The organism is Frankia sp. CcI156, from assembly GCF_001983015.1.
GTDB classification, from domain to species: domain Bacteria; phylum Actinomycetota; class Actinomycetes; order Frankiales; family Frankiaceae; genus Frankia; species Frankia casuarinae.
Genome location: NZ_MOMD01000036.1, coordinates 1 through 54,251, shown reverse-complemented (window position 1 = coordinate 54,251; position 54,251 = coordinate 1). Strand labels below are relative to the sequence as shown.

At 70.3% G+C, this 54,251-nt stretch carries 50 protein-coding genes, 1 tRNA gene and 1 pseudogene; 37 read left to right on the top strand and 15 right to left on the bottom strand.

Going from position 1 to position 54,251, the window contains the following annotated elements:
• Together CcI156_RS14665 and CcI156_RS14660 are read right to left on the bottom strand one after the other, a co-directional pair.
• On the bottom strand, window positions 1-513 hold a 513-nt coding region (locus CcI156_RS14665), incomplete at its 3' end, for an IS5 family transposase (RefSeq protein ID WP_139341512.1).
• A 320-nt stretch (window positions 514-833) separates the two neighbouring features.
• A tRNA-Arg gene (locus CcI156_RS14660) sits at window positions 834-905 on the bottom strand.
• Between the two features lie 73 nt (window positions 906-978).
• On the opposite strand from CcI156_RS14660, the gene CcI156_RS14655 reads away from it, so the two are divergent.
• From CcI156_RS14655 to CcI156_RS14545, 23 genes and pseudogenes are all read left to right on the top strand, one after another.
• Complete coding sequence (locus CcI156_RS14655) at window positions 979-1,365, top strand: response regulator transcription factor (RefSeq protein ID WP_011438104.1); 387 nt, start codon at window positions 979-981, stop codon at window positions 1,363-1,365.
• Between the two features lie 24 nt (window positions 1,366-1,389).
• Window positions 1,390-2,436, top strand: coding sequence for a DALR anticodon-binding domain-containing protein (locus CcI156_RS14650; protein ID WP_011438103.1), 1,047 nt, complete (start codon window positions 1,390-1,392; stop codon window positions 2,434-2,436).
• Between the two features lie 115 nt (window positions 2,437-2,551).
• On the top strand, window positions 2,552-3,991 hold the full coding sequence (lysA, locus tag CcI156_RS14645) for a diaminopimelate decarboxylase (protein ID WP_254847437.1): 1,440 nt from the start codon (window positions 2,552-2,554) through the stop codon (window positions 3,989-3,991).
• Window positions 3,988-5,271 carry a homoserine dehydrogenase gene (locus tag CcI156_RS14640; RefSeq protein WP_011438101.1) on the top strand — a complete coding sequence of 428 codons (1,284 nt, stop codon included), beginning with the start codon at window positions 3,988-3,990 and terminating at the stop codon, window positions 5,269-5,271. Before lysA ends, CcI156_RS14640 begins: the two co-directional genes overlap by 4 nt.
• Window positions 5,268-6,401: a threonine synthase gene (gene thrC, locus CcI156_RS14635; protein ID WP_076806264.1), complete on the top strand. Its 1,134-nt coding sequence runs from the start codon at window positions 5,268-5,270 to the stop codon at window positions 6,399-6,401. Before CcI156_RS14640 ends, thrC begins: the two co-directional genes overlap by 4 nt.
• On the top strand, window positions 6,398-7,567 hold the full coding sequence (locus CcI156_RS14630; RefSeq protein ID WP_076806262.1) for a homoserine kinase: 1,170 nt from the start codon (window positions 6,398-6,400) through the stop codon (window positions 7,565-7,567). The genes thrC and CcI156_RS14630 overlap by 4 nt, the downstream gene beginning before the upstream one ends.
• 434 nt (window positions 7,568-8,001) lie before the next feature.
• Window positions 8,002-10,326 carry a transcription termination factor Rho gene (rho, locus tag CcI156_RS14625; protein ID WP_035941632.1) on the top strand — a complete coding sequence of 775 codons (2,325 nt, stop codon included), beginning with the start codon at window positions 8,002-8,004 and terminating at the stop codon, window positions 10,324-10,326.
• Between the two features lie 247 nt (window positions 10,327-10,573).
• Window positions 10,574-10,807 (top strand): annotated as a pseudogene (gene rpmE, locus CcI156_RS14620) (50S ribosomal protein L31); the annotation flags it as partial.
• 131 nt (window positions 10,808-10,938) lie between these two features.
• Window positions 10,939-12,012 (top strand): peptide chain release factor 1, encoded by a 1,074-nt coding sequence (prfA, locus tag CcI156_RS14615; RefSeq protein WP_076806258.1) that lies wholly within the window; start codon window positions 10,939-10,941, stop codon window positions 12,010-12,012.
• Window positions 12,009-13,025, top strand: coding sequence for a peptide chain release factor N(5)-glutamine methyltransferase (gene prmC / locus CcI156_RS14610; protein ID WP_011438095.1), 1,017 nt, complete (start codon window positions 12,009-12,011; stop codon window positions 13,023-13,025). The genes prfA and prmC overlap by 4 nt, the downstream gene beginning before the upstream one ends.
• A 34-nt stretch (window positions 13,026-13,059) precedes the next feature.
• A complete protein-coding gene (locus CcI156_RS14605; RefSeq protein WP_076806255.1) occupies window positions 13,060-13,710 on the top strand; it encodes an L-threonylcarbamoyladenylate synthase in 651 nt (216 codons plus the stop codon).
• Window positions 13,711-14,062: 352 nt separating this feature from the next.
• Window positions 14,063-15,319 carry a serine hydroxymethyltransferase gene (gene glyA / locus CcI156_RS14600; protein ID WP_076806253.1) on the top strand — a complete coding sequence of 419 codons (1,257 nt, stop codon included), beginning with the start codon at window positions 14,063-14,065 and terminating at the stop codon, window positions 15,317-15,319.
• A gap of 107 nt (window positions 15,320-15,426) precedes the next feature.
• On the top strand, window positions 15,427-16,536 hold the full coding sequence (locus tag CcI156_RS14595; protein WP_076806251.1) for an MraY family glycosyltransferase: 1,110 nt from the start codon (window positions 15,427-15,429) through the stop codon (window positions 16,534-16,536).
• Complete coding sequence (locus tag CcI156_RS14590) at window positions 16,533-16,967, top strand: hypothetical protein (protein ID WP_076806249.1); 435 nt, start codon at window positions 16,533-16,535, stop codon at window positions 16,965-16,967. The genes CcI156_RS14595 and CcI156_RS14590 overlap by 4 nt, the downstream gene beginning before the upstream one ends.
• Window positions 16,937-17,161 (top strand): hypothetical protein, encoded by a 225-nt coding sequence (locus tag CcI156_RS26980; protein ID WP_011438090.1) that lies wholly within the window; start codon window positions 16,937-16,939, stop codon window positions 17,159-17,161. The genes CcI156_RS14590 and CcI156_RS26980 overlap by 31 nt, the downstream gene beginning before the upstream one ends.
• A gap of 665 nt (window positions 17,162-17,826) precedes the next feature.
• Window positions 17,827-18,696, top strand: a complete 870-nt coding sequence (gene atpB, locus CcI156_RS14580) for a F0F1 ATP synthase subunit A (protein ID WP_035732856.1) — start codon at window positions 17,827-17,829, stop codon at window positions 18,694-18,696.
• A gap of 65 nt (window positions 18,697-18,761) precedes the next feature.
• Entirely contained in the window at window positions 18,762-18,998 is a 237-nt protein-coding gene (locus CcI156_RS14575; RefSeq protein ID WP_011438088.1) for an ATP synthase subunit C, read from the top strand.
• 15 nt (window positions 18,999-19,013) lie between these two features.
• Window positions 19,014-19,604, top strand: a complete 591-nt coding sequence (locus CcI156_RS14570; protein WP_076806247.1) for a F0F1 ATP synthase subunit B — start codon at window positions 19,014-19,016, stop codon at window positions 19,602-19,604.
• Window positions 19,605-19,606: 2 nt separating this feature from the next.
• The gene (locus CcI156_RS14565) at window positions 19,607-20,437 is read left to right on the top strand and encodes a F0F1 ATP synthase subunit delta (RefSeq protein WP_076806245.1); all 831 of its coding nucleotides are present in this window, start codon (window positions 19,607-19,609) and stop codon (window positions 20,435-20,437) included.
• A 116-nt stretch (window positions 20,438-20,553) separates the two neighbouring features.
• Entirely contained in the window at window positions 20,554-22,212 is a 1,659-nt protein-coding gene (gene atpA / locus CcI156_RS14560; RefSeq protein ID WP_076806243.1) for a F0F1 ATP synthase subunit alpha, read from the top strand.
• Between the two features lie 3 nt (window positions 22,213-22,215).
• Entirely contained in the window at window positions 22,216-23,112 is an 897-nt protein-coding gene (locus tag CcI156_RS14555; RefSeq protein ID WP_011438084.1) for a F0F1 ATP synthase subunit gamma, read from the top strand.
• Between the two features lie 194 nt (window positions 23,113-23,306).
• Window positions 23,307-24,746 carry a F0F1 ATP synthase subunit beta gene (gene atpD, locus CcI156_RS14550; protein ID WP_076806241.1) on the top strand — a complete coding sequence of 480 codons (1,440 nt, stop codon included), beginning with the start codon at window positions 23,307-23,309 and terminating at the stop codon, window positions 24,744-24,746.
• A complete protein-coding gene (locus tag CcI156_RS14545) occupies window positions 24,746-25,003 on the top strand; it encodes a F0F1 ATP synthase subunit epsilon (RefSeq protein ID WP_011438082.1) in 258 nt (85 codons plus the stop codon). The genes atpD and CcI156_RS14545 overlap by 1 nt, the downstream gene beginning before the upstream one ends.
• A 77-nt stretch (window positions 25,004-25,080) precedes the next feature.
• Here CcI156_RS14545 and CcI156_RS14540 read toward each other — a convergent pair whose 3' ends face one another.
• The 5 genes from CcI156_RS14540 to CcI156_RS14520 form a co-directional block, all read right to left on the bottom strand.
• Window positions 25,081-25,218 (bottom strand): hypothetical protein, encoded by a 138-nt coding sequence (locus CcI156_RS14540; RefSeq protein ID WP_232235120.1) that lies wholly within the window; start codon window positions 25,216-25,218, stop codon window positions 25,081-25,083.
• Window positions 25,182-25,466 carry a hypothetical protein gene (locus tag CcI156_RS14535; protein ID WP_235187116.1) on the bottom strand — a complete coding sequence of 95 codons (285 nt, stop codon included), beginning with the start codon at window positions 25,464-25,466 and terminating at the stop codon, window positions 25,182-25,184. Before CcI156_RS14535 ends, CcI156_RS14540 begins: the two co-directional genes overlap by 37 nt.
• Window positions 25,467-25,542: 76 nt before the next feature.
• Complete coding sequence (locus tag CcI156_RS14530) at window positions 25,543-26,115, bottom strand: cob(I)yrinic acid a,c-diamide adenosyltransferase (RefSeq protein WP_076806239.1); 573 nt, start codon at window positions 26,113-26,115, stop codon at window positions 25,543-25,545.
• 41 nt (window positions 26,116-26,156) lie between these two features.
• Complete coding sequence (locus tag CcI156_RS14525) at window positions 26,157-26,981, bottom strand: protein phosphatase 2C domain-containing protein (RefSeq protein ID WP_011438079.1); 825 nt, start codon at window positions 26,979-26,981, stop codon at window positions 26,157-26,159.
• Between the two features lie 19 nt (window positions 26,982-27,000).
• On the bottom strand, window positions 27,001-27,987 hold the full coding sequence (locus tag CcI156_RS14520; RefSeq protein ID WP_011438078.1) for a hypothetical protein: 987 nt from the start codon (window positions 27,985-27,987) through the stop codon (window positions 27,001-27,003).
• Between the two features lie 35 nt (window positions 27,988-28,022).
• Here CcI156_RS14520 and CcI156_RS14515 point away from each other — a divergent pair, with 35 nt between their 5' ends.
• Window positions 28,023-28,457, top strand: a complete 435-nt coding sequence (locus tag CcI156_RS14515) for an NUDIX hydrolase (protein WP_011438077.1) — start codon at window positions 28,023-28,025, stop codon at window positions 28,455-28,457.
• 79 nt (window positions 28,458-28,536) lie between these two features.
• Window positions 28,537-29,811 (top strand): UDP-N-acetylglucosamine 1-carboxyvinyltransferase, encoded by a 1,275-nt coding sequence (murA, locus tag CcI156_RS14510; protein ID WP_254847436.1) that lies wholly within the window; start codon window positions 28,537-28,539, stop codon window positions 29,809-29,811.
• 60 nt (window positions 29,812-29,871) lie between these two features.
• On the opposite strand, the gene CcI156_RS14505 is transcribed toward murA, so the two are convergent.
• Window positions 29,872-30,258 carry a hypothetical protein gene (locus CcI156_RS14505; RefSeq protein WP_011438075.1) on the bottom strand — a complete coding sequence of 129 codons (387 nt, stop codon included), beginning with the start codon at window positions 30,256-30,258 and terminating at the stop codon, window positions 29,872-29,874.
• A gap of 316 nt (window positions 30,259-30,574) precedes the next feature.
• On the opposite strand from CcI156_RS14505, the gene CcI156_RS14500 reads away from it, so the two are divergent.
• The 6 genes from CcI156_RS14500 to CcI156_RS14475 all read left to right on the top strand — a co-directional run bounded on the left by CcI156_RS14500 (window position 30,575) and on the right by CcI156_RS14475 (window position 35,998).
• Window positions 30,575-30,940 carry an STAS domain-containing protein gene (locus CcI156_RS14500; protein WP_011438074.1) on the top strand — a complete coding sequence of 122 codons (366 nt, stop codon included), beginning with the start codon at window positions 30,575-30,577 and terminating at the stop codon, window positions 30,938-30,940.
• 225 nt (window positions 30,941-31,165) lie between these two features.
• Entirely contained in the window at window positions 31,166-31,816 is a 651-nt protein-coding gene (locus CcI156_RS14495) for a hypothetical protein (protein ID WP_076806276.1), read from the top strand.
• Between the two features lie 68 nt (window positions 31,817-31,884).
• The gene (locus CcI156_RS14490; protein ID WP_011438072.1) at window positions 31,885-32,433 is read left to right on the top strand and encodes an HD domain-containing protein; all 549 of its coding nucleotides are present in this window, start codon (window positions 31,885-31,887) and stop codon (window positions 32,431-32,433) included.
• A gap of 75 nt (window positions 32,434-32,508) precedes the next feature.
• The gene (nucS, locus tag CcI156_RS14485) at window positions 32,509-33,171 is read left to right on the top strand and encodes an endonuclease NucS (protein ID WP_011438071.1); all 663 of its coding nucleotides are present in this window, start codon (window positions 32,509-32,511) and stop codon (window positions 33,169-33,171) included.
• Window positions 33,172-33,383: 212 nt separating this feature from the next.
• Window positions 33,384-35,258, top strand: a complete 1,875-nt coding sequence (locus CcI156_RS14480) for a 3-hydroxybutyryl-CoA dehydrogenase (protein WP_076806237.1) — start codon at window positions 33,384-33,386, stop codon at window positions 35,256-35,258.
• A gap of 104 nt (window positions 35,259-35,362) precedes the next feature.
• On the top strand, window positions 35,363-35,998 hold the full coding sequence (locus CcI156_RS14475) for a YkvA family protein (protein ID WP_011438069.1): 636 nt from the start codon (window positions 35,363-35,365) through the stop codon (window positions 35,996-35,998).
• A gap of 327 nt (window positions 35,999-36,325) precedes the next feature.
• On the opposite strand, the gene CcI156_RS14465 is transcribed toward CcI156_RS14475, so the two are convergent.
• Both CcI156_RS14465 and ccrA read right to left on the bottom strand, forming a co-directional pair.
• Window positions 36,326-37,042, bottom strand: a complete 717-nt coding sequence (locus tag CcI156_RS14465) for a sugar-binding protein (RefSeq protein ID WP_011438067.1) — start codon at window positions 37,040-37,042, stop codon at window positions 36,326-36,328.
• 72 nt (window positions 37,043-37,114) lie between these two features.
• Complete coding sequence (gene ccrA / locus CcI156_RS14460) at window positions 37,115-38,464, bottom strand: crotonyl-CoA carboxylase/reductase (protein WP_076806274.1); 1,350 nt, start codon at window positions 38,462-38,464, stop codon at window positions 37,115-37,117.
• Between the two features lie 172 nt (window positions 38,465-38,636).
• Between ccrA and CcI156_RS14455 the strand changes: the two genes are divergently transcribed.
• From CcI156_RS14455 to CcI156_RS14440, 4 genes are all read left to right on the top strand, one after another.
• Window positions 38,637-39,194: a SigE family RNA polymerase sigma factor gene (locus CcI156_RS14455; protein WP_076806235.1), complete on the top strand. Its 558-nt coding sequence runs from the start codon at window positions 38,637-38,639 to the stop codon at window positions 39,192-39,194.
• Window positions 39,191-40,252, top strand: a complete 1,062-nt coding sequence (locus CcI156_RS14450; protein WP_254847434.1) for a VCBS repeat-containing protein — start codon at window positions 39,191-39,193, stop codon at window positions 40,250-40,252. The genes CcI156_RS14455 and CcI156_RS14450 overlap by 4 nt, the downstream gene beginning before the upstream one ends.
• A gap of 161 nt (window positions 40,253-40,413) precedes the next feature.
• Window positions 40,414-41,598, top strand: coding sequence for an acetyl-CoA C-acetyltransferase (locus CcI156_RS14445; RefSeq protein ID WP_076806234.1), 1,185 nt, complete (start codon window positions 40,414-40,416; stop codon window positions 41,596-41,598).
• A gap of 26 nt (window positions 41,599-41,624) precedes the next feature.
• Window positions 41,625-42,155: a cupin domain-containing protein gene (locus CcI156_RS14440; RefSeq protein ID WP_076806272.1), complete on the top strand. Its 531-nt coding sequence runs from the start codon at window positions 41,625-41,627 to the stop codon at window positions 42,153-42,155.
• Here the strand turns inward: CcI156_RS14440 and CcI156_RS14435 are convergent.
• Window positions 42,105-43,637 (bottom strand): HAMP domain-containing sensor histidine kinase, encoded by a 1,533-nt coding sequence (locus tag CcI156_RS14435; RefSeq protein ID WP_011438061.1) that lies wholly within the window; start codon window positions 43,635-43,637, stop codon window positions 42,105-42,107. The genes CcI156_RS14440 and CcI156_RS14435 overlap by 51 nt on opposite strands.
• A gap of 227 nt (window positions 43,638-43,864) precedes the next feature.
• Here CcI156_RS14435 and CcI156_RS14430 point away from each other — a divergent pair, with 227 nt between their 5' ends.
• Both CcI156_RS14430 and CcI156_RS14425 read left to right on the top strand, forming a co-directional pair.
• Entirely contained in the window at window positions 43,865-44,188 is a 324-nt protein-coding gene (locus tag CcI156_RS14430; RefSeq protein WP_011438060.1) for an MTH1187 family thiamine-binding protein, read from the top strand.
• Between the two features lie 148 nt (window positions 44,189-44,336).
• On the top strand, window positions 44,337-45,326 hold the full coding sequence (locus tag CcI156_RS14425) for a tetratricopeptide repeat protein (protein ID WP_011438059.1): 990 nt from the start codon (window positions 44,337-44,339) through the stop codon (window positions 45,324-45,326).
• A 375-nt stretch (window positions 45,327-45,701) separates the two neighbouring features.
• On the opposite strand, the gene glgB is transcribed toward CcI156_RS14425, so the two are convergent.
• The 4 genes from glgB to CcI156_RS14405 all read right to left on the bottom strand — a co-directional run bounded on the left by glgB (window position 45,702) and on the right by CcI156_RS14405 (window position 53,563).
• Window positions 45,702-48,140: a 1,4-alpha-glucan branching protein GlgB gene (gene glgB, locus CcI156_RS14420; RefSeq protein ID WP_011438057.1), complete on the bottom strand. Its 2,439-nt coding sequence runs from the start codon at window positions 48,138-48,140 to the stop codon at window positions 45,702-45,704.
• A gap of 123 nt (window positions 48,141-48,263) precedes the next feature.
• Window positions 48,264-49,634 (bottom strand): aminoglycoside phosphotransferase, encoded by a 1,371-nt coding sequence (locus CcI156_RS14415; protein WP_076806232.1) that lies wholly within the window; start codon window positions 49,632-49,634, stop codon window positions 48,264-48,266.
• A 186-nt stretch (window positions 49,635-49,820) separates the two neighbouring features.
• Entirely contained in the window at window positions 49,821-51,485 is a 1,665-nt protein-coding gene (gene treS / locus CcI156_RS14410) for a maltose alpha-D-glucosyltransferase (RefSeq protein ID WP_076806268.1), read from the bottom strand.
• Between the two features lie 59 nt (window positions 51,486-51,544).
• Window positions 51,545-53,563, bottom strand: coding sequence for an alpha-1,4-glucan--maltose-1-phosphate maltosyltransferase (locus tag CcI156_RS14405; RefSeq protein ID WP_076806270.1), 2,019 nt, complete (start codon window positions 53,561-53,563; stop codon window positions 51,545-51,547).
• Between the last annotated feature and the right edge of the window lie 688 nt (window positions 53,564-54,251).

Here is a 54,251-nt window from a genome sequence, read left to right as displayed (position 1 = left end):
GTCCAGCAGGGCGGTGCCGATGGTGTTGTCGTGCACGCTGGCCGCGACCACGACCACGGCGATGAGCAGTCCCAACGTGTCGACGGCGATCCCGCGTTTACGGCCCGGGCTTTTCTTTCCCGGGTCCAGGCCGGTCGTGCCCTTCGGGGCGTTGGTGGAGGACCGGACGGTCTGGGAGTCCAGCACGACCGCGCTCGGGTCGGCTTTCCTGCGGTGGTGCTCACGGACCAGCCAGCGCAGCAGGTCGTGGATCGTCTCGGTGGTGCCGTCGTCGCGCCACTGGCCGAAGTAGTAGTACACCGCGGACGTCGGGGGCAGGTCGTGGGGCAGGTAGCGCCACTGGCAGCCGGTCCGGGCCTGGTAGAGGACCGCGTTCACGATCTCCCGCATGTCGTAGCCGCCCTCGTGCCCGCTGGCCGAGGGGTGCCGGGCCTTCCACGCGGTGAGGACCGGGCGGATCAGGTCCCACGCCTCATCGGACAGGTCACTGGGGTAYGGCTTGCGTTCTGCCATGTCTTCCAGCAGAACGCGCCAGCCGGCGAACGCAAGACGATCAACTCCGCACCCCAGAGATCAACTCAAGCTGAGGCCCGGCGAAAGCGTGCAGAACGCCCACTCAAGCTTGGCCAGGCGCCCGAGGAGCTACAGCGACGTCTCTATGAGGTCACGCAACTCACCGTCCATGTCGACCATGGGAGTCAAGAGGTTTTGATGACGATCAAAATTCCAGCAGCCAACCTGGATCAGGTGGCTGATCTGGCAGGAGCGGTCACTGGTGCGCCCGCCCCACGTCCAGCAATCGCACGGTCTCGCCGCCGCGTGGATGCTGTACGTGCCCCCGGCAGGATTCGAACCTGCGCACCCGCCTCCGGAGGGCGGTGCTCTATCCCCTGAGCTACGGGGGCCCCGGGTCAACGCGGCATACGTTACCAGGACGGAACGCCGGATCGGGAATCCGGGTCGCCGTAAGCTTCCGGTGTGTACCCTGCCACCCCCCGAGTCCTCGTCGTCGACGACGACGCGGTGATACGTCAGCTCGTGGTCGTCAACCTTGAGTTGGAGGGCTTTGAGGTCCATACCGCCGTAGACGGCGTGGACTGCCTGGAGATGGTGCGCGAGATCGCCCCACAGGTGATCACGTTGGACATCATGATGCCGAGGATGAACGGCTGGGACGTGGCCGCCCGGCTGCGGGAGGAGCCGGACACCGCCGCCATCAAAATGATTATGCTGACCGCCCGGGCCCAGGAGGCCGACGTCAAGCGTGGGATGCGGGTCGGGGTGGACTACTACCTGACCAAGCCGTTCGACCCGGACGAACTCATCGGTGTGGTCCAGCGGCTGGCTGCCGGCCAGCCGGTCTGACCCGGCGCCGATAACATCGCCGTCATGACCCCCGCCGATCTCGCTGACGCCATCGTGACGGCCATCGGCCGCGCGGTCGCGGACGGCGACTTGGACGTGACTGTGCCGACCGCCGTCACGGTGGAGCGGCCGAAGACGCCCGAGCACGGGGACTACGCCTCCCCGGTCGCGCTCCAGCTTGCCAGGGCCGCCCGTCGTCCGCCGCGCGCCGTCGCGGAGACGTTGGCCCGGCGGCTCGCTACCGACAGCGAGCTCGCCGCCGTGGACGTCGCCGGCCCGGGGTTCCTCAACTTCCGGCTGGCCGACGCCGCCCTCGGAGAGATCGCCCGCACGGTGGTGTCGGCCGGTGACCGGTACGGCCGGGCGGTCAGGCCACGAGGTGTCCGGGTCAACCTGGAGTTCGTCAGCGCGAACCCGACCGGCCCGGTGACGCTGGCCTCGGCGCGCCGGGCGGCCGTCGGGGACGCCCTGGGGCGCATCCTGCCCGCGGCCGGGTTCGAGGTGGGCACGGAGTACCACGTGGGCACGGAGTACTACTACGACCGCGGGGCGTCCGAGCAGGCCCTGGACGACCTGGTCGACGCGGTCGGGGCCGACGCGGCGCGGTACTGGCTGGTCCGGTCTTCGCCGGATTCGGCGCTCGATCTGGATCTGGACCTGATGGCCCGCCAGACCAGTGACAACCCGGTCTTCTACGTGCAGTATGCCCACGCGCGGATCAGCTCGCTGCTGCGCGACGCCGGCTCCCTGGGCCTCACGGCCGCGACCGAGCCGGTCGACGTCGCCCTGCTGACCCAGCCGCGGGAGGGTGAGCTGCTGCGCGCGCTCGGCGAGTTCCCCCGAGTGATCGAGTCCGCCGCGAGGCTGCGTGGCCCCCATCGGCTCGCCCGCTATCTCGAGGAACTTGCCGGGGTCTACTACCGGTTCTACGACTCCTGCCGGGTGCTTCCGCAGGGCGACGCCGAGCCCGGTCCGGCCACCGGCGCGCGGCTGCTGCTCGTGGCAGCGACCCGGGTGGTGTTCGCGAACGGCCTGGGACTGCTCGGGGTCAGCGCCCCCGAGCGGATGTGACGAGCGGTCGGTCCGGGCGTCCGGGCATCCTGGCGGGTTCGGGAACGAGCCGGTTGGAAAGCGTGAAACAGGCGGCATGAGGCAGGCCAGGCGGCATGAGGCAGGCAGAGGCGAGATGAGCGAGATCGACAGCCCGGCGGTGGTGCCGTTGGAGGAGAAGCCGTTGGAGGAGAATCTGTGGCCGGCCACGGCCCGGCTGGACGCCGACGGTGTGCTGCGAATCGGTGGGATCCGGGTTAACGAGCTGGCCGCCGAGTTCGGCACGCCGGCCTTCGTTCTCGACGAGGCCGACTTCCGGGCCCGGTGCGCGGCTTGGCGGCGGGCGTTCGCCGAATGTGACGTCTACTACGCGGGCAAGGCCTTTTTGTGCYGCACGATCGCTCGCTGGGTGGATGAGGGGGGTCTGAATCTCGACGTCTGTACGGGCGGGGAGCTCGCGGTGGCCCGCTCGGTCGGTTTCCCGGCGGATCGACTGCTCTTCCACGGCAACAACAAGTCCGTCGCGGAACTGCGGGCAGCCGTCGGCTATGGCGTCGGGCGGATCGTCGTCGACTCCTTCGCCGAGATCACCCGCCTGGCAGCCGTCGCCGCCGAGGCGGGCGTGCGCCAGCGCGTGCTGATCCGCGTCACCCCGGGCGTGGAGGCGCACACACATCACTACGTCTCCACCGGGCAGGAGGACCAGAAGTTCGGGTTCTCGCTGGCCGGCGGGTCGGCGGCCGAGGCGGTGGAACGCGTGCTCGCGGCCGCCGGTTCCCTCGAACTCGTCGGCCTGCACGCGCACATCGGCTCGCAGATCTTCGACACGGCCGGGTTCGGCCTGGCGGCGCACCGCCTGGTGGGCCTGCTCGCGCGCATCCGCGACACCCACGACCTCGAACTGCCCGAGCTCGACCTCGGCGGTGGCCTCGGCATCGCCTACACCGGCGAGGACGCCCCGCTGGAGGTCACCGACGTCGCCGAGCGGCTGACCGCCGTGGTCGGCAAGGAGTGCGCCGCCGCGGGCCTGACCGTCCCGCGCCTCGCGGTGGAACCGGGACGGGYCATCGTCGGATCGACGACGGTGACCCTCTACGAGGTCGGCACTGTCAAGGAGCTGCCCGGGCTGCGCACCTTCGTCAGCGTGGACGGCGGCATGAGCGACAACATCCGCACGGCGCTCTACGACGCCCGCTACACCGCCCGGCTGGTCTCCCGGACCGGTTTGGYCACGACGCACGTCGTCACGATCGTCGGCCGGCACTGCGAGTCCGGGGACGTCGTCGCCCACGACGTGCCGCTGCCCGACGACGTCCGGCCCGGTGACCTGCTGRCCATTCCCGCCAGCGGCGCCTACCACCGGTCGATGGCCAGCAACTACAACCACGTGGCGCGGCCACCGGTGATCGCCGTGCGCGACGGCGCGGCCCGGATCATCGTCCGGCGGGAGACCGAGGACGACCTGCTGCGCCTGGACGTCGATCCGGGCGTGAAGGTCGATCCGGGCGTGAAGGTCGATCCGGGCGTGAAGGTCGAGCCGGGCGCCGACCCGGCCTCCCCGGAGGTGGCGCGGTGAGGATCGCGTTGCTCGGCTGTGGGGTCGTCGGCAGCGAGACCGTCCGGCTGTTGCAGGCCAACGCCGCCGATCTCGCTGCCCGGGTCGGGGCTCCCCTGGAGCTCGCCGGGATCGCGGTGCGCAGGCCGGGCCGCGCCCGCGCCCTCGACGTGGATCCGGCGCTGTTCACCGGGGATGCGGCGGGCCTCGTCGCCCGGGACGACGTCGACATCGTGATCGAGCTTGTCGGCGGCATCGAGCCGGCCCGCTCCTGGCTGCTGTCCGCCCTGCGGGGGGGTAAGTCGGTGGTCACCGCGAACAAGGCCCTGTTGGCCTCGGACGGCGCGACGCTGCACGACGCGGCCGCCGCGGCCGGCACCGATCTCTACTACGAGGCCGCCGTGGCCGGGGCCATCCCGCTGATCCGCCCGCTGCGTGAGAGCATGGCCGGGGATCGTGTGCACCGGGTGCTCGGCATTGTCAACGGGACGACCAACTTCGTGCTGACCCGGATGGACGAGATCGGCGCGTCGTTCACCGAGGCACTCGCCGAGGCCGGGGCGCTCGGATACGCCGAGGCCGATCCCTCCGCCGACATCGATGGGTTCGACGCGGCCGCGAAGGCGGCCATCATGGCCCAGCTGGCCTTCCACTCCCGGGTAACGATCGACGACGTCTACCGGGTCGGCATCGGTGAGGTCACCACCGCCGACATCGCCAGCGCCCGGGAGCTCGGTTGCACTGTGAAGGCGCTCGTGGTGGCGGAACGCTCGGCCGAGACCGAGGGGATCAGCGTGCGGGTCCACCCGGCGATGATCCCGCGCACCCACCCGCTGGCCGGGGTGCGGGAGGCCTTCAACGCGGTGTTCGTCGAGTCCGAGGCGGCGGGCCAGCTGATGTTCTACGGCCAGGGCGCCGGCGGGGCGCCGACCGCCTCGGCGGTGCTCGGGGATGTGGTCGCGGTCGCGCGCAACCGTATCGCTGGCCGTCGCGGCCCTGGTGAATCGTCCTACGCCGCGCTGCCTGTGCTGCCGATGGGCCGTACCGTGACGAGGTATCACGTGAATCTCGACGTCACCGACAAGACCGGCGTGCTCGCGACGGTCGCTGGGGCGTTCGCGCGTCACGATGTGTCTATCAGGAGCGTTCGTCAGGACGGCCGCGGCGACGACGCGAGCCTCGTCCTGGTGACGCATGCCGCCCCGGACGCGGCACTGTCCGCCACCGTCGAGGAGCTCCGCGGCCTCGCCGGTGTCCGGGCGGTGTCCGGCGTGATGCGGGTTGAGGGAGGTGAGCCGTGACCACGACGTCATCCACACCGCTCGCGGACGAGCCGGCCGTGCCGGTGCTGTCCGCGGCGCCCGATCGGCCGCACCGGCCGTGGCAGGGAATCATCGAGGAGTACCGGGACCGTCTGCCGATCGCACACGACACGCCCGTCATCACGTTGCGTGAGGGTGGGACGCCCCTGCTGCCCGCGGCACACCTCTCCGACCTCACCGAATGTGAGGTTCATCTCAAAATCGAAGGGGCGAATCCGACTGGCTCCTTCAAGGACCGCGGGATGAYGGTGGCCATCAGCCGGGCTGTCGGCGCCGGTTCCCAGGCTGTCATCTGCGCGTCCACCGGCAACACCTCGGCGTCGGCCGCCGCCTACGCGGCCCGCGCCGGCATCACCTGCGCGGTGCTGGTGCCCAGCGGAAAAATTGCCCTGGGCAAGCTCGCCCAGGCGCTTGTCCACGGGGCCCGGCTGCTGCAGCTCGACGGCTCCTTCGACGACTGCCTGCGGGTGGCGCGCGAACTCGCCGACACCTCGCCGGTGACCCTGGTCAACTCGGTGAACCCCTTCCGTCTCGAGGGGCAGAAGACGGCGTCCTTCGAGATCGTGGAGGCGCTCGGCCGGGCCCCGGACGTCCACTGCCTGCCGGTCGGCAACGCCGGCAACATCACCGCTTACTGGCGGGGCTACCTCGAGGAGAACAACCGGATCGCCAGCGGCCGCCCGCGGATGTGCGGTTTCCAGGCAGCGGGTGCCGCGCCCATCGTGCGGGGCGAGGTGGTGACCTCGCCGCAGACGATCGCCACGGCGATCCGCATCGGCAACCCGGCGTCGTGGGATCTCGCTGTCGAGGCGAGAGAGGCCTCCGGTGGTCTGATCGACGCCGTGAACGACCGGGAGATCCTCGCCGCCTACCGCCTGCTGGCCCGCAGGGAGGGCGTCTTCGTGGAGCCTTCCAGCGCCGCCAGCGTCGCGGGCCTGCTGAAGGCACGGGCGGCCGGCCGGATTGAACCCGGCGAGCAGGTCGTGTGCACCGTCACGGGCAACGGGCTCAAGGACCCCGACTGGGCGATCAGCGGCGCGGCCCGGCCGGAAACGATCCGCCCGACCGTCGCGGGCGCCGCCGAGGCGCTGGGGCTGCAGCGCTCGTGACCACTCGGTCCTCCCCGCGCCCAGGCGGGACGGCGGCCTTCGCCGAGCGGGTCGGCCGGTCCGGGCCGGTCACCGCCGCCGACGGCGTGTCGCGGCGGGTCCGGGTCCGGGTGCCGGCGACCAGCGCGAATCTCGGCCCCGGCTTTGACACGTTCGGCCTGGCATTGGGCCTGTACGACGAGGTCGATGTCGAGACGACCCGATCCGGTCTCACCGTTGACGTCGTCGGCACGGACGTCGTCGCCCGGGACGAGACGCACCTCGTGGTCCGGGCGATCCGGGCGACCTTCGACACCCTCGGCCGGGCGCAGCCCGGTCTCGCGTTGCACTGCGTCAACCGGATCCCGCACGGCCGCGGGCTGGGATCATCGGCCGCGGCGATCGTCGCCGGGGTCGTCGCCGCCGCCGCGCTCGCGCAGCCGGACCTCGGGCCCGCCTTCGAGACCGATGCCGCCTTTGACGCCGATGCCGCCTTTGACGCCGATACCGCCTTTGACGCCGGCGCGGACTCCGTGTCCGCGCCCGATGACGCACCCGAGCCGGACCCGGTGTCCAGAGCGGCGTCCGGAGCCGGCTTCTTCGGGCCCGCGGGCATGCTGCGGCTCGCCAGCGCCATCGAGGGGCACCCGGACAACGTCGCCGCGGCGCTGAGCGGGGGCTTCACCGTTGCGTGGCAGGACGGCGACGGTGCCCGGTCCCTGCGCGTCGATCCCTTCGCCGAGCTGAGACCCGTGATCTTCATCCCCGCGATACGGCAGTCGACCGAGCAGTCGCGCGGGGYGCTGCCGAGCGGCGTTCCGTTCGCCGACGCCGCCCGCAACCTCGGTCGGGCCGCGCTGCTGGCGTTGACGATGTCGGCCGCCGAGCCGGCCGCCGGGCAGCCGTCCCGACGTGCCGAGGCACTCCTGCGTGCCACCGAGGATCTGGTGCATCAGCCCTACCGGTTCCCCGGCGTCCCGGCGTCGGCGGACCTCGTCGGTCGGCTGCGCGGCGGGGGGATCGCGGCGGCCCTGTCCGGTTCGGGGCCATCCGTCATCGCCCTCGCCGTCGGTGGTGAACAGGCCGCGGCGGCGGTGGACGTGGCGGGTGCCGGGTTCTCCGTCGCCCCGCTGCCGGTGGACAGACACGGTGCACGCGTCATCCGATGTCGATCCGCAGCGCCATGACCCCGTTGCCCGCGGTGGGATCCGCTGCGACGGCTGGCGCTGTGAGCTCCCGATGCGCGGTTGTGTGTCACATCGGGAAGTCCTGACGTCTCAAGGTTGTTGCCGAGGCGTCTGCCGCTGGATAGTCTGGTGACTGCACCCGCTGCCACCGCGGCGCGTGCTCGCTCCCGCCATGCCGCTCTGGTCTCGCCAGGTGGAACATGGTTCGGGACTCCGGTGTATAAGCTTCGTCGTCGTTGCCTCGGCTCCACACCGGCACTCCCAGGCGGGATCGGCGAGTTCGCTCGCGGCAGTCGGCCGCTGGCGCCGTACACGGGCGCGATGCTCGCCCATTCGGTGCTGTATACCCCTTCATCCGGCATGTGTGCAGGCGAAGAAGGTCCACAAGCAACGCCCGGCTCACCAGGAGCCAGTTCCTTCAGGGAAGGAAAACCTTGAGCGACACCACCAACGTGCTGCCGCAGAGCGCACGTGAGTCTGCGCCGCCCGTGACGCCTGCGCCGCCCGTGACGCCTGCATCGCCCCGGGAGAGTGACCCGGCGGCGAGCACCTCGTCCGCAGACGCCATCTCGGCTGAGTCCACCGGGAACGGTGACTCGCGCGCAGGCCGTATCACCCGGACCGCTCTCGCCGCACCTTCTCCGGCCGGAGAAGGTGCGGCCGTGACCCGACGCCGCCGGCAGGGCACCGGTCTGTCCGCGATGCTGCTCCCCGAGCTGCAGGCCATGGCCTCGTCCCTGGGGATCCAGGGCGTGGGCCGGCTGCGCAAGGGCCAGCTCATCGCCGCGATCCAGAACGTGCAGAACAACGAGTCCGCGGCCGTGACGCCCGTCGCGGCGGCCCCAGCGACTTCTTCGGCCTCCGCAGCCTCCACGGCCTCCACGGCCCTTGCACCGCCGCCCCCGGCGGAGTCGGGGCCGGCCTCGCCCGCCGGACCGGTTCCGGCCGCGAGCGAGACATCCCCCGCGCCGCGGGTGTCCCGGCAGGCTGCCGGCTCGGACGGCACCGCTACCCGCACCCGTTCCCGCCGTGGAGCCTCTCGGGCGGCGGCGAGCCCCGCCGCCGAGCAGCCGACCCTGCCCGAAACGGCGGCTGGGGACACGGTCGTGGAGACCCGGGCCGGATCGGTTGTGGACGCCCGGGCCGGATCGGCCGCCTCCGCCGTGGCTTCGGCCCAGCCGACCGTGTCCGCCCAGCCGACCGGGGCGCCCGCGTCGGCTCCGCCGGCCGCCGCGTCCCACCGCCAGACCGATGCCGGTCCCCGGAGTCGGGAGGACCGCCGGGATCGTTCCGCCGACAACGGCCGGGTGAGCGCGAGTGACCGTCAGGGCGGTGAGGCCGGCGGCGAGCGTGCCACGGCGGACCGCCAGGGCGCGGACCGTCGCTCCGGTACGGACCGTCAGTCCGCTGATCGTCCCAGCCGCGTGGATCGCACCCAGCAGGGTGACCGGTCCGGGGCAGAGCGTTCCGGCGGCGACCGGCCCGGGCAGGGAGGGCAAGGGGGGCAAGGCGAGGACGACTTCGCCGCCCGTGGCCGGCGGGGCCGCTTCCGGGAACGCGGTCGTAACCGCGGTCGCGGCGGGCAGGCCGGCCCGAGCGAGAACGAGCCGGTCCTGCGCGAGGACGACGTCCTGGTCCCCGTCGCCGGCATTCTCGACGTTCTGGATAACTACGCCTTCGTGCGGACCAGCGGGTACCTGACCGGCCCGACCGACGTCTATGTCAGCCTCGCCCAGGTGCGTCGCAACGGGCTGCGCCGCGGTGACGCCATCACCGGTGTCGTCCGCGCCCCGCAAGAGGGCGAGCAGCGCCGGGACAAGTACAACGCGCTGGTCCGGCTCGACACCATCAACGGGATGGAGCCCGAGGAGGCACGCGGCCGGCCGGAGTTCACCAAGCTGACTCCGCTCTACCCCCAGGAGCGGCTGCGGCTGGAGACCGAGCCCCACATGCTGACCACGCGGGTCATCGACCTCGTGATGCCGATCGGCAAGGGGCAGCGGGCCCTGATCGTCAGCCCGCCCAAGGCGGGTAAGACGATGGTGCTGCAGTCCATCGCGAACGCGATCACGACGAATAACCCGGAAGTCCACCTCATGGTCGTGCTCATCGATGAGCGGCCGGAGGAGGTCACCGATATGCAGCGGTCGGTCAAGGGCGAGGTCATCGCGTCCACCTTCGACCGTCCACCGGCCGACCACACCAATGTCGCCGAGCTGTCCATCGAGCGGGCCAAGCGTCTGGTCGAGTTGGGCCACGACGTCGTCGTGCTGCTCGACTCGATCACCCGGTTGGGCCGTGCCTACAACCTGGCGGCCCCGGCCTCCGGTCGTATCCTGTCCGGCGGTGTCGACTCGACGGCGCTCTACCCGCCGAAGCGGTTCCTCGGCGCGGCCCGCAACATCGAGAACGGCGGGTCTCTGACGATCATTGCGACGGCGCTGGTGGAGACCGGTTCGACGATGGACACCGTGATCTTTGAGGAGTTCAAGGGAACCGGCAACGCCGAGCTCAAGCTCGATCGCAAGATTGCCGACAAGCGGATCTTCCCCGCGGTGGATGTCGACGCCTCCGGTACCCGCAAGGAGGAGATCCTGCTTGCCCCGGACGAGCTCGTGATCATGCACAAGCTGCGTCGCGTGCTCCATACCAGGGAGACCCAGCAGGCCCTCGAGCTCCTGCTCGATCGGCTCAAGCAGACCAGGACGAATTACGAGTTCCTGATGCAGATCGCCAAGACCGCACCGCCTCAGGATTAGCCTTCCCCCACACGGCGGCTTCGCCGCAGTGTGGGGGCCCCTGGCCCAGGGCGCCGTTCGGGGTTTCCGCGCGATCGCCTTCGGCGATCTTGCTGGGGGGTCGTCGGGGGGCTTCGCCGCAGTGTGGGGACCCTTGCATCGGCTGGCGGTCGGTGCATCCGGCCTCTGGCAGACTGGCAGCAGACCGGCTCCGGTTCACGTCGTCCACGCGAGACGACGACCCGGCGGCCACTTTGAAAGAGGGATCATGAAGCCTGACGTCCACCCGACCTACCACGAGACGACGGTCACCTGTACCTGCGGGAACACCTTCACCACCCGCAGCACCAAGGAGAACGGCGTCGTCAACGCCGAGGTCTGCTCGCAGTGCCACCCGTTCTACACCGGCAAGCAGAAGATCCTCGATGTCGGCGGCCGGGTCGAGAAGTTCGAGCGCCGGTTCGGCCGGCGGCGCCCCGGCGAGAAGGTCGGCGGCGCGAAGYAGCTCGGCCGCGGCGCCCGTCCGGACTCCGGACGGGCGCCGTTCGCGTCTGGGACGGACGATACCCGTCCCACCGACCCCCTCCCGGAACCGTGACGCGTTCCAGGACCATGACGTGCGAAGGAACCACGATGACGTCCCCGCTCGACGGCCTGATCGCCGAGCACGCCGAGATCGAGGGGCAGCTCGCCGACCCGGCGGTGCACAACGACCCCGCGAAGGCGCGCGCCCTGAGCCGTCGCTACGCGCAGCTCGCCCCGGTCGTGGATCTTGCGCGCGAGCTCGACCGGGTGGAGGGAGACCTCGCTGCCGCCCGCGAGCTCGCGCTGCTGGACCCGTCGTTCCGGGACGAGGTCCAGGATCTCGGCGAGGAGCTGGCCCGGCTCAACGACCGACTGCGGGCCTACCTCGTCCCGATCGACCCCGACGACGCCCGGGACGCCATCCTCGAGGTCAAGGCCGGCGCCGGTGGCGAAGAATCGGCGCTGTTCGCCGGAGACCTGCTCCGGATGTATCTGCGCTATGCCGAACGGCGCGGCTGGAAGACCGAGATCCTCGACGCCAACCCCTCCGACCTCGGCGGTTACCGTGATGTCAGCGTGGCGGTGAAGGCCCGGGGACCCGCGGGCCCCGGGGACGGTGTCTATGGCCGGCTGCGCTTCGAGGGCGGGGTGCACCGCGTCCAGCGGGTGCCCGTCACCGAGTCCGCCGGACGTATCCACACCTCGGCGGCCGGGGTCCTGGTGCTTCCGGAGGCCGAGGAGGTTGATGTCGAGATCGACCCGAACGACCTGCGCATCGACGTGTTCCGCTCGTCCGGCCCCGGTGGGCAGAGTGTCAACACCACGGACTCCGCGGTCCGGATCACCCATATCCCGACCGGTGTGGTKGTCTCCTGTCAGAACGAGAAGAGCCAGCTACAGAACAAGGAGTCCGCGCTGCGGATCCTGCGGGCCCGTCTGCTCGGGGCGGCCCGGGAGAAGGCCGAGTCGGAGGCGTCGCTGGCGCGTGCCAGCCAGGTCCGCACGGTGGACCGGTCGGAGYGGGTCCGGACCTACAACTTCGCCGAGAACCGGATCAGCGACCATCGGGTCGGCTACAAGGCACACAACCTCGACCAGGTGCTCGACGGGGAGCTCGACGAGGTCCTCGACGCGCTGGCCGCCGCGGACCTCGACGCGCGGCTGGCGGCTCAGGCGTCATGACCGGCCCGCCGGCCGCGCAGGGGCGCTCACGGGGCACGGAGCAGGAGCAGCCGGGCCGGGGTGCGTCCCCGCATCCGGGCTCCACGGATCCCCTGAGCCCGGTGCGCCACGCGGCCGACCTGACACCGCTGGGCGCGTGGTTGGCGGCGGCGACCGACCGGTTGCGTGCGGCCGGGGTGGCGAGCCCCCGCGCCGACGCCGAGCAGCTCGCCGCCTTCGTGCTCGCGGTGCCCCGCGGCCGGCTGGCACTGCTCGACGACGTCACGGCGGCGGCGGCGCGGCGGCTGGACGAGCTTGTGGCCAGGCGCGCGCAGCGGGTGCCGCTGCAGCACCTGACCGGTGTCGCCGGCTTCCGCCACCTCGATCTCACCGTCGGCCCCGGGGTCTTCATCCCGAGGCCCGAGACGGAGTCCGTCGTCGAATGGGCGCTTACAGAGCTCACCGGCTCCGCCGGGGCCCGGCGGCCGGGACCGTTGTGCGTCGATCTGTGCGCGGGCTCGGGGGCGATCGCGCTGTCCCTGGCGGCGGAGCTGCCCGGCGCGACGGTGCACGCCGTGGAGGTCGACCCGGCGGCGGTGGTCTGGCTGCGACGCAACATCGCCGGCACCGGTCTTCCCGTGACGGCGCACGCAGCCGACATCGCCGCGGCGCTGCCCGAGTCGCTCACCCGACTCGCCGGGACGGTCGACCTGATCATCAGCAATCCGCCGTACCTCCCCGACGCCGACCGCCACACGGTGGAGCCCGAGGTGGGCGAGCATGATCCGGCCCGCGCCCTGTGGGGGGGGCCCGACGGGCTCGACGTGGTGCGTACGGTTGTCGGGGTGGCTGCGCGGCTCCTGCGGCCAGGCGGTCTCCTCGTCATCGAACACGCCGACGGCCACGGGGTGTCGGCGCCCGAGCTGCTTCGCGCCGACGGTCGCTGGTCGCACGTGGCGGATTATCGGGACCTGGCCGGCCGGGACCGGTTCGTCGCCGGCCGGCGCGGGGCGTCCCGTGAGCCCCGATCCTGAGGACGAACCCTGATCCTTGAGAAGAGGACGGGCAATGGAACGTTTCGACTGCTCTGACGAACGGGAGCGGGCCCGCGGTCTCGACGCGGCGGTCAGCACCGTCGCCCGGGGCGGGCTGGTTGTGCTCCCCACCGACACGCTCTACGGGCTGGGCGCCGACGCCTTCGATCGGGACGCGGTGGCCTCGCTGCTGGCGGCAAAGGGGCGTGGCCGGAACATGCCGGTTCCGGTCCTGGTCGGCTCCTGGCGCACCCTCGACGGGCTGATCGAGCGGATGACCCCCCAGGTCCGGGAGTTGATCACCGCATTCTGGCCGGGCGGGCTGACGCTGGTGGCCCGGCACACCCCGTCGCTGCGCTGGGATCTCGGGGAGAGCCGGGGCACGGTGGCGGTGCGCATGCCCCTGCACCCGGTGGCGATCGAGCTGCTGGGTCGGACCGGGCCGRTGGCCGTCTCCAGCGCGAACATCAGTGGCCAGCCTCCGGCGACGACGATCGACGAGRCGCTGCACCAGCTCGGCGGTGCCGCGGATGTCTATCTCGACGGGGGACCGTGCCCGGCCGCCGTCCCCTCGACCATCGTCGACTGCACCGGGGAGGTGCCCGTTGTACTGCGCAGCGGCGCGATTGGCCTCACCKCGCTGCGTGCGGTGCTGCCGCTGATCCGGGAGCCCGTGAACCGATGAGCCCGTGAACCGATGAGCCCGTAGCTCGCAGGCGACCCCGCGTGCCGGAGCCGGTCCGGACGGTCCGGGCCGGGATACGGTCCGGGCCGGGGTGGGGTGGGCATGACGCCGCTGATCGTCCCGGMGGGAGAGTCCCGTACGATCCTGAACYGGGTCGCGGGGCGATGGTCACAGCGGGTGGCTTCGGGTAGATCCGGGTGGATGGTGTTCCCGGGCCAGAGGAGCATGGGGTGACCGGGTCGCCCGCGCGGCGGCACCGGTCATMGGCTGCCGGTTGTGGCGCGGTTGCCGGTTGTGGCGCGGTCGCCGTTCCAGCGCGGTCGCCGTTYTAACGCAGGAGGTTAGAAACGTCATGAGCACCCCGTTCTGGGGCCCGGACTTCGACCAGCTGAGCGCGACGGATCCGCAGATCGCGGAGGTGGTCCTCGATGAGCTGGACCGGCTGCGCGGCGGCCTGCAACTCATCGCGAGCGAGAACTTCACGTCCCCGGCGGTGCTGGCGGCGCTGGGCTCGACGTTGTCGAACAAGTATGCCGAAGGGTATCCGGGTCGGCGTTACTACGGCGGTTGCCAGGTGGTCGACCGGGCCGAGGAGATCGGCATCGCCCGGGCGAAGCAGCTCTTCGGCGCGGAGCACGCCAACCTGCAACCGCATTCGGGCTCGTCGGCGAACTTCGCCGTGTACGCGGCGCTACTCACGCCAGGTGACACGGTCCTGGCGATGTCGTTGCCGCATGGCGGTCACCTCACCCACGGCAGCAAGGTGAGCTTCTCMGGTAAGTGGTTCAACGTGGTGGCCTACGGCGTGCGGGAGGACACCGAGCTGATCGACTACGACCAGGTGCGGGAGCTCGCCCGCCAGCACCGGCCCAAGATGATCATCTGTGGGGCGACGGCCTACCCACGTCTGATCGACTTCGCCGCGTTCCGCTCGATCGCCGACGAGGTCGGTTCGTGGCTGATGGTGGACGCGGCGCACYTCATCGGTCTGGTCGCCGGGGGCGCGATCCCGAGCCCCGTTCCCTACGCCGACGTTGTCAGCTTCACCACCCACAAGGTGTTGCGCGGCCCGCGAGGGGGCATGATCCTCGCGCGTGAGGAGCTGGCTTCCCGCATCGACAAGGCCGTGTTCCCGTTCAGCCAGGGTGGCCCGCTGATGCACGCGGTCGCGGCGAAKGCCGTCGCGTTGCGGGAGGCGGCCTCGCCCGCTTACGCGCAGTACGCTCGCCAGGTGGTGGCCAACGCGCAGCGGCTCGCCGACGAGCTTGCCGCCGAGGGCATCCGGCCCGTCGCCGGTGGCACCGACACCCATCTCGCCCTGCTCGACCTGCGGGAACTCGGGGTCAGCGGCAAGGAAGCCGAGGCGCGTTGCGACGCGGCCGGCATCACCCTGAACAAGAACGCCATTCCCTATGACCCGCAGCCGCCCGCGATCTCCTCCGGCATCCGGGTGGGAACCCCGGCGGTCACCACCCAGGGGATGGGCGAGGGGGAGATGAAGGAGATCGCGGGGCTGATCGCCCACGCGGTGCGTGAGCCGGAAGCCGCCGCCGACGTCGCTGCGGCGGTGTCCGCGCTCGTCGCCCGGCATCCGGCCTATCCGCGGTAGGGGTCGATCCGCGGTAGGGGATCAGGCGGTTCCGCACGGCCGCGGCAGTAGGCGGCAGTAGGCGGCAGTAGCCGGATCCGGGTCCGGCAGGCGGGAGATGCCCGACGGTGCGCGAGTACCTGCTCGTCTTCGTGGTCTCGGYGGCGGTGACCTTTCTCGCCACGCCGGTGGCACGCGTCTTCGCCATGCGCATCGGTGCCGTCGCCGGGGTACGTGCCCGCGACGTCCACTCCACCCCGACGCCCCGGCTGGGGGGCCTGGCCATGCTTGCCGGGCTCTACGCCGGGTTCGGGGTGGCGGACCGCCTGCCGTTCCTCTCGGTGGTCTCCCAGGACTGGTCGGAGATCCGGGCGGTGCTCGTCGCCGGCACCTTGATCTGCCTGCTCGGCGTCGCCGACGACCGATGGGAACTGGACTCCCTGACCAAACTGGCCGGGCAGGTCGCCACGGCCGGCATCATGGTGCTCCTCGGCGTCCAATGGACGTTTGCGATCAATCGGGACAGCGAGACGACGCTGAGCCTGGGACCGGAGACCGCGGTCCCGCTGTCCATCCTCGCCACGGTGGTGCTTATCAACGCGATGAACTTCATCGACGGCCTGGACGGCCTCGCGGCGGGCGTCGCGGCGATCGCCGCCGGCGCGACCTTCTACTTCGCCTATCAGATCGCAGTGATCAACGGCTTCTACCGGGCCTCCCCGRCGGCGCTCCTGGCCGCCGTGACCGCCGGGGTCTGCATCGGGTTCCTGCCGCACAATTTCAATCCGGCCCGGCTGTTCATGGGGGACTCGGGCTCGATGCTCATAGGCCTGCTGTCGGCCGCATCGATGATCTCCGTGACCGGTCAGGTGGCCTACGGGGGTTACGCTGGACCCTCACGGTCGTACCCGTCGCTGATCCCGTTGGCGATACCCCTGGCCGTGCTCGCCGTTCCGTTTCTCGATCTCGGGCTCGCGGTCGTCCGGCGGACGAGGGCGGGGCGCTCGCCGTTCGCGGCGGACAAGATGCATCTCCACCACCGCATGCTGGAAATCGGTAATTCGCACGTGAGGGCGGTTCTCTTCATGTATTTCTGGGCGGCTCTGGTCGGGTTCGGAGGTGTCGCCGCGTCGTTCTCCAACTCCCCGTTGCCGATCCTGGTCGCCACCGTCGGAGTGGGCCTCGCGGCCCTGATCGCGCTGCTGATCAGGACCCAGCGATCGGCGCGGCGCGCATGATCGTGCCGGCGGCCCGGGTGATCCGGCTGGGAGCGGCGCTGACCGGGGTGCTGGYGGTCCCGGCGGTGGGGCTCGCGGCGGTCCTGCGCGGCGGGACGGGCGCCCTGAGCGCCGCGGTCGGCCTGATGATCGTCATGGCGTTCTTCGGCATCAGCAAGGTGGCGGTCGGGGCCGTCGCGCGCCGGGCGCCGCATCTGCTCCTGCCGGCGGCCCTCGGCACCTACGCGGCGAAGGTAGCACTGCTGGGTGTCCTGCTCGTGGTGATCCAGGACACGGAGGCCCTTGACCTGCCGGCCTTCGCCTGGTCGATTTTCGCCGGGGTCTTCGGGTGGATGGGTGCCGAGCTCTGGGTCGCGACCCACACCCGGATGCCCTTCTACGACCCGGAGCGTCCCGGCGCGTGGGACGCCTCGCGCCGTCCGCCGGTCTGATGACCTCGGGGGGAAACGGTCCCGGCGAGGCGTGGAACGTCTTCGGCACGTTGATCGCCGGAATGCTCTTCTGGGGACTGGTCGGTTTTGGAGCGGATCGCCTTCTCGGCTTTCACGTGCTGTTCCTRCCGATCGGACTGACCGTCGGCCTCGCCGCCGCGATGTACCTCGTGATCTATCGACTTACCCGGTGAGAGGGCGGATAGCCAGGCTTCCGGCCAGCTCGGCGGTCTTGGCGAAATACGCTCCGTTGGTCCTGTTCGCCCAGTTCGTTCGGCCTGACCGTTCTGTCCCGCTTGTCCTGGTAGTTCCGTCCTGCTGGACCTGGCTGTACCGACCGCCCCGGCTGTTCCATTGAATCGGGCCGGTCCTCGCCGTCGATGACCTCGAAGGTCATCGACGGCGCAACCGATTCCGGTCAGAGTGGACCCAGGTCGCCGAGACGGGGAAGGGAGAGCCGAATTGTGCTCATCTGGCAGACGTTGTGACGCTACTGGGCGTAGCCGAYGGCGGGAGATGGGTGCAGCTGGAAGCCGCGYGTCATCAACTCGTCGCGCTGTGTGGAATGGGTAGCAACGGAGTGAAACCCATAGACAACGCGCGGATGAACCAGCGCGAACGTCGAAGCGAGTCCGTGCTTGTGGGGTGCCGGTGTGGATAGTATCGCGGGCAACAGGACGTCGGCCTGCCGACACCMATCAGGGCCTGGGCTTGTCGAGGTGTCCTTCGGAGCGCTGTACCCGGTTGGCGACGGGTCGTTCTTCGGTGTGAGCGTGTCGTGCGAACCCGGTAGGGTGGAGGCAATCTGCCGCCGAGCACGGCAACCTTGCCGGGCCGTGAACGCGCTACCTAATCGATCATGGAGGTGTTTGTCGTGCCGGTCCTCGCCGACGAGGGCTTCGAAGGCCCCACCAAGGAGGTCTTCCAGACTCCGCACTGGTTCGATGTCGGGATCGGCTCGGTCAATCTCTACCTCAACAAGGCCACCGCGCTCACGATCTTTGCTGCACTGTTTGTCGGTGTGATCTTCTGGTTGGGATTCCGCCGAGCTAAAATCATACCTCGCGGCCTCCAGAACCTGTGCGAGTCGGCCTACGACTTCATCGATCTGCAGATCGCCCGGGGTGTCATCGGCGAGAAGGGCACGAGGTACACGCCCTACCTGCTCGTCCTGTTCAGCTTCGTGTTGATCTGCAACGTGCTCGCGGTGGTGCCCGGGGCCCAGTTCCCRGCGACCTCGCGCATCGCCGTCCCGATGGTTCTGGCGCTCGTCACGTACGTGTTGTTCAACTACGCGGGCATCAAGGCCAACGGCGCCGGTCCGTACTTCAAGGAGATGATTGACCCGGCTCCCACCGCGCCGCTGTGGATCCGCGTGCTCCTGGCGCCGATCGAGATTCTCTCGACCTTGATCGTTCGGCCCTTCACGCTGGCGGTCCGGCTCTTCGCGAACATGTTCGCCGGGCACATCCTGCTGCTGGTCTTCTCGCTGGGCGCGGACTACCTGCTGCCCAAGCCCCCCTATGTGTTCGGCGCCGCCTCACTGCTGGTGGCGATCATCCTCACGGCGTTCGAGCTTGTCATCGACGCTCTCCAGGCGTACATCATCACGATCCTCACAGCCGCCTACATCGGCGGTGCGATGGTGCACGGAGAGCACGAGGTAGCTCCGTCCGAGGAACTCGCCTCGCCTGCTCCGGCGGGCGTGCCGGTATCGGCCCGGGCCTAGATTCCCGACACACCCTTCCAGCACCGGCGAGTCCCGGTGCCCGACTGAATAGGAAAAGCACCGCAATGGCAGACATTCTCGCCGCCAAGGACGCTGTGAGCGGAAGCCTGGGCGCCGTCGCCTACGGCCTCGCCGCCATCGGTCCCGGTATCGGTATCGGTCTCATCTTCGGCCTGGGCGTCCAGGCGATCGCCCGCCAGCCCGAGGCCGAGCAGGTCGCCTTCCGGTACATGCTCATCGGCTTCGCCCTCGCCGAAGCCCTCGCGCTCATCGGCTTCGTCGTTCCCTTCGTCTTCCCGTAAACCGGCGGGGCAATCATGAGCGCGACATCCATCCTTATCGCCGCCGCCGAGAGCGGGCACTCCGACGAGAACGTTCTGATCCCGCCGCTGAGTGAACTGCTCATCGGAACGTTGTCGTTCGCCTTGMTCGTGGCCTTCTTCTTCTGGAAGATCAGGCCGCAGATCGCCAGGACCTACGCGCAGCGCACCGAGCGGATCGAGGGCGGGCTCGCCCGCGCCGAGGCGGCGCAACGCGAGGCGCAGGCCCTGCTGGAGCAGTACCGCGCCCAGCTGGCCGAGGCTCGGACCGAGGCCGCGCGCATCCGCGAGGAGGCGCACAGCGAGGGCCGGCAGATCACCGAGGAACTCCGCGCCGCGGCGCAGCGCGAGATCGCCGAGATCAAGGCCCGGGCGGACGCCCAGCTCGCGGCCGACCGGGCGCAGATCGTCGCCCAGGTCCGCCGGGAGGTCGGTGAGATCGCGGTCGATCTGGCCTCGAAGATCGTCGGATTCCAGCTGGAGAGCAGCGCCACGCAGAACCGGCTGATCGACGACTTCATCGCAGCGCTTGACAACTCGGCCGAGGGCGTCGGTACCGTGGCCGCACCGGTCAGGCCGGGAGGCTGACGGTGGAGGGAGCCAGCAGGCACGGCTTGGCGGCCGCGCGGGCGACGCTCGACGAGGCAACCGCGACGGCACCGGGCGCGCCCCGCCCGGTGGACGCCGGGCGGATCGCCGAGGACCTCCGGGCCGTCGCCGAGCTCCTCGCCCGGGAGCCGGCCGTGCGCCGCGCCCTCACCGACCCGGGGGCACCCGTGGCCGCGCGCACGGAGCTGGTCACCCGGCTGTTCGGAACTCAGCTCGCCCCGGCGAGCCTGCGGATCGTGCACACGGCGRTCGGGGCGCGCTGGTCGCGGCCGTTCGATCTGCAGTACGCGCTGCTCGAACTGAGCGTCGAGGCGCTGCTCGTCGAGGCGGAGCGGGACGGGGCGCTGGAGGAGGTCGAGGACGAGCTGTTCCGGTTCGGCCGGATCCTCGACCAGAACGCTCCGCTCGCGCTCGCGCTGACCGACCCGGCCGCGCCGGCGGCAGTCAAGGACAGGCTGCTCACCCGGCTGCTCGCCGGCCGGGCGCACCCGGTCACCGTGCGCCTGGTCCAGCAGGCGGCGGCCGACCGGATCCACGGCGACGTCGAGCGCCGGCTGGCCGAGTTCAGCCGGATCGCCGCGGCCCGCCGGGGTCGGGTGGTGGCGATCGTCCGTACGGCGGTTCCGCTGAGTAGCGAAGTCGTCGCCCGTCTGGGTGCGGCGATCAGCCGGTACTTTGGCCGCCAGATCCAGCTGCAGGTCGATCTCGACCCCGACATCCTGGGTGGTGTCGTGGTCCAGGTCGGCGGCGAGGTGGTGGACGGCAGCGTGCTGCGCCGGTTCGTCGCCGCCCGCCGGGCCCTGCTCCGATAGGCGGCGACCGTGACCACGATGATCGTGACGGTCCCCGTCGCCGCGACCACCGCGGACCCGCATCCCGACCCGGGGCGACCTGCCCTGCCCGCAATGAAGGACGAAGGACGTAAGCGATGACTGAGCTCTCCATCCGGCCGGAGGAGATCCGCGACGCCCTGCGGGAGTACGTCGACTCTTTCCAGGCCACCTCAGCCGGCCGTGAGGAGGTCGGCCGGGTCGTCGTCACCGGTGACGGCATCGCCCGGGTCGAGGGTCTCCCGCACACGATGACCAACGAGCTGCTGGAGTTCCACGGCGGTGTGCTGGGTCTCGCGCTGAACCTCGAGGTCGGCGAGATCGGAACCGTCATCCTGGGTGAATCCGAGAACATCGAGGAGGGGCAGGAGGTCCGCCGCACCGGCCAGATCCTCTCCGCTCCCGTCGGTGACGGCTTCCTCGGCCGGGTCGTCGACCCGCTCGGGCGGCCGATCGACGGCCTCGGGGAGATCGTGGCCGAGGGATCCCGGGAGCTGGAGCTGCAGGCGCCGACGGTCGTCCAGCGCCAGCCGGTGAAGGAACCCCTGCAGACCGGTATCAAGGCGATCGACGCGATGACGGCCATCGGCCGTGGTCAGCGCCAGCTGATCATCGGCGACCGGCAGACCGGCAAGACGACGGTGGCCATCGACGCGATCATCAACCAGCGGGACAACTGGACCTCTGGTGATCCGTCGAAGCAGGTCAAGTGCGTCTACGTGGCGATCGGCCAGAAGAAGTCGACAATCCGCGAGGTGGTGAACTCTCTGGAGGAGGCCGGCGCGCTGGCCTACACCACGATCGTGGCGGCGCCGGCTGACGAGCCGGCGGGCTTCAAGTACATCGCGCCCTACACCGGCTCGGCGATCGCCCAGCACTGGATGTACAACGGCCAGCACGCGCTGATCGTCTTTGACGACCTGACCAAGCAGGCCGAGGCCTACCGCGCGATCTCGCTGCTGCTGCGCCGTCCGCCGGGCCGCGAGGCCTACCCGGGTGACGTCTTCTACCTGCACTCCCRCCTGCTGGAGCGCTGCGCCAAGCTCTCCGACGAGCTCGGCGGCGGCTCGCTGACCGGACTGCCGATCATCGAGACGAAGGCCAACGACATCTCGGCCTACATCCCGACGAACGTCATCTCGATCACCGACGGGCAGGTCTTCCTGGAGTCCGACCTGTTCAACCAGGKTGTCCGCCCGGCCATCAACGTCGGCACCTCGGTGTCCCGGGTCGGCGGTAGCGCGCAGGTTAAGGCGATGAAGTCGGTCGCCGGCCGCCTGCGGCTGGACCTCGCCCAGTACCGCGAGCTCGAGGCGTTCTCGGCCTTCGGTTCCGACCTGGACAAGGCCTCGCGGGACCAGCTCGCGCGCGGCGCCCGCCTGGTCGAGCTGCTCAAGCAGCCGCAGGGCCAGCCCTTCCCGGTCGAGCGCCAGGTCGTGTCGATCTGGGCCGGAACCACCGGCAAGCTCGACGATGTGCCCGTGGCGGACATCCGTCGCTTCGAGTCGGAGTTCCTGGACTTCGTCGGCCGGTCTTACCCGGGGGTGTACGACGCGATCGTGACCACCGGCAAGCTCAGCGACGACACGATCGCCATGCTGGAGTCGGCCGTCGCGGAGTTCAAGAAGCAGTTCACGCTGTCCGACGGCAAGCCGTTGGTCAACGAGCCGGCGCCGAGCCCGCTCGACCCGGGGCTGGTGCGGCAGGAGTCGATCCCGGTGCACCGGCCCGCGGCGCGCAAAGACGACGAGGGCTGATCCATGGCGGGCCAGCTTCGTGAGTACCGGCGGCGCATCCGGTCGGTGCAGTCGACGAAGAAGATCACCCGAGCGATGGAGCTGATCGCGGCTTCCCGCATCGCCAAGGCGCGGGCGCGGGTCGCCGCGGCCCGCCCCTATGCCGAGGAGATCACCCGGGTGATCGAGGCGGTCGCGGCGCAGACCACGATCGACCATCCGCTCACCACCGAGCGGCCCGGGGCGGCCCGGGCCGCGGTCGTGGTGATCACCAGCGACCGGGGGTTGGCCGGCGGGTACAGCTCGAACGCGCTGCGGCGCACCGGGGAGCTCATCGAGCTGCTGCATTCGGAGGGCAAGGAGACCGACCTGCACGTCGTGGGCCGCAAGGGAACGGGCTACTACCGCTTCCGGGGACGTGCGATGAGCGGCGAGTACACCGGTTTCTCCGAACAGCCGTCGTACGCGGACGCCAAGTCGGTCGCGGACGCGCTCATCGCGGCCTTCATCGCCACGAGCGAGAACGGCGGGGTGGACGAGATCCACGTGGTCCACACGGAGTACGTCAGCGCCATCACCCAGACGCCGGTCGCCCGCCGGTTGCTGCCGATGGTGCTCACCGAGACCGACGAACCGCCGCGTGGCGGTCCGCTGCCCCAGTATGAGTTCGAGCCCTCCGCCGAGGGGGTGCTCGACGCGTTGCTGCCGCGCTACGTGGAAAGCCGGCTCTATGCGGCGCTGCTCGAGTCGGCGGCGTCGGAGTCGGCGGCGCGACAGCGGGCCATGAAGTCGGCTACGGACAACGCCGAGGACCTCATCAAGAGATACACCCGGCAGGCCAACCGGGCCCGACAGGACGCCATTACTCAGGAGATCTCCGAGATCGTCGGTGGCGCCAACGCTCTGGCTTCGGGAACCTGATATGGGTGGGCGGCGGTTCACACTCGTGTGGCCGGACTCGTGTGACCGGAACCGATGAGGACAGCGACGACAACAGAACGTGAAGGACGACGCCGAAGGCGGAGCGCGCGCGACGCGGGCCGTTCCGTCCCAGGTGCCAGCGAACGCGAGCCCGAGGCTGCGGCGGCGGGCATTGATCGGAAACTGAGGACGCCATGACCGTCACCACCAGCTCGCCGGCCACGGCACCGGGCCGGACCCCGGGGATCGGCCGGGTCGCCCGAGTCATCGGACCGGTTGTCGACGTGGAGTTCGCTCCCGACGAACTCCCCGAGATCTACCAGGCACTGCAGGTCGACCGGACCATCGGCGACGAGACGCTGACGCTGACGCTCGAGGTCGCCCAGCACATCGGTGACAACACCGTGCGGGCCATCTCCATGCAGCAGACCGACGGTCTCGTCCGGGGCGCGCCCGTCCACGACACCGGCGCGCCGATCTCGGTCCCGGTCGGCGACGCCACCAAGGGCCACGTGTTCAACGTGCTTGGCACGCCGCTCGACGTGAAGCAGATCGAGGCCGAGACGTACTGGCCGATCCACCGGTCGGCGCCGGCGTTCGACCAGCTCGAGTCGAAGACCGAGATGTTCACCACCGGCATCAAGGTCATCGACCTGCTCGCGCCGTACGTGCGCGGCGGGAAGATCGGCCTGTTCGGCGGTGCCGGCGTCGGCAAGACCGTCATCATCCAGGAGATGATCCGCCGGGTCGCCAAGGAGTTCGGTGGCGTCTCGGTGTTCGCCGGGGTCGGCGAGCGTACCCGTGAGGGCAACGACCTGTTCCTGGAGATGACCGAGGCCGGCGTCATCGAGGACACCGCGCTGGTGTTCGGCCAGATGGACGAGCCGCCGGGTACCCGGCTGCGGGTCGCGCTCGGCGCGCTCACGATGGCCGAGTACTTCCGGGACGTCCAGAAGCAGGACGTGCTGCTGTTCATCGACAACATCTTCCGGTTCACCCAGGCCGGATCCGAGGTCTCCACGCTGCTCGGCCGGATGCCCAGCGCCGTCGGCTACCAGCCGACGCTGGCCGACGAGATGGGTGTGCTCCAGGAGCGCATCACCTCGACCCGGGGCCACTCGATCACCTCGCTGCAGGCCATCTACGTGCCCGCGGACGACCTGACCGACCCGGCGCCGGCGACGACGTTCACCCACCTCGACGCCACCACCGTGCTCGACCGGGCCATCTCCGACCTGGGTATCTACCCGGCGGTGAGCCCGCTCGACTCCAACTCCCGGATCCTGGACGCGCGCTATCTCGGGCAGGAGCACTACGACACGGCCCGTGAGGTGCAGCGGATCCTGCAGCGCTACAAGGACCTGCAGGACATCATCGCCATCCTCGGTATCGRTGAGCTCTCCGAAGAGGACAAGATTCTCGTCAACCGGGCRCGGCGGATCCAGCGGTTCCTGTCGCAGCCGTTCTTCGTGGCCGAGCAGTTCACCGGCATCCCCGGCAAGTTCGTCCCGCTCGACGAGACGATCGACTCGTTCAAGCGGCTCACCCAGGGCGACTTCGACCACCTGCCGGAGCAGGCGTTCTTCAWGTGCGGTGGCATCGAGGACGCGGAGAAGAACGCGGAGAACCTGTAATGCCGATCCGGGTGGCGATTGTCTCGCCCGAGCAGGAGGTGTGGTCCGGCGACGCCGACATGGTCGTCGCCCGGACCACCGACGGTGATCTCGGCGTGCTGCCCGGCCATGTGCCGCTGCTGGGTCTGCTGGCGCCGGGCGGAACGGTCCGGGTCAAGACCGGTGGCCGGGAGATCTCGGCCTCGGTGGACGGCGGCTTCATCTCGGTGACACACCAGGGTGTCAGCATCCTCGCCGAGACCGCGAAGCTGACCTGAGTTTCCCGCGGCCAAGGGCGCGTTCTCCGCATCGGGGGACGCGTCTTTCGCGTCACGTCACAGGTCGCGACAGGGCCCTACAGGCCCATCAGAAACTGCAGGGCCTCGGTCATCCGCAGCAGATGATCGGGACCCACGACGCCGAGCCGGCGACCAAAGCGCTGCTGGGACACCGATTTCACGTCCTCGACCTTCGCGTAGCTTGTCTCGCGCAGACCGGTGCCGCCGGGCGCGAGCTCGACGTGGGAGGGCAGCCCGCAGCGCCCCCCGCCTCGGCGGAGCGCTCGGCACCGAGCTCGTCCCAGGCGAGCGAGTCGGTCGCGAGGCGGTCGTACCCCTCCTCGAAGCCGCGCCAGAACAGCTCGCGCTCGTAGGCCTCGCCGGCCTGGCCGATGATCGTCTGCATCTGCTGGCCGGTGGTCGCGGCCATGGCCGCGACCCGTTGCCGCGTCCTGTACCTCACGCGCACCGTGGTACTCATGATCGTCAGTCATCAATTCGGTTGACTGGCTTGGCGACCCTCGGGTATCGAGCGGGTCTCAGGCGTGCGCCCCCGGGCGCCAGAGCACGTCCCCCTCGGGGTTCGCCACCCGGGCGAGGATGAACAGCAGGTCCGACAGTCGGTTGAGATAGCGGGCCGGCAGCGGGCCGGTGCGGTCCGGCTCGGCCTCGAGGAGGGCCCAGACGGACCGTTCCGCCCGGCGGGCGACCGTGCGGGCGACATGCAGCAGCGCCGCCCCGGCAGYCCCTCCCGGAAGAATGAAGGAGGCCAGCTTCGGCAGGCCGGCGTTGAAACGGTCACACGCCTCCTCGAGYCGTTCCACGTAGGCCTCGGTGATCCGCAGGGGTGGGTAGGCCGGCGCCGGGTCGACCGGGGTGCACAGATCCGCGCCGACGTCGAAGAGGTCGTTCTGGACCTGGCCGAGCACCGCCCGCAGCTCGTCGGGAAGCCCGCCGAGGGCGAGGGCCACGCCGATCGCGGCGTTCGCCTCATCCACGTCGGCATAGGCGGCCAGCCGCGGATCGGTCTTCGCCACCCGCGACATGTCGCCCAGCGCCGTCGTACCGTCATCCCCGGTGCGGGTGTAGATCCGAGTCAGGTGCACTGCCATGGGGACCACTCTAGGCAGTCGTTGACCGCGCGGCCGGGTTGTCAGATCCGGGCGTAGAGCGCGGTCGCGTCGTCGCTCATCCCGAACCGGGGGAACCGCGAGCAGTCCGGGTCGGCCCGTTCCGCCGCCCGCAGCCGTTCCAGCAGTATGGCCTGTTCGCCGCGGGCGAGCACGTCGACAAGGGCCGCGTCGTCGGCGACCAGGCTGAAGGGACGGACGGCCCGGGCGTAGCCGTCGGACAGCGCCACCAGCTCCGTGCCGGGTTCCACCGGCATGGTGGTGACGAACGCGTGGTCGGCGGCAGCGGTGACGTCACCGAGGATCCAGGACCCGGCCGCGGTGTTGCGCTGCCGGCGGCGTTCGCGGGTCATCGTGTGTGCCCGTCCGTAGGCCTGCGCGACATCGATGCCGCGTGCCAGCTCGGCGCGGACCGGTTCGAGCAGCGCCTCTTCGACCCCATCGAACTGGGGATCGGTGAAACTGACCACCTCCCCGCCGGGATGACGGAGCAGCACCGGGCTGTCCCCGAGGAGGTACAGATCGAGTAGCGGGCCCCGTTGCCGGGCGAGGGCGATCGTGGCGGTCGGGAACCGACCCGCGGCGAGCCCCAGGCGCCGTCCCTCGGCGCGGACATGTGCGATCAGCTCCCGCACCACCTCGGGCAGGGATCTATCCCGCCAGGGGACCGTGGCGAGGAAGGCGTCGGCCGCGCCGCTCAGCCAGGCCGCCGAGGACCGGCCGCTGATCGTCGGATCGTCGTGCAGCGGCGTCGCTCCGTCGATCACCCACAGGCCATCGGCGCGGGAACCGGCGGCATCCTCATTGTGGAGCTTGTCCGACCGGCTGATGGACCGCAGCACACGCACCCGTTGGCCCCCACCGTGGTCATGAGAACTCCGTCATGAGAAACCCCGCCACCACGAGTATCGTCCCGACGACCGCCGCGACGACCCGACGCCGGGCCGGTTCGGTCCCCACGAGCAGGACGTGAAAGCCCCAGAAGACGAGYAACGTCACGCCGCCAGCGAGCGTGAGAAGGCCGGCGGCCGGTCGGGCCGGCTGCCCCGCAGCGACGTTCGCGGCGGTGGTGATGAAGGCGATCACTGCCGCGAGTAACCCCATGATCTCCAGGACCTGACTCCGGATCTGCTGCAGCTCGCGGGAAGCCTCCTCTTGGCGTGCGCTCAGCCGCTCAGCCTCCTGCGCGTATTGGATCCTGGACCGGATGAGCTGGTAGTCGCCGATGCGAAGCGCGTATTCGGCGCCCGTACTGTCCTCGTCCTCGATCGCGCGGGCGATGCTGGCCCGCGCGGACGCGAACGCCCCTCGCAGGGTCGCRATGCGCGCGTGGGTGGCATGATAGCGCGCATAATGCCCGTCGCTGAGCGCGATGGCCTGCCGGACGTGCCGCTCAGCGTCGAGCAGTAGGCGTGGATCGTTGTCGGGGTCCCGTTCGTGGCGGTCCGCGATAATCTCGGCGGCGAGATGCAGCACGCCAGGCACGCCGCCGAGCCGGTCCACCGCCTCGAGCGCGAACGTGAGCGCCGCGTCGAGATTTGCCGGATCGCCGTCGAGAGAGGCGTAATACTCGGCCTGCATGAAGAAGAACATCGGATGCCGACCGAACCGGGCCTGGTATCGATCGGTGTTGGCCCGATGGCGGCGATGGTCCTTGCGGCGCCAGGCCCGAGCCTGCAGGCAGTAGAACGCGTTGAAGCGCGTCTGCTCCGCTAGATTGGGGTTCTCGACTGCCGCGGTGAGGGCCTCGTCGGTCGCGTCGGGCCCGGTCAACAACGCCCGCGCGGCCGAGCCGAACCCCGGGTCGGTCTCTGGGGGYAGTTCCGCCAGCCGCTGAGAAAGGCCGCCGTTCACTTGGACTTCCGCGTGGCAATTGGTACGTTTCGCATATGCATTCGGTGAGCGTAGCCGGAGTGACACTCAACGAAAAAGGGTTGATTCTATGCATCCGCCGCCGGGACATCGGCGCCTGGCAGATCCCGGGTGGGGTGCTCGAACGCGGTGAGACCCTGCACACCGGGCTGCGCCGTGAGGTCGAGGAGGAGACGGGTGCGGTCGTCGAACCCGTCCGCCTGACCGGGGTGTACCTCAACATGCCCCTAGGCGTGGTTGCCATGGTGTTTCTCTGCCACCATCCGACCGGCGTCATCGCTTCCGACACCGCGGAGGCGACGGAGGTCAGCTGGTTGTCGATCGACGAGGTCCGTACGCGGTTTGTGCCGGCTTTCGCAATCCGGGTGGCGGACGCGGTGGCCGGACGGCTCGAGCCGTTTATCCGCACCCACGACGGGGTGTCCGTCCTTCCGTCCGACGCAGCGGAATGAGGCGACCGCGCAGGGTTGCGCCGGTCGGTCCGGCGGGTGGCGGTGAAGATCTTCAGGCCAGGACCTAGCATCGAGGTTCGTGGAGCGCTTCGTTGTGACAGGCGGTACCCGGCTGGCCGGCGAGGTCGCCGTCCCGGGCGCGAAGAACTCGGTATTGAAGCTGATGGCCGCGAGCCTGCTGGCCGCGGGCCGGACGATGCTGTCCGCCGTTCCTGACATCCTGGACGTGTCGGTGATGTCCAAGGTGCTGGCGGGGCTCGGTGCGACCGTCGAGCGGGACGCCTCCGGCGGGCGGCTGAGCATTGAGGTGCCCCAGGCTCCGGGCGTCGCGGCCGATGGTGAGCTGGTGCGGCAGATCAGGGCGTCGGTGGCGGTGCTCGGTCCGCTGGTCGCCCGCCGTGGGGAGGCGCGGGTCGCCCTGCCCGGTGGGGACGCGATCGGATCGCGCGCGCTCGACATTCATGTCAACGGCCTGACCAAACTCGGTGCGCTGGTTGACGTCGAGTCCGGAGTCCTCGTCGCGCGCTGCTCCGGCCGGCTGCAGGGAGCCTCGATCTGGCTCGACTTCCCCAGCGTGGGCGCCACCGAGAACCTGTTGATGGCCGGGGTTCTCGCCAAGGGGACGACGGTGATCGACAATGCCGCCCAGGAACCCGAGATTGCCGACCTGTGCGCGATGYTGACGGCGATGGGCGGGCGTATCGACGGCGCGGGATCGTCGACACTGATCATCGACGGGGTCGACCAGCTCACCTCGGTGGAACACCGGACGGTGGCGGACCGCATCGTCGCCGGCACGTACGCCATCGGCGCCCTGATGACCGGTGGCGACGTGCTGATCCGGCACGGTCAGGCCGCCCACCTCAGCATCGTCCTAGAGAAGCTGGTGCAGGCCGGTGCCGAGGTCGACGTCCGGGACGACGGATTCCGGGTCGTCGGACGGGGACAACCCCGGTCGATCGACGTGGTGACGCTGCCGTACCCCGGCTTTCCGACTGATCTGCTGCCGCAGATCATCGCGTTGGAGTCGGTTAGCCGGGGTACCTCCCTGATCACCGAGAACATCTTCGACAGCCGGTTCGCCTTCTGCCGCGAGCTGCACAAACTCGGCGCCGACCTGCGTACGGACGGCCACCACGTCATCGTCCGGCCCACCGCGCGGCTGTCCGGCACCCGGGTGACGGCCTCCGACGTGCGGGCCGGCGCGGGTCTCGTGCTCGCCGGCCTGGTTGCGGACGGTGTCACCGAGGTAAGCGACGTCCACCACATCGACCGGGGATACGCCCGGTTTGTCGAGAWCATGACGGACCTCGGCGCCGACATCCGCCGGGTCTCCGACCGCGCCGTAGCCTGATTTCACCGGCATCGGCCTGATCCCGCTGGCATCGTGACCCCGCCGGCCCGGCCGGCGGGGTCAGGTGGGCGACTGGCGCGAGCCGAGCAGGTTCACGAGGGCACGGGCGGCTCGGTTCGCGTCCGTGCCGAACACGAGCACGTGGCGGCGGTCCCGCGGCCGGGCGATGATGTTCCCGGCGGCGTCGATGCGAATCGGACCGGCCGGTGCCGTGGCCCAGGTCGAGCGGATACCCCGCGCCCACAGCGCCGCGCGGAGCCGAGTGATCTCGGCGGGGGTGTCCACGGTGGCCACCGGGACGAGCAGACCGAAGTCGTGGCCGGGGACGGAACCGGCCGGCCGCGGCCGTGCCGGAGCATGGGCCCAGCGCCCGATCGCCATCAGCAGGCCGACGGCCAGCAGCGCGATCAGCGGCTCGAGGAGAAGTGCCCCGGCCGTTGCGGGCATCCCGCACCTCCGATCGTGCCGCTCTTCGACGCCACCTTGCATCGTCCCAGACATCCTCGCGACGGACCTGGATCCGGGCCTCGACACCTCCACGGAATCCGACAGAGGAAACATCGCCCGTCAACCGCTGCCACCATTGAGGTAACCGGCCCGACCTCTCTGTGGCCGAACGACGACAGTTCGATGGAGACGAGGGGGTACGTCGCGGTCCGCCCGGGGCGAGCCGCACCTGAGTGCTACCCGCGATCGGCGCGGATAGCTGGTAGCAACGGCGTCACGACAGCGGGGGCGCCGGACGGCCGGGACGGGAGATCACATGAACATCGGCGTGAACGTGTTGAGTCTGGAGTGCTCCGGGGACACGCGGGCCGGCTGCGCGCAGACGGCCCGCGTGGTTGGCCGGGTGGATGTGCGGACGGTGGGGACACTACGCAGCCTGCTGCACGCGGCGATCGACAATGGGAGCGGGCCGCTGCGCGTTGACGTCGCGGGCCTGGAGCTCGGCGATCATGCCGCGCTGGGGGTGCTGCTTGGCGGCGCTCGCCGAGCCCGTGCCGCTGGCCGCTCGATGGTGCTGGTCGATGTGCCGAGCCCGCTTGAACGCCTGCTCGTCGCGGACCGGCTGGGTGGGTTGCTGCGGTTCGAGGAGGCCGCCGACCTGGTGCACGTCGGCCACGCCTGAGCGGGTTGCCCGGGCGGCTCATCCGTTCGACCACCACCTAGGCCCGCCAGGAGGGGCTCCGTCCCGATCGGGACGGAGCCCGGAGCGGAACGAACCAGGGTGGCTGCGCACCGTCATGTCAGGCGCGCCCGTGTGCCGGGCGGACACGCGATGCGGCATGCTTGCCGGGTACCTGCTGATCGGGTACTGCTTTCGGGTGACGGGCCCGGCTCTTGGCAGGGTGTGATGCCGGACGGAGGCGTGCAGGACGTGGAGGTGCCCGCGCGGGTGAATGCCGTCGGCGATCGGAGCGCGCGATCCGCCGGGCTGGCCGGGGTGCGCGAGTACCGGTCGGTCCTGGTCCCGGTGGCGTTCGTGGTCGCGGTCCTGCTCGGCGTGGCCATCGGCTACGTGACCGCGGACCGGCAGTCCGGCACCGTGCATGCGCCTCGGACCGCCACCTCGCCCGCCCCGGAGCTGACCCCCGCGCTGCGGACCGCCCCGTGGGAGGGCGCCCGCCGACCGGRCACGGCCCATCAGATGCGGGTCCTCGACGAGCCTGATCCGGATGCCCTGCGGCTCGCGCTGTCGTGGACGGTCGCCGACTCGATCAAGGCGGCCGGGGGTGCTTCCACCATCTCCGCCCGGCAGGTGACGATCGTGAACGGGATGTACTTCGGCGCCGTCGAGGGCGTTGACGCGGCGCACGACGAGTACTGGGCGATCGGTCGCATCGAGGTCCAAGGGCCGGCCACGCCGCCGGTCGACCCGCACGTGTGGCGGCGGATCGGAGCCGGGCCCTGGACGATCGTCCGCAACGGCCCGCGGGCCTGTGATGTGCTTCCGAGCGCTCTGATCACCCTGTGGAAGGTCTCCCCGCCGCCCTGCACCGGGTGACCTGCACYGCCATGGGCCCGGGGTACCCTTGACAGCCCGGGGCACCCTCGACGTCGTACGGTCGGTCTGTGCCCTCAACCAGGATTGACGACGCGCGGCCYGGTCATGGCGAGGCGGACGGTCCGCACCGCGCCGCGACGCCCACCCTGCACGACGCCGTCGCCCTGGCCACCCGGGCGCACGCCGGTCAGCTGGACAAGGTCGGTGAGGAGTACATCGGCCATCCGCTGCGCGTGATGGCGGCAGTCGCGCGCACGGCTCCCACCGCCGGGGTGGACGCCCACGCCGCCCAGCTCGCGGCGGTGTTGCACGACGTCGTCGAGGACAGCGAGACCACCCTCGCGGATCTCGTGGCCGCGGGCTATCCGGCCCCGGTCGTCGCGGCGGTCGACGCGCTGTCCCATCGGGAGGGCGAGCCGGTGCCCGACTATCTCGCCCGGGTGGCCGCCGATCCGCTTGCCGTCGTCGTGAAACGGGCCGACATACAGGACAACGCCGATCCGGCCAGGCTGAGGCGGTTGCCGCCCGAGGACGCCGCCCGGTTGTCGGCCCGGTACGTGGATCGATGCCGGATTCTGGACGACCTCGTGGCGGCTCGCGGCGGCGATGTCGGGTGATCGTCAGGCGATCGCCCGGTGCGCGGCGGTCCCACCGCCGCCGGGCGCCGGAAACGGCCGCGATAGCGTGACGTCATGCGGCTCGTCATCGCTCGCTGCAGCGTGGACTACGTCGGTCGGCTCACCGCACATCTGCCGAGCGCCGTCCGGTTGGTACTCGTCAAGGCGGACGGATCCGTCTCCATCCACGCCGACGGGCGAGCGTACAAGCCGCTCAACTGGATGAGTCCCCCGTGCGTCATCGCCGAGGCGGACGGGGTCTGGCGGGTCACCAACCGCGCGGCCGAGCAGCTCGTCATCACCCTCGAACAGGTGCTGCACGATTCCACGCACGACCTCGGCGTCGACCCGGGTCTGCGCAAGGACGGGGTGGAGGCGCATCTGCAGGTGCTGCTCGCCGACCGGCCCGACGCGATCGCGCCCGGACTCACCCTGGTGCGCCGCGAGTACGAGACCGGCATCGGGCCGGTCGACCTGCTGTGCCGCGACGCGGACGGCTCGACGGTCGCCGTCGAGATCAAACGCAGGGGTGAGATCGACGGGGTGGAGCAGCTGACCCGTTACCTTGTCCGCCTGGAGGCCGACCCGGCGTTGCCGCATCCCGTGCGCGGCATCCTCGCGGCGCAGTCCATCACCCCGCAGGCGCGGCTGCTGGCGGCGGACCGGGGGCTGGGCTGCGCCGTCGTCGACTATGACGAGCTGCGGGGCCTCGAACCGTCCATTCCGACGCTTTTCTGAAAGCGATTCCGCCGAGCCTGCCCGGTCCGCCGAACCTGCGACGGCCGCCCGTCCGGCTTCCCCGTCCGGCGGCCGGTCCGTTCCCGTAGTGCGATCATGGGCCGGCGTCTCGAGAATATGGGAGGATCGCGGCGTTCGCCGTCTGACACCGCCCGGCCCGCGACGCCCACCCGTCGCCCGGGGCCCGTGCGCCGAAGTAGAGGAGCCTGGGCATGATCGAGAGGCCCGTATCGGGAACCACATCGGGAACGGGGCCGGCCGCGAACCAGGAGAACGCGAACCAGGAGAAGAAGCCGGAGAACAGCCGGGACGAGGCGGTGAGACACCGCCGGGTCGGGGTGGTGGGGCTCGGCACCATGGGCGCGGGCATCGCCGAGGTGCTGGCGAAGGCCGGTCTGGAGGTCGTCGGCATCGCGCGTGACRCCGACGCGCTCGCCCGCAGCCGGGCCCGGGTCGAGCACTCCCTCGACCGCGCGGGCCGCCACGGCAAGCTCGACGACGCGACCAGGGAGGCCGTGCTGGCCCGCATGCGTCTCGGCACCGAGCTCGCGGCGGTCGCCGACTGCGAGCTGGTGATCGAGGCGATCGACGAACGAATGAGCGCCAAACAGGCGCTTTTCGCCCGACTCGACGAGATCTGCCCCCCGGCCACCGTCTTCCTGACGAACACCAGCTCCCTGTCGGTAACGGAACTCGCGGCGGGCACCGCCCGCCCGGAACGGGTGCTCGGCACCCACTGGTTCAATCCGGCGCCGGTGATGCGCCTGGTGGAGGTCGTACGCACGGTCGTCACCGACCCGACCGTGCTGGCCGGGGTGATCGGCCTGGTCAACGACGTGGGGAAGACCGCGGTCGTCGCGGAGGACCGGGCGGGCTTCATCGTCAACGCGCTGCTGTTCGGTTATCTCAACAACGCCGTGCGCATGCTCGAGGCCCGGTATGCGGCCCGGGAGGACATTGACGCGGCCATGCGGCTCGGGTGCGGGCATCCGATGGGCCCGCTCGCCCTGCTCGATCTGATCGGTCTGGACGCCGCCCACGAGATTCTCAACTCGATGTACCGGCAGTCCCGTGACCACCTGCACGCTCCGGCACCGCTGCTGAGCCAGCTCGTGCGCGCGGGCCTGCTCGGCCGCAAGACCGGTCGTGGTTTCTACACCTACGCGGCACCGGACTCCTCCGAGGTGGTCGACGCGGTCGATCCGCTCGCCGACCGCCTGGGGCGGGGCCGCCCGGTGCGCTCGGTCGGCGTCGTGGGGAGCGGCACGATGGCGGGTGGCATCGCGGAGGTGCTGGCCCGGTCCGGGCACGACGTCCTCCTGCGGGCCCGGAGCGAGCRCACCCTCGCCGCCACCCTCGCGAAGATCGAGTCGTCGTTGGCGGCGTCGGTGGCCAGGGGGCGGCTGTCCGACGCCGACCGGCTGGCGGCTCTGGCCCGGGTGCGCGGCACGACCGATCTGGGTGAGCTCGGCCACTGCGAGCTGCTGCTTGAGGCGGTGGTGGAGGACCTGGCGGTGAAGCGGGAGCTGTTCGCCGACCTGGACAAGATCGCGGCGCCCGGCGCCGTGCTGGCGACCACCACGTCCTCGTTGCCGGTCATCGAGTGCGCCATGGCCACCAGCCGGCCGCGGGACGTCATCGGTATGCACTGGTTCAACCCGGCCCCGGCGATGAAGCTGATCGAGGTGGTGCCCACGGTTCTCACCGGCGACGACGTGACAGCCACGGTCCTGGCGCTGTCCCGAGCGGCCGGGCGGCATCCGGTGCTCTGCGCCGACCGGGCGGGGTTCATCGTCAACGCGCTGCTGTTTCCCTATCTCAACGACGCAGTGAAGATGCTCCAGGCGCACTATGCGACGATCGAGGACGTTGACACGGCGATGACGGTCGGTTGCGGYCATCCGCTGGGCCCCTTCGCGCTCGCCGACGTCGTCGGCCTCGATGTCACGCTCGCGATCACGCGCTCGTTGTACGCGCAGTTCCGCGAGCCCGGCTACGCCCCGGCACCCCTGCTCGAACAGCTGGTCCGGGCTGGGTTCCTGGGACGCAAGACCGGCCGGGGGTTCCTCGACCACCCGCCGCGCTGAGCCCACCCGTCACGCCGAGAACAAGATCGCTTCTGTCCGCGCGGACTAGGATGTCGACGGTCGGCGGGAAATCCCGATTCGCGCGGGAGGAGGCTGGAGCGGCGATGGTCGTGCTCGACAGGGACGCCGTGCGAGCGTTCAGTCGGGAAGTCACGATGTTCCTTCCCGATCTGGTCCAGCTGCTGCGGCGGGTCGTCGCCGATCCGCGGGTCCCGCAGTCCGCGAAGGTGGAGGCCGCCGCGGCGCTCGCGTACCTCGTGTCGCCGAAGAACCGGCTGACCAACGCGATTCCGGTGGTGGGTCAGCTCGACGACGTCGCGGTCATCGCGTTCGCCTTCCGGCGGCTGGCCGTCGGAGCCGGGGAGCCGATCCTGCGTGAGCACTGGCGTGGCAGCGATCGCGGCTTCCAGCTGCTCATCGGTGCGTCGTCCGCCCTGGCGAGTCCGGCGGGGGCCGTGCGCAAGGCCAAGCTCGCCCGCTCGCTCGTGATGGCCGGCTTCGAGCGGGTCGGCGGGCGGGTGCGGTGGACGGGCGAGAGGTTCGGGGCGGGGACGGGCGGGCGCACGACGGCCTCCTCGGCCGGACCGGCGGCGGATGACCGGCCTCGGATCGTTGACGGCGAGGTGGTGGACCGGGGCGAGTGGGTCGCGGGCCCGCCGGCCGGCGATACCCCGGGTTCGGGTTCCCGCACCCGGCGGGATCGGTTCCGGGCATCGGGCAGACCCGCTCGCGGGCGGTGACGAGGAAGGCGCGCCGACGCCGGGCCCGGCCGTCGGATGCGCAGCGCGGGCACCCGGTCGGCTGGTGGATGCCGGATCCGGTCGTCGTCCTGCGGGACGGTGAGTGGGTGTGCGACCGACGAGCGGCGCGGCGACCACCAAGGTCTACCGGTGTCCCGGTTGTGATTATGAGATCACTCCGGGCGCCGCTCACGTGGTGGTCTGGCCGCCCGAGCGGATCGAGGACCGTCGACACTGGCACCGGCCGTGTTGGGAACGCCGATGCCGAGCGGCCCGGCCGCGCGTCCGTGACGGCTGACCCCACGAGACGACGGTCTCCCGTGCGGGCTAGACCCCGCGGGAGGCCGCCGACGCGGGCAACGCGTTCGGCTCGCTGCCGAGCGCCTTACGCTCCTCAGGCGGCGGTGCCTCGATGGAGGCGATCGACGCGGAGGCGGCGGTCAGCTTGTCGCGCAGCGCGCCCAGCTGGGCCGTCACCTGGTCACGCAGGGTGGCAAGCTGCGAGGTCACCTGTTCGCGTTGGCGTTCGAGGTCGGCCAGCCGACGCTTCGAGTCGTCCTCGGCCTGCGCGGCCGCGGCCCGAGCGACCTCGACGATCCGTTCGGCCTCCGCGCGGGCCGTCGAGACGATGGCCGCGGCCTGCTCGTCGGCGTCGCGCAGGGTTTTCTCCCGGGTCTGCTCGGCCTCGGTGACGATCCGGCGGGCCTCCTCGAGTTGGGCATCGGCCTCCCGGGTGCGTTCAGCCCGAACGGTGGCCGCCTCCTCCTCGGCGAGCTGGAGGATCTGGGTAACGCGGCCACCGAACTCCTCCCAGGCGGGACGGTTGGCGGCCAGATCGTCGCGTACCCGGGCCGCCTCGGTCGCAGCCTCCGACGCGGCCGCCTCCGCCGCCGCCCGGTGCGCCTCGGCCTCGCGTAGCTGCTCGACGAGCCAGTTCACGTGATGGGTGACCTGATTGGGGTCGTAGCCACGGCGCACCAGATCAAAGGCGGGGGGCCCGTCGGTCTCGCCGGCCATTGGGATGAGATCGGTGTGTTCGGTCATAGGACCTCAGCATCTCAGACGGTCAATGCGAGCGTGAGGGGAGCCGGCTGTCGACCTGGCCGATTTCCGGGTTTATACGCCGCGGAACCGGTTGATTGCGGTCAGGTGGCGGGAGCGGAGTGCCTCGTCGCGGACACCCAGCCCCTCGGCCGGGGCGAGACACAGCACGCCCACCTTCCCTTGGTGGAGGTTGCGGTGCACGTCGTAGGCGGCCTGCCCCGTTTCGGTAAGCGGGTAGACCCGGGACAGGGTCGGATGGATCATCCCGCGCATGATGAGTCGGTTGGCTTCCCAGGCCTCCCGGTAGTTGGCGAAGTGCGAGCCGACGATGCGCTTGAGATTCATCCACAGGTACCGGTTGTCGTACTCGTGCTGGAAACCGCTGGTGGAGGCGCAGGTGGCGATAGTTCCGCCGCGGCGGGTCACATAGACGGAGGCGCCGAAGGTTTCCCGGCCCGGGTGTTCGAGGACGATGTCGGGGTCGTCGCCGCCGGTGAGCTCGCGGATGCGCTTGCCGAACCGCTGCCATTCCCGGGGGTTCTGGGTGTGTTCGTCACTCCAGAACTGATAGGCCTCGGCGGCGCGGTCGATGATCAGCTCTGCGCCGAGGGAGCGGCATATGTCGGCTTTTTCCGGCGAGGAGACGATGCAGACCGGGATGGCCCCGCCGCGTAGCACGAGTTGGGTGGCGTAGGAGCCCAGGCCCCCGGACGCGCCCCAGACGAGAACGACGTCGCCCTGCTTCATGTTCGCGCCGTTGACCGAGACCAGCTGGCGGTACGCGGTCGAGTTGACCAGACCGGGTGCGGCCGCCTCCTCCCAGGTCAGGTGCGCGGGTTTCGGCATGAGCTGGTTGGTCTTGACCAGGGCGAGCTCGGCGAGTCCGCCAAAATTCGTCTCAAATCCCCAGATTCGTTGCTCGGGATCCAGCATCGTGTCGTTGTGGCCGTCGGGACGCTCAAGTTCCACGGACAGACAGTGGGCGACGACCTCGTCCCCGGGGGACCAGGCCTGTACGCCAGGCCCTGTCCGTAGCACAACTCCGGCCAGATCCGAGCCGACAACGTGGTAAGGCTGGTTGTGACGGGATGCAAGCGGAGAGGTTCGRCCGTAGCGCTCGAGGAAGTTGAAGGTGTGGATCGGCTCGAAGATCGACGTCCAGAYCGTGTTGTAGTTCACGGAGGAGGCCATGACCGCGATGAGGGCTTCGCCGGGACCGAGCTCGGGGGTCRGCACGTCGTCTACGTGCAGGGAGCGGCGGGGGTCCTTGTCCCGGGACGGCATGCCCTCGAACATCCCGATTTCGTCCCGGCGCACGACCACGGCGCGGTAGGACTCGGGGACCGGGAGGGATGCGAACTCCGCCCGCCGGGCGGGCGACGGAGGGCTCTGGGCAATGATCGCTTCGAGAATGTCCTTCACGGTCGGCCTCCGTAGGACGCTGGTGCTGGTGGCGGATAGACGGCAGATGTTACCCATAGGTGGGAGGCGGGGTCGCGGGATGTGGAGGCTGTCTGTTTCGTGCGCGACGCGATAGAACTTTTGGGACAACTTCGAGTGCTCGGTACGCGTCCAACTGGGTGTGATCGCGCCCATGACTGTCGTGGAAGGGTGGCGGCCCGTGCCTGCACGGAGCGACGCCGCCCGTAGCGATGTCGCGCGGGACGCCGATGCCGCCCTGACCGCGTTGTATTCCGAACACTATCGGTCATTGGTTCGTCTTGCAGCGTTACTACTTGACGATCTCGGCCTCTGCGAGGAGGTTGTGCAGGACGCCTACATCCGCGTCCACGCGGCCTGGGGGCGGCTCCAGGACCGGGACAAGGCCTTGGCCTACCTCAGGCAGACCGTCGTCAACCTCGCACGTTCGACACTGCGTCGTCGACTCGTCGCTCTCAAACACGCTCCCAAGCCGATGCCCGACGCCGCGAGCGCCGAGGAGGGCRCCTACTCCCTCGTCGAACGGGCGGCGGTCATCCAGGCGCTGCGCGAGCTGCCCCGCCGGCAGCGGGAGGCGGTGGTGCTGCGGTACTACGCCGACATGTCCGAGGCGGACGCCGCGGCGGTGATGGGCTGCAGTGTCGGTTCCGTCAAGGCGTACACCTCCCGGGGGCTGTCGGCGTTGAGCGGCAAGCTGGAGGGCCTGCGGTGAGTGGTCTGGAACCGGAGGAGCTCGCCCGCCTGCTCACCGAGGCGGTGGAGCCCATCCGGCCCTCGCCGGACGCTTACCGGCAGATCCGTGCCGGGATCGACCGTCGGCGCCGGTGGCGTCTGCCGCTGATGACGGCGGCCGGGATGGTCATGGCCGCGCTCATCGGGCTCGCCGTGGTGGCGCTGCGGCCCCCTCCGTCGAGCAACGAGCTCGTCGAGCCAGCCGTCCCGCCGCTCGTGACCGCACCCGTGACGGGGCCGAGCCGGACACCCGTCGCGCCCTCGACCGGCGGCACCGGCCGTTCTGCCAGGGCCGGCGGTGGGTCCGGAGGGGGAGCGGCGACCTGGTCGGCGACTACCCCGCCGACCGCCCTCCCGAGCACCAGCGTGTCCTCCCCGCCCGTCACGGCCGGTTCGTCAGCCAGTCCGACGACGGTGACCCAGGACAGCCCTCAGCTGCCGACGGCCGTCGTGAAGCCGGCGGTGGCGGGCGACGTCGACGGCGACGGCCGTTCCGACCAGGTGCGGGCGACCGGGAGCAAACTCGAGGTCGTGTTCTCCCGGGACGGAACTGTCGGGCAGGTCGACCTGGGCGCGATCGTGGTGCCCCTGCACTACACGGTCGTCGACATCGACGCCAACGGGTTCGGCGAGATCCTGGTGCAGACCACGTCGAGGAGCGGGATGGACAACTACGCGCTGGTGCGCTACGCCAGTCTCGACACGCTGGCCTCCGTCTCCCTGCCGGCTCAGCTCACCCTCGCCGCCGGAGTTCAGGGCAACGTCGGCGCCGGGTTCCGCTGCATGGACCGGGCCCTGCGGATCAACAGCGGGACCTCGACCGACGGTTCGCTGTTCACCGTGGCCACGACCATCCTGGCGCTGACCCCGGAGGGCCTGGCCGCCCAAGACAGCCGGTCCGACCAGGTACGCCTGCCGGCGGACCCGGCCACCTCGCCGTTCGTGGCAGCCTGCGGCCAGCTGTCCYGACGGTCCCTGTCAGGACGGTCCGCTTCTCCTGGCCGTCCCGCCGGTCCGGCTGGGTGCGCTTGTCCCTGAGAGGCCAGAATCGCGGCCGGGAATCTCAGACGTGACCAGGCTATTATATCAGCAACGGCCGTTCTCGAGGCCGTCGCCACGAGACGACGTCACCGCATGCCGCATGCCGCATGCCGGCGCCGTCCCGGTCCGAAGATCTTCCTGGAGATGAGGAGGCATCCATGCCTGGTTCCGTGATCGTGGCCGGAGTGCGGACACCGTTCGGGAAACTGTCGGGCGGGCTGAAGAGCTTCACCGCGACGGATCTCGGTGGCATCGCGATCTCGGGTGCCCTCGCGCGGGCCGGCCTGTCCGGCGACGCGGTCGATTATGTGATCATGGGGCATGTGATCCAGGCCGGTGCGGGTCAGATCACCGCCCGGCAGGCGGCGGTCRCCGCCGGCATCCCGCTGTCGGTGCCCGCCATCACGATCAACAAGGTCTGCCTGTCCGGCCTCGACGCGATCGCCCTGGCCGACACGTACATCTCCAGCGGGGAGTTCGACCTCGTCGTCGCCGGTGGGATGGAGTCCATGACCGGCGGCCCGCACCTGCTGCGCTCGCTGCGCTCCGGGGTGAAGTACGGCCGGGCCGAGCTGCTCGACGCCACCGAGCACGACGCGCTGTTCTGCGCCTTCGACCAGATCGCGATGGGGGCGAGCACCGAGCGGTACAACGCGGGGCTTGGCATCGGCCGGGCCGAGCAGGACGAGTTCGGCGCCCAGTCGCATCAGCGGGCCRCCGCCGCCACCAAGAACGGGCTGTTCGACGACGAGATCGTCCCGGTCGCGGTGCCGCAGCGCCGCGGCGAGCCGCTGGTCGTCAACCAGGACGAGAGCGTGCGTCCCGACACCACCGTCGAGGTGCTCGCGAAGCTGCGGCCGGCCTTCGACGGCAACGGCACGATCACCGCGGGTTCGTCGTCGCCGATCTCCGACGGCGCCGCCGCCGTCATCGTGGCGAGCCGGGCGAAGGCCGAACAGCTCGGCCTGCCGATCCTCGCGGAGGTCGGTCACCACGGCTTCGTGGCCGGTCCGGACACCTCCCTGCAGTCCCAGCCCTCGCGCGCCATCCTCGCGGCGCTGGCCAAGGAGCGGCTCACCCCGGCCGATCTCGACCTCGTCGAGATCAACGAGGCCTTCGCCGCGGTCGCGATCCAGTCCATGCGCGACCTCGKGATCGGCCCGGAGATCACCAACGTCAACGGCGGCGCGATCGCGATCGGTCACCCCGTCGGAGCCTCCGGTGCCCGGATCGCCCTGACCCTGGCCAACGAGCTGAAGCGCCGCGGCGGCGGGATCGGGGCCGCCGGTCTCTGCGGCGGCGGCGGCCAGGGAGACGCCTTGGTGCTGCGCGTTCCGGCGTGACGGCAGGCCTCGGGGAGGCTCCCGCGATGACCCGCATCGACGACCCCGCGACGCTGGCCGACGACCTGGTGCGGGAGCTTGGTCTCGAAGAACATCCCGAGGGCGGCTGGTACCGCCGGACCTGGGCCAGTCCCGACCAGATCGACGCACATGGCGGCAGGCGCCCCGTCATGACGTCCATCCTGTTCCTGCTGCGTCCGGGAGAGGTGTCCGGCTGGCATCGGGTGGCCTCGGCCGAGATCTGGCTCTGGCAGGGCGGCGGGGCCCTCGATCTCACTCTCGGCGGGCCGGGCCGGGCGCCGGTCGCCGCCGACCGGCGGATCCTCGGGCCCGATCTGGCCGCGGGCCAAGCGCCGCAGCTCGTCGTGCCGGCCGGCGAATGGCAGACCGCGGTCCCGCGCGATGGACAGCACGTCCTGGTCGGCTGCGTGGTGGCGCCTGRCTTCGACTTTCTGGACTTCGAGCTCTTCCCCGCATCAGGCGCCGTTCGGGGCGGCCCGGTCAGGTCAGCTCGGGGCGGTCATCGCGGTGGTGAGCGCGGCTGCCGCGGCGACTAGGGCGCCGGGATCCAGCGGGATCTTCAGGACGTCCACGGCGCCGGCTCGGCGCAGGTACGCCCGCTCGCGGGGGTCGGTGTCCTCGCTGAGGACCAGGGCCGGGATGACGCCGGCGGTCGGGTCCGCCGCGAGCTGGGCGAGCAGCTCGGCCGCGGTCGTGTCGGGCAGGTCCCGGTCGAGCAGGATGAACGCCGGCCGGGCCCCCCGCACCGCGTCGAGGGCGAGACCGGCGCGGGGAACGGTCACGGTGTCCGCAGCCAGGAAATCGGTGAGGGTCTCGGCGACCAGGGAACGCAGGGCGGGATCGCCACTGACGTGCACGACCCGCAGGCCGCCGGGTGTGGGAGGACGGCCGAGGGTGACCGTGCCGGACTCGCCGGAGCGACCTGGGAGGCCACCGTAACTGCCCACGAACCCGCTGTCATCATCGAGATCCTCGAAACGCAGGTCGACCGCGTCGAGCACGACGGCGAACACGCTTCCCACGCCGTACCGGCTGGCGACGGTAAGCACCCCGCCCATCGCCGTGACCAGGGCGTGGGACAGCGCGAGGCCCAGCCCGCTGCCCTCGATTCCGCTGCGCTCGGCGCCGAGGCGCTCGAAGGGCCGGAACAGTCGGTCGATCGCCCGGGGGGAGAGCCCCGCGCCGTCGTCCTCGACCTCGATACGGATCCGCGAGCCGGTGATGGGCACGATGCCGACGCGCACGCTGCCGCCCTCCCGGCCGTACTTCAGCGCGTTACCGACAAGGTTGAGCAGGACCTGCCACAGGCGGCGGCGGTCCGCGTCGGCGACGAGCGGCAGCGCCGGATGGATCACCCGCCGGATGCTGCGCTGCGCCGCGAGCGGTTCGACGAGCTCCACCACGCCCTGGACGATGTCGAGGACGTTGACCGGCCCCTTGTTGATGTCCCCCCGGCCCGCGCGGAGCCTGGCCAGGTCCAGCACGTCATCGATCAACGCCTGCATGTGGCGGCCACCGGTGATGATCCGCTCGACGTCGTCGTGGAGGTCGGGGGTGAGCGGTTCGAGTTCCAGCAGCTGCGCGAAGCCCAGCATGGCGTTCAGCGGGGTCCGCAGTTCGTGGCCGAGCCGGGCGATCAGTTCGTCCTTGGCCCGTGACTCGTTCTCGGCGACCTCGCGGGCGCGCTGGTCGCTGGTGTCCCGAGCGACGACGACCAGCCCGCCCTCCGGGTCGACCCGGACCGTCACGTGATGGGGCACGGTGGCCCCGGCCAGGTCGACGAGTCCCACCGAGCCACGCCACTGCCCGGTCCGCCCCAGCGCGGCCGTCACCGCCTCACCGAGAGCGAGGCGGAACGCGGGATCGACGACGTCGACAAGATCGCGCAGATGGGGGACGCGGGGAACCCGGTCACCGAGGAAGGCACGGGCGGCGGCACCCATGTCGGTGACACGACCATCCGTGCCGACGACCACAGCCAGGTCCGTCAGCGCGTCGAGCAAGATGCGTGACCCCACCTACGCCTCATTATCCGTCTTCTTCCACCCCACGGCGGGCAATGGTAGGGCGTACCGTCAGAGACCGTTGTTCCGGGTTTRCTCAACTGGATCGCCGGCCGGTTTTCTGGCGACGTTTCGTGACATGCAAATAGCTTACCGACGACCTCGGTGCGTCGGCGTAGCAGGGTAGTGGCCCTGCGTTGTTCGATGCGCGGTGAGCGGACTGTCGTGATAAGTCTGACCGCATGCTTGTTGCCTTCAGTGTCACGCCCATCGGTCAGGGCGAGGGGGTCGCGGATCTGGTCGCCGAGGCGGTCCGGATAGTGCGGGCCAGTGGGCTGCCCCATGAGACGACCGCCATGTTCACCACGATCGAAGGCGAGTGGGACGAGGTGATGGACGTCGTCCGCCGGGCCACCGAGGCGGTCTCGGCCCGTGCTGGCCGGGTGAGTCTGGTGCTGAAGGCCGATCTTCGCCCGGGAGTCACCGACGCTCTGCACACGAAGGTCGCCGCGATCGACCGGTTGCTGGCCGGGGGCGAGACCGGCGCGGACGCCACTGATCGTTGACCGCGGCCGGCGGGCAACGGCCCGCGGCCCGCGGCCCGCCGGCCCGGATTGGGCGTCTGTGTCCGACCCCGGGCGAGGCGGACATGAGGACCGGAAAAGTCGTCCGGTGCCGAGCCCACTGACCGCGACCAGATGCCACGATGGAGGCATGCAACGTAGGCCACCAGTCCCATCCAGATCGCCGCGCGGTGCGGGAGGCGCGGGACGTCTGCCCGAAAGCCTCGGCGGTCTGCGCCTCGCCGGCGCCGTCCCGCTCGACCCCAAGCCGGCGACCCCGCCTCCCCCCGCCAGCAGCGCCGCCACGGCCGCGCCGGACGCCCGTCCCGGCGCGCCAGCCGGGCCCGTGGTCATCGACGTCACCGAGGCGAGCTTCGCCACCGACGTGGTCAGCCGGTCGATGCAGGTTCCCGTAGTGCTGGACTTCTGGGCCTCCTGGTGCGGCCCGTGCAAGCAGCTCAGCCCGATCCTGGAGAAGCTCGCCGCGGCGGACGGCGGCCGGTGGATCCTCGCCAAGATCGACGTCGACGCGAACCCGGGCCTCGCGCAGGCCGCCGACGTGCAGGGCATCCCCGCGGTGAAGGCGGTGATCGGCGGGCGGATCATCGGAGAGTTCACCGGCGCCGTGCCCGAACGGGAGGTGCGGAGCTGGCTCGATCAGCTGCTCTCCCTGGTCGGCGAGGCGATGGGCGCAGTCCCGGGCGCGGCAGCCGCGGGCGGCCCCGCCCGTGACCCACATGTGGCGGCGGCCGAGGCGGCGCTTGCCCGTGGCGACTTCGACACCGCGGTCGAGTCCTACCGCATCCGGCTCACCGAGGCGCCCGCGGATCCCGAGGCCCTGACCGGGCTCGCGCGGGCCGAACTGCTGCGCCGGGTGCATGGGTACGATCCGGTGGACGTCCGCAACCGGCTGGTGGCGAATCCGGACGACGTCGAGGCCGCGGTTGCCGCGGCCGACCTGGGCATCGCGCAGGGAGACGTGGCCGGGGCCCTCGCTGGTCTCGTCGAGGTCGTCCGCCGGACGGCGGGACCGGAGCGGGAAAGGGTCCGAGCGCACCTCGTCGGGCTGTTCCAGGCGTTGGGTGACGAGGAGCCCGCGGTGGCCCCGGCTCGACGCTCCCTGGCAGCCGCTCTCTTCTGAGGACGCGGCAGTCGAGTTGTGGGGAGCCAGTGCACGGTCCAGGGACCGCGGACCGTGCTCAGATCCCCACATTCACCGGCTGAAGGCGAGCTGACGGAGGCCCCGTACGGCGCCCTGGGCCAGGGGTCCCCGCACTGCGGCGAAGCCCCGATGGCTATCCCAGGAGGCTATCCCAGGAGGGTCGCCGAAGGCGAGCTGACGGAGGCCCCGTACGGCGCCCTGGGCCAGGGGTCCCCGCACTGCGGCGAAGCCCCGATGGCTATCCCAGGAGGCTATCCCAGGAGGGTCGCCGAAGGCGAGCTGACGGAGGCCCCGTACGGCGCCCTGGGCCAGGGGTCCCCGCACTGCGGCGAAGCCGCCGTGCGGGGGAAGGCACTAGGCGGGGGAGAGCCAGATGGCCCCGAGAGGCGGCAGCGTCAGGGTTGCTGAGGCGTCGAGACCGTGATGCGGCTCCTCGACAGCCTGGACCGAGCCGAGATTGCCGATGTTGCCGCCGCCGTAGCGGTACCCGTCGGTGTTGAGTATCTCGCGCCAGCGGCCGGGGAACGGCAGCCCGATGCGGTAGCCCTCGTGCCCGATGCCGGCGAAGTTGGTGACGCAGGCCAGCACGCCGCCCGCCGGGTCCTCGCCCGACCACCGCAGGAACGAGAAGACGTTGTTCTCCGCGTCGTTCGCGTCGATCCAGGAGAAGCCCGCCGGGTCGGCGTCGTGTTGGTACAGGGCCGGGACCGTCCGGTAGAGACCGTTCAGGTCGCGCACGAGGTCCGCGACACCGGCGTGGGCGGGATCGTCCAGCAGGGGCCATTCGAGGGACGCGGACTCGTTCCACTCGTTGTCCTGGGCGAACTCGCAGCCCATGAAGAGCAGCTTCTTGCCGGGATGCGCCCACATGTAGGCGAGCAGCGCCCGCAGGTTCGCGAGCTGTGCCCAGCGGTCGCCGGGCATCTTGCGTAGCAGTGAACCTTTGCCGTGGACCACCTCGTCGTGGCTGAACGGCAGGATGAAGTTCTCCGAGTAGGCGTACACCATCGAAAAGGTCATCTGATGGTGGTGGTACATGCGGTGGATCGGCAGCCGGGAGTTGTAGTCGAGGGTGTCGTGCATCCACCCCATGTTCCATTTGAAGCCGAAGCCCAGGCCGCCGAGGTGGGTGGGGCGGGTGACCCCGGGCCACGCGGTCGACTCCTCCGCGATCATCATTGCGCCCGGGAAACGGCGGTAGACGGTGGCGTTGGTCTCCTGCAGGAACGAGACGGCGTCGAGGTTTTCCCGGCCGCCGTGGATGTTGGGCAGCCAGCCGCCCTCCGGCCGGGAGTAGTCGAGGTACAGCATCGAGGCGACCGCGTCGACGCGTAGCCCGTCGATGTGGAATTCCTCGAACCAGTACAGGGCGTTTGCCACGAGGAAGTTGCGTACCTCGGGGCGGCCCAGATCGAAGACGTAGGTACCCCAGTCGGGCTGTTCACCGCGGCGTGGATCGGGATGTTCGTACAGGGGGGTGCCGTCGAAGCGKCCCAGCGCCCAGGTGTCCCGGGGGAAGTGCGCCGGCACCCAGTCGACGATCACCCCGATGCCGGCGCGGTGCAGCGTGTCCACAAGGTGGCGGAACTCGTCGGGGCTGCCGAAGCGGGCCGTCGGGGCGTAGTAGGCCGACACCTGGTAGCCCCAGGAGCCGCCGAAGGGATGCTCGGCCACGGGCAGCATCTCCACGTGGGTGAAGCCGTTCTCGACGACGTACGCGGTCAGTTCCTCAGCGAGCTCCCGATAGGACAACCCGCGCCGCCAGGAGCCCAGGTGGACCTCGTAGACGCTCACCGGCTCGGTGCGCCAGGCCGTCCGGGCCCGCCGGTCGAGCCACGCGCCGTCGTTCCAGGTGAAGTCGGAGGCGAACACCACGCTCGCGGTGGCCGGCGGCACCTCGGTGTGGAACGCCAGCGGATCCGCCTTCTGCCGCCAGATCCCGTCGAAGCCGAGGATCTCGTACTTGTACCGGGCGCCGGTGCCGGCGCCGGGGACGAACAGCTCCCAGATCCCGGAGCGGCCGAGCGAGCGCATCGGGAAGGCACGCCCGTCCCAGAAGTCGAAATCGCCGACGAGCCGCACTCCCCGCGCGGAGGGGGCCCACACGGCGAAGCTGACCCCGGTGACTGTGGCGCCGCCCGGCGTCGTCAGCGCGCGCGGATGCGCCCCGAGCACCTTCCAGAGCTGTTCGTGCCGGCCCTCGATGATCAGATGGAGGTCCATCTCACCGAGGGTGGGCAGGTGCCGGTAGGGGTCGTCGATGAGGTACGGGCCGTCCGGGTAGGTCACCTCGATGCGGTAGTCGGGCAGCATTCCCGGCACGGCCACTCCGAACACCCCGCCGCTGTGCAGCCGGGTGGCCGGGTAGCGGGCCGGCCCGACGAGGACGGTCACGGCCCTCGCATCGGGGCGCAGCACCCGGACGACCGTGGCGTCGCTCCCGGGATGCGGGTGCGCCCCGAGCAGCGCGTGCGGGTCGTGATGCGCCCCGCTGACCAACCGCTCCAGGTCGTCGTAGGGCAGGTCGACCGAGACCGCGGGCGCAACCGCGGGCGGGTCTGCGGGCAGGGCCGATGGTGGGGCCGATGGTGGGGCCGATGGCACGGCGGGATCGTCGGCGGTCTGTCCAGGCTGGGCGCTGGCGGACGATGCGTCGCGGTCCGCCAGCGCCACCCGGCCACCGCCGTTGCGGACGGCGGTGGCCGCCCCTCGGGGGTTCGGTCGGTCGGGGGCGAGCCCGGTGGCCAGGCGTCCCGTCCGCGCCGTGCCGTTGTTGACGTCGCCGTTGTTCACTGGGACACCCCTGCCTCTCTGCGCGGTGATTTTTCGGGTCTTCTGTCGGGTCTTCTGGCTGATCCGCGTCCGGGTGCCGGCACCGCTGCCGGGCGGCCGCCACGGCCCGGGCCGGGCCGTGGCTTACCCCGCCGACGGGCTGGACCGGGTCAGTCGTTCCACCGAGGACAGCGGGATCCCGATCCACCCCGGTCGGTGGCGGGCCTCGTACAGGATCTCGTACACGGCCTTGTCGAGCTCGAACGCACGCAGCACCACGGCATCCGCACGAGGATCGCGGCCGGCCGCGGCACCGTAGCCCCGGCAGAACGCCTCCCGGTTGCGATCTGCCCACTCCTGGGCGCGGTAGGCCAACGACGGCTCGTCACCGCGTTCGAGCAGCATCGACYGGGCCGCGTAGTCGAACGAGCGCAGCATCCCGGCGACGTCGCGCAGCGGCGATTCCAGCCCCACACGGTCGGCGACCGGGCGGACTGGCTCCCCCTCGAAGTCGAACAGCACCCAGCCCGAGTCGACCCGCAGGACCTGACCCAGGTGCAGATCGCCGTGTAGCCGTTGGAAGGGCCGGGGATGGACGGCCTGCGCCGACGCCCCCGTCACCTCGTCGTAGCTCTTGCGGATCGCCGCCTCGAAGGGACGCAGCTCGGCGACGGCCTCGACCGCCGCATCCAGCCGGCCATGCAGGTAGGTCACCAGGGAGCGCAGGGCATCGGCGGTCGCGGGCCTCGTCGGCAGCGTCCGGGCGAGGTCGGCGTGCACCTCGGCGGTGGCGGTACCCAGCCGCTCGGCCTCCGCGGCGAAGTCGCCGCCGACCTCGTCGGCGTGCAGGTCGGCCTCGGCGTACAGGTCGCGCACGCTGGCCAGCGCCAGTCGCCAGCCCTCGGTACCGCTGCGCAGGTACTCCTGGAGGAATCCGAAGGTGGTCGGTGTCCCGTCGACACGGCCGGAGTACCAGGCGACGGGGCGGGCCACGTGTGTGCTGCCCGCCTCCGCCAGCGCCCGGGTCACCTCCAGATCGGGGTTGACGCCCGGCCAGAGCCGCCGGAACACCTTGAGGATGTAGGCGTCGCCGTAGACGATCGAGGTGTTGGACTGCTCGGCGCCGACGGCGTGGGCGGGCAGGATGTCCAGTGGTTCCAGCGCCTCGGCGACGAGGCCGTCGCGGTGTGTCGACCGGCGGAGGAAACTCAGCAGGGCCGAGCTGCCATCGGGGTCGTGCAGGCCGTCGTAGACCAGGCCGCCGGCACTCTCGCCGATCAGGAAGCCCTCGTGGCCGAAGGGCGCGTCCGAGCGGATGACCACCGGAACCTGGTAATGGTCCGACGGACCGTGGTCGTAGTCGACGTCAACGACGAGCAGCCGTAGCGGTTCGAAGACCATGACGTCGTGACGGATCCGCAGGCCGCCCCCGGATCTGCCCTTCCCGGCGAACCAGCGCTGCCGGGGGAGCCACTCGCGCAACAGGCCGGTCAGTTCCGCGTGGTGGTCACCCATCATCGACCTCCCGGTGCCCGTCCTCAACGATCATTATGCCAGCTAACCTAACGTCCACTGCCTCCATAGCAGCCTTTTGCCCGACCCGGGCCGGGCCGCACGTCGTTCAGGCGGTTCCAGTGCTCCTTGGCTGTTCCTTGCCCGACCGCCCCGACGGCCTCCGTTGCCCCGGTCCGCCCAACGCGGCTAGGGGGTGAATTCCCCCGGTCTGGTCACCGCGAACCAGTAATGTCCGTGACCTGGCAGTGTCAGCAGGTAGGGAAGCTCGCCGATCGGCGGGAAGTGCACCCGGCCGAGCAGCTCCACCGGAACCATTCCCTCGAAACGACGCAGATCGAGCTCCACCGGCTGGGCGAAGCGGGACAGATTCGCGACGCACAGGACCCGGTCGTCGCCGAACTCGCGGACGAAGGCGAAGATCGAGGGATTGGACGCGCCGAGCTCGGTGTAGTCGCCGAGCCCGAAGACCGGATGACGCTTGCGTACCTCGATCATCCGCTTGGTCCAGGCCAGGAACGAGGTCGGCATGCGCTGTCCGGCCTCGACGTTCAGGGCCTGATAACCGTAGACCGGATCCATGATCAGGGGAAGGTACAGTCGGGCCGGGTCCGCGGTGGAGAAACCGGCGTTACGATCCGGTGACCACTGCATCGGAGTCCGGACGCTGTCCCGGTCGCCCAGGTAGATGTTGTCGCCCATCCCGATCTCGTCGCCGTAGTACAGCACTGGCGAGCCGGGCAGCGAGAGCAGGAGCGCGGTGWACAGCTCCATCTGGTCACGGCTGTTGTCCAGCAGCGGCGCCAGCCGGCGACGAATGCCGATGTTGGCTTTCATACGCGGATCTTTCGCGTATTCGGCCCACATGTAGTCCCGTTCCTCGTCGGTCACCATTTCGAGCGTCAGCTCGTCGTGGTTGCGCAGGAAGATGCCCCACTGGCAGTTCGGCGGGATCTGGGGTGTCTGAGCAAGAATTTCCGAGATTGGGTAGCGGGACTCCCGCCGGACCGCCATGAAGATGCGCGGCATCAACGGGAAGTGGAACGCCATGTGGCACTCGTCGTCGTTGCCGAAGTACTCGACGACGTCGGAGGGCCACTGGTTTGCCTCGGCGAGCAGCACCCGGTCGGCGTACTTGGCGTCGACCTCCTTGCGGACCCGCTTGAGGTACTCGTGGGTCTCCGGCAGGTTCTCGCCGTTGGTGTTCTCCCGGACATAGAGGTAGGGGACCGCGTCGAGCCGGAACCCGTCGATGCCGAGATCGAGCCAGAAGCGCAGAACCTCCAGCATCGCCTCCTGGACCTCGGGGTTGTCATAGTTCAGGTCGGGCTGGTGGGAGAAGAAACGGTGCCAGTAGTACTGACCGCGGACCGGATCCCACGACCAGTTCGACTTCTCGGTGTCCACGAAGATGATCCGGGCGTCCGGGTACAGCTCGTCGCTGTCGGACCAGACGTAGAAGTCCCCGAACGGCCCGTCGGGGTCGGAGCGGGACGCCTGGAACCAGGGATGGGCGTCCGAGGTGTGGTTCATCACCAGATCCGCGATGATCCGGRTGCCCCGGCGGTGGGCCTCGTCAACCAGGCTAACGAAGTCGCCGAGGTCACCGAATTCCGGCAGGATCTGAAAGTAGTCACTGATGTCGTAGCCGCCGTCACGCAACGGCGAGGAGTAGATCGGTAGCAGCCACAGACAGTCGACACCGAGCCACTCCAGGTAGTCGAGCCTGGAGATCAGGCCGCGAATGTCCCCCGTGCCGTCGCCGTTGGAGTCCGCGAAGCCGCGGATGAGCACCTCGTAGAACACGGCTCGCTTGAACCAGTGTGGGTCGCGTAAAGTCCCCCCGACCGGCATGGCGGGGGCCGGGCCGGGGGTGTGGTCKCCGATCGGTTCGCTGAGAGGCTCAGAATCCATCACGACCGGGCCCRCACAGCGAAGACGTGCGCGGGCTCGACCGCCGGGTCCAGCCGCACGTAGTTCTGCTTGCCCCACGCGTAGGTGGCACCAGTGATCTCATCGGTGACCTCGAAGGAGTCTTCCCAGCCGAGGCCGAGGGCCGGCATGTCGAGCCGCACGGTGGTCTCCCGGGGAGCGTGCGGGTCGAGGTTGACGACGATGAGCACGGTGTCGGCGGCGGCCGTGTCCCCGGGATCCGTGCCGTCCGCCCGCAGGGAGTCCACCCGCTTGGAGAAGACCATGATCTCGTCCCCGTCGGCATGGTGGAAGTGCAGGTTGCGCAACCACTGCAGGGCGGGGTGGGCACGGYGGATCTGGTTGAGTCTGGTCAGGTACGGCGCGAGCGACTGGCCCGCACGCTCCGCCGCGKCCCAGTCGCGTGGCCGGTACTGGTACTTCTCGGAGTCCAGGTACTCCTCGCTGCCCGGTCGGACCGKGGTGTTCTCGCGCAACTCGTACCCGGAGTAGACGCCCCAGGTCGGTGACAGCGTCGCAGCGAGCACCGCCCGGATCCGGAACGCCGCCGGGCCGCCGTGCTGCAGGTACTCCGGCAGGATGTCCGGGGTGTTGACGAAGAAGTTCGGCCGCATGTAGTGCGCGGCCGACACCAGTTCGCGCGCGTACTTCTCGAGCTCCCACTTCGTGTTGCGCCAGGTGAAATAGGTATATGACTGGGTGAAACCGACCTTGGCGAGCGTGTGCATCATCGCCGGCCGGGTGAATGCCTCCGCGAGGAAGAGCACATCTGGTTCGGTCGACTTCACCTGGGCGATGAGCCATTCCCAGAACTCGACGGGCTTTGTATGCGGATTATCGACACGGAAGATTCGTACTCCGTGTGCAGTCCAGTACCGGACGACGCGCAGGATCTCCTGATAGAGCCCGGTCGGGTCGGCGTCGAAGTTCAGCGGATAGATGTCCTGGTACTTCTTCGGCGGATTCTCCGCGTAGGCGATGGAGCCGTCACTACGCACGACGAACCACTCCGGGTGATGCTTCGCCCATGGATGGTCCGGCGCGCACTGCAGGGCGAGGTCCAGCGCGATCTCCATGCCCAGCGAGCGTGCCCGGGCGACGAACAGGTCGAAGTCGTCGATCGTGCCGAGGTCGGGATGCACGGCGTCGTGGCCGCCGTGTTCGCTGCCGATGGCCCACGGCGAGCCGGGGTCCGTCGGACCGGGGGTGAGGGTGTTGTTGGGACCCTTGCGGTTGACCTCGCCGATCGGATGGATCGGCGGCAGGTACACCACGTCGAAGCCCATCGCCGCGACCGCGGGCAGGCGTTCGGCCGCGGTGAGGAAGGTCCCGGACCGGGGCGGGTCGAGGCTCGCGCCCTCCGAGCGCGGGAACATCTCGTACCAGCTGCCGTAGAGGGCGCGCCGACGATCCACCCACAGCCGGTACAGCGGTGAGCGGGTCACCAGTTCGCGCAGCGGACAGGCGTCCAGCAGGCTCACCAGCTGGKGATCGAGGGCCGCGGCGATCCGGTCGCGGGGGTCGGTGCAGTCGTCGTCGCGCAGCGCGGCCACGGCGAGAGCGATCTCCGCCCGGCGCGGTTCGGGGACTGCGGGCAGGGCCCGCAGCAGCAGGCGCGCACCGTCCTCGAAGTCCACCGCGAGTTCGTCCGTGCTCTGGCCCGCGCCGACCTTGAGGGCAATACCGTGCCGCCAGGTGGCGACCGGATCGGCCCACGCCTCGACCCGATATCCCCACAGGCCTTCGGTCCCGGCGGTGATCTCCGCCTCATAACGGTCGGTACCGGGGCCGGCGGAGCGCATCCGGATGAACGGAGTTCCCTGCCCGTCGGGACCTGACAGCACGACGTTCGCGCCGATGAGGTCATGACCCTCGCGGAACACCGTTGCACCGACGGTGAGAATTTCGCCCGCGACCGCCCGCGCCGGCCACTGGCCACACGAGACGGTCGGTGTCACATCGGAGACGACAACCCGGCCTACTGAACGTCCGATCATCATGACGACCTTATCCAGACGAACCACACCTCAATGGTCCGCCCTGTACGTGGCGATTGGCGACACCTCTGTGTGAACTGCCCGCGACCATCGCATGGGCGATTGTTGTCGTTGGGATGGGTCKGTCCGTCCCGCCCGGATGGCCCGCGCTGAAGGCAATGTTCCCCAGTTGCGGCCCTGTCGAACGTCCGAACCTCCTCTGTTGCGGTGCTCCGGGTGCGGGGTCGAGGTCGGAGCGTCACCGGGGTCCCGGCGGCGGACGCCCGGCGCATTCCGGAATCATTGTGGTGATGTTGTGTGATGGGGTCGGGGTGGCTCGGGTGGTGTTCCGCCGCGGTTGCCGGSGCGTAAAGGGGTGGCCCGATCGTGGCGGGCGGGCGGCACCGGGACGATTCGGGCGCAGCCGGCGCGGCTACGGGGCGGTGTGGCACCGGCTGCGGGAACCTCGTGGCCCACTCGTTCGTCCCGCAGGGCACAGTACTCCGGCCACGTGGCCTTCGTGGGCGGAGAGTCACTGTGGCGTTCACGCCGCGCAGTAGGCTGCCGGCGCCCGGGGACACCCGGGGACACCCGGGGACACCCGGGGCGCACCTCGCCCCGGGTCGCCGGCTTCCGCGGGGGCCGCTCGAGCGGCCCCCGAAACATCTGAACGGCAGCAACATCTGAACGGCAGCAACATCTGAACGGCAGC

What these genes read in the sequence shown, in the direction of transcription:
- CcI156_RS14430 (WP_011438060.1), top strand. Translation starts at nt 43,865, where the DNA reads ATGCTTGTTGCCTTCAGTGTCACGCCCATCGGTCAGGGCGAGGGGGTC.
- CcI156_RS14545 (WP_011438082.1), top strand. Translation starts at nt 24,746, where the DNA reads ATGCCGATCCGGGTGGCGATTGTCTCGCCCGAGCAGGAGGTGTGGTCC.
- CcI156_RS14465 (WP_011438067.1), bottom strand. Translation starts at nt 37,042, where the DNA reads ATGACCGAACACACCGATCTCATCCCAATGGCCGGCGAGACCGACGGG.
- prmC (WP_011438095.1), top strand. Translation starts at nt 12,009, where the DNA reads ATGACCGGCCCGCCGGCCGCGCAGGGGCGCTCACGGGGCACGGAGCAG.
- CcI156_RS14650 (WP_011438103.1), top strand. Translation starts at nt 1,390, where the DNA reads ATGACCCCCGCCGATCTCGCTGACGCCATCGTGACGGCCATCGGCCGC.
- CcI156_RS14575 (WP_011438088.1), top strand. Translation starts at nt 18,762, where the DNA reads ATGGCAGACATTCTCGCCGCCAAGGACGCTGTGAGCGGAAGCCTGGGC.
- CcI156_RS14500 (WP_011438074.1), top strand. Translation starts at nt 30,575, where the DNA reads ATGAACATCGGCGTGAACGTGTTGAGTCTGGAGTGCTCCGGGGACACG.
- CcI156_RS14505 (WP_011438075.1), bottom strand. Translation starts at nt 30,258, where the DNA reads ATGCCCGCAACGGCCGGGGCACTTCTCCTCGAGCCGCTGATCGCGCTG.
- CcI156_RS14475 (WP_011438069.1), top strand. Translation starts at nt 35,363, where the DNA reads ATGGTCGTGCTCGACAGGGACGCCGTGCGAGCGTTCAGTCGGGAAGTC.
- CcI156_RS14555 (WP_011438084.1), top strand. Translation starts at nt 22,216, where the DNA reads ATGGCGGGCCAGCTTCGTGAGTACCGGCGGCGCATCCGGTCGGTGCAG.
- CcI156_RS14425 (WP_011438059.1), top strand. Translation starts at nt 44,337, where the DNA reads ATGCAACGTAGGCCACCAGTCCCATCCAGATCGCCGCGCGGTGCGGGA.
- nucS (WP_011438071.1), top strand. Translation starts at nt 32,509, where the DNA reads ATGCGGCTCGTCATCGCTCGCTGCAGCGTGGACTACGTCGGTCGGCTC.
- CcI156_RS14515 (WP_011438077.1), top strand. Translation starts at nt 28,023, where the DNA reads ATGCATTCGGTGAGCGTAGCCGGAGTGACACTCAACGAAAAAGGGTTG.